Here is a 57,671-nt window from a genome sequence, read left to right on the forward strand (position 1 = left end):
ACGAAAAGTACATTCAAAACTATGATTTATTAAAAGGCTTTGTCTCAAAACCGATTAACTCTTTTTGGCGAACTGTTCTAACCAAACTTGGCAAGCAAAGGTTGCTGGTTGGATCTGTGTTCCTTTTTCTAATAATCTGCATACCATCACTGTTCTTTGGTGAACTGGACTATTTAACCCGATTTAACATTATTCTGATGTTTCTATTTCTATTTGCCGTGATTATTTATGCCATTGTTTATACACAGCGAAAATGGTTTACACATATCGGTTTCTTAATAAAGCGTAAAGAAAAATAACGGATTGTTTTTATGGAAACTCGCTTATCTGATTTAATAGAAGATTTAAATGACGGTTTCTGTTCTATACGAATAGATGGTGATCTTATTTACGCCAACCAGAGTGCTAAGAAGTTGTTAAAAATTTCTGATGATTCTTCCATTAATATTTTTACAGATGTAATTAGAAATAAGGCATTAACCCAATCTATTAAAAGAGAAATTGAAAAAAGTAAAGGGTTAAAAGATATTGAATGTGATCTTTACGACTATGAAAACAAAAAATTCCCCGTTATCCTTACTGTAAATTCTATAAAAGATATTGATGATTCAATTGTTGGGATGGCTTTATTGTTTAAAGACATGTCGGCATTAAAGGAAATGCATAATCAGTTATTGCAAGCGCAAAAAATGGAAAGTATTGGTATGCTGGCTAGTGGGATTGCCCATGAGTTTAACAATCTACTTTCCGGCATATTGCCAAATGCTGAACTAATTAAAATGACAATTGAAGATGGTTCTGCAAACTTCTCGCGCGCTGATGCAATTCACAAATCAGCTCAAAGAGCCGGCAACATAGTTAAGCAACTATTAAGTTTTGCCAGGCACGACCACATTGATGATGATGTTTCACTGAACTTAAACAGAGCTGTTTCTGAAACCCTTGAAATAATGAGTAAGTTATTTGGAAAAGAAATAATTGTTAAAAATAAATTACCCATCAACCTGCCTCTAATAAAAATTGATCCTACGCGAATACAACAAATTATTATGAATTTAGCAATTAATGCGCGCGATGCTTTAGAAGGATCCGGAACAATTACCTTTTCAGCAAAACCTGTTACTATCGATATCCGTAATGGAAATGGGCTGTCGGCTGGCCAATATGTTATGCTGTCGGTTGAAGATAATGGCAAAGGTATTTCCAGAGAAAATATCGAAAAAATATTTGACCCATTTTTCACAACAAAAGAACCGGGGAAAGGAACCGGGCTCGGACTTTCAACAATTTATGGAATAATAAAAAATTTACAGGGTGATATAAAAGTGTTTTCTGATGAAAACAAAGGAACCCGGTTTGATCTGTATTTTCCGGAAAGCCATTCGAAAGAAACAAAAAATGAAAAAGTTGACGATATATCTACAAACAAAAAGAACAAAACTATCCTAATAGTTGATGATGAAAGGGTAATACGCGAAATGGCCAAAGACATGCTTTCATATATCGGCTATAAAACTATTTGTGAAAGTAGTGCTCTAAATGCTATTACTCGTTTCAAAAAAGAAAAGAATAAAATCGATTTAGTAATTATCGATCTAATCATGCCTAAAATGAACGGCGTTAATTGTTATCACGAAATAAGAAAAATCAGCAAAAATGTACCTGTAATAATTACTTCTGGAGTTGGTGAGGCGAATAAAAGATCTGATATGTTACAAATGGGCGCTGCAGAATATTTACAAAAACCTTACGATGTAAAAACATTTTCTGAAATATTTGATAAGATTTTTTCAGAAAACTAAGCAATATCTTCTAAAAAAAGGGCGCCATGAAATTAATCAGCACCCTTTTTTAGTTTTAATAATTTACTTATAAAATTCTTCTATTCCGTCTAAGATGTAATTCTTTTGTTCATCCGTCAGTTCAGGATAAACCGGAATTGCAATTGTAGAATCTGCTGCATTCTCAGCCACAGGAAAAGTTCCTTTTTCATATCCGAGATATGTGAAACATTCCTGGTTATTAAAAGTTACCGGATAGTAGATTTCACATCCCACATTCAATTCCCGTAAATGCTTTATTAAGCCATCACGGTTTTCACATTTTAGAATAAACTGATTGTAGATATGTCTATAACCATCGACAGAAAAAGGTGTGGTTATATACTTAGTAAGTCCTCTGTTTTCTATTTCCTGAATGTAATATTCTGCATTTTCTTGTCTCCCGGCTGTCCAGCTATCAAGATATTTTAATTTTATATCTAAAACGACCGCTTGCAATGAATCCAGTCTAAAATTACCACCGATAAGTTTATGATAATATTTTGGATACGCCCCATGGTTTTTCAGGTAATCCATTTTCTTAAACAATTCTTCATCCTTAGTTGTTACAAGTCCACCATCTCCAAATCCGCCCAAATTTTTACTTGGGAAAAAAGAAAAACAGCCAATATCTCCAAAAGTACCAGCGCGCTCACCTTTATCATTTTCAGATCCAATTGCCTGGGCAGCATCTTCAATAACATAAAGATTGTTTTTACGGGCAATATCCATAATAGCGTTCATATTTGCCAGCTGGCCATACAAATGGACCGGAATAATTACTTTGGTTTTTGGTGTTATTGCACTCTCAAGTTTTTGCGGATCGATGTTATATGTTTCCGGATCAATATCCACAAATACTGGTTTTGCCCCAATCCTTGAGACACATCCGGCTGTTGCAAAAAATGAATAAACCGGGACAATAACTTCATCACCGGGTTCAATATCCAACGCCATCAAAGCTAAAAGCAATGCATCTGTTCCTGAAGAAACACCCAGCGCAAATTTTGACTGACAATATTCTGCAATATTATTTTCGAACTCTTTTAAACGGGGTCCGCCAATAAAATATTGTGACTCCATAACCTCTTTAACTGCAGGTTCAATTTCCTTCCTCAAAGTATCGTATTGCGCTTTCAGGTCTAACAATGGAACATTATTAATAGTTGTTTTCATAAAACACAAACTCCATTCATTTTCTATTTAAAAGTAGCCTAATTTAAAACCCAGTCAAACAATATTCCATGATTTATTTATATTTTGGAATTAGCTATTGCATTTACAATTATGTTATTTATATTTGGATAGGTGTCTACCACTGAAAGGTTTATTATGATACGTTTAAGAATAGTTCTTTCTTTCATGCTTATTATCGCTTGGTCCTGTGAAAACAACAGTCCACTAAACAATGATTCACAAAAACCTGGTGATGTCTCCCTATCTATTGATATGACGCTTGCTCCGACAAAAGTTTCTGGACTAAAGGGTCTGCTTGAGCGTGATGGGTTTGAATCTATTTCGTTTGAATTTATAATTACAGATAACCAAGCCGTTGCAGAAGTTGAAAATATTGTTCATGGTGAATGGGAGCTGTCTGTCCATGCTGTTGATGAAGATGGAAATATTATTTACCAGGGATCAACCAAAGTAAATATTAATCCGGGTGAAGTGACTACAGTCCATTTGCACCTAGATACAACAACAGGAAATCTGAAAATTATTGTTACCTGGGGAGATTGGCCAACCAGGCCGGTAGCATATTATCCTTTTAACAGCAGCGCATCTGACAAAAGTGGAAACGAAAATCATGGTGAAGTGATTGGTGCAATATTGACGGAAGACCGTTTAGGAAAACCAAATAGTGCATACGCGTTTGATGGCTTTGACGACTATATCGATATAGGCAACAATCCTATTTTAAAACCTCAATTCCCAATAGCTGTTTCCACCTGGATAAATATTAAATCGTTTGAAGATCATAATCCAATTTTTACCAATAATTTTGACGACGGGGAATATTTTGGAATTTGGTTTTATGCTTTATCCACCAAACGAGTTTCACTAATGTTTGGGAATGGTGGCCCAGCAGGACCTTACAGCAGAAGAGGGTATTATACAAAAGATGAAGTATTAAAAACCAATGAGTGGATCCATGTAGTTGGTATTATGCGAAGCCCTGACGATATGGATATTTATATCGACGGCAATAAAGCAGAACTTATAGAATCTACCGGATTAAGTGATTCAACATCGCTGGTTTATAATAACAACCCTGCTTCAATAGGCAGAGGTGATGGCACCATCACTGTAGGTAATACTAACTATTTCCATGGTAAAATTGACGAATTGTATATTTTTAATACAACACTATCTCAAAACATGATTGATAAATTATTAAATTCAAATAATTAACAGGGGAAAAAATGTATAGACTTCTAATAAGTTTTATAACTGTTTTTTTTCTGGTTTCATGTGAGAATCAGAATCCAGTAGATAATGATTCATCAAACTCAAAAGGTGAGCTTTCTTTTTCAATTGATATGACCCAAGCCCCGAATGAAGTGGTTAAACTGCGAGGGGCATTATCCCGCTCAGATCACGATACAATATTTTTTGATTTTGAAATGAATGACAGTGCAGCTGTTGCAAAAGTTGACGATTTAATTGCCGGTATATGGCTCCTTTCAGTGGAGGCACTTAATGAAGAGAATCAGATAATTTACAATGGCAGCACTGAAGTATCTGTTCTATCTAGTCAAACAACTACAGTTTATCTACACCTTGAACCAACTACTGGAACCCTAAAGGTTATAGTAACATGGGGAGACAAAGATTTAAAACAACAAATTTTATTTGTCGGTCAGCATCATACTGCGCAAACAATATACGATGAATGGCGGGTTTTAAGTATGTACATTGATGGGACTGGATTTAAAGAAATTACTGCTGGCACATATCCTATATGGACGACAGATAGAAGTTTTTTTATTTTCAGGTACGATATAAATAGTATTGCCCGTTTCGATTTTGTAGCTAATAAAGCAGAAATAATCGGATCTACTCCAAATCATGTAAACTTCTTTCGATATATGGAGTCTACGAATCGGATAGTTTGTGACTACAAAAAAGATAATGGATACTGGGATATTGGTCATATGAATATTGATGGCTCCGATTTTCAAAAAATTGTTGAAGATGAGTCAACAAAAAAAAGACCTGTACCAAAACCGTTTTCCGATTGGATTTATTATTCTGGGAACATAACAGGAAATTTTCAAATATATAAGGTAAAAATCGATGGTACGATGAATGAACAAGTTACGTTTGGATTAACAAATGCATCTTTTCCTTCTTTTAATAAAGATGGTTCTAAACTTCTTTTCTCCGAGAAACTGGAAAATGAATATGCTTTAAAAATCATCGATTTAGATTCAAACTCAATTACAACGTTTGATTTTAGCAGCATCGGTGAAGCCATTTACCCAATATTTTCTGAAGATGACAATTATATCATCTATGTTCAAGTTGTGGGACCTACATATTTTGATCGCGAGGTTTTTCGAATGAAAAGTGATGGAACAGAAAAAACCCAAATCACCTTTACAGATCAGTTCAAAGATTACGTAAGACCAGTTAGCTGGTAATCTTTGTTATTTGTTAAAAAGCCTTTTAAGCTTCAAAAGAAATGAATTATATTTTGTTATTTTAAAATAGGGTGTTTGGATGGCTCCGAATGCCCTAAAGTTTTTCTCTATTGACTCATGCATGCTTCCTTCAAAATTAAATATTTTATCATGCTCAATTGCATATTTAATTCCCTTCCAAATTAACATTGATGCCGCACCACTTTTTCTAAAATCCGGATTACTTCCGCCTATTAGATAGTAAATCATATTATTATCCCAAATTAAATATACACCTGCATGAATAAAACCTTTAGTATCCTTTGCCAACAAAACCATTTTACTTTTGTGTTGATCAAGTATATCGTCGAGTTTTTTTAGAAATGAATAACTATATGGGGTGGGCATATTTTGGCGTTTGAAAGTTTGTATGATTAGATTGTAGAAATCATCAATGTCATCTGGAACATAAATTTTTAAAAGCTTTGAGGCTTTATTAATTTCCCATCTTGTTTTATCTTGAAATTCTTTAAACACATCTTCCTTTTTAGCTGTGTCAATAGTATATGTATACCGTGTAGTTTGCTGAAATTTTTTCCAATAAAAAGGCAACCAATTTTTAAATGACGGATAAAAACTTTGATTATATTTGTCAAATTTTGGGAGTTGCTTAATCAGTTCAATATATGTTTTCTTTTCATAGCTCAAACGCTTTGTATAGTTCTGATTTGGTTGAAAAACAACCCAAGGACCGAGGTAAGGAGTTAATTTGGGCATCCCGATGAAAGTAAACAAGCCCTTCTTTTTTAGCATATATGGCATTGCTGCAATTACTTTTCCACCTTTTTCCACAAGAACACAATCCCATTTATTATTTTCACAAACCGCATCCAACCACCATGGATTCATAAAAATTGGGACCTCATTTTCCAGACAAAATTTTTGATAACGTTCCTTTTTAGTTGCCATAATTTACCCAGTCCAATTTGCCAATTTCCTCATTTAGCCTGGAGGAAAGTTCAGTAACTTCTGTACTTTTCCTCGGTTCAATTTCCATTTGTTTGTAATCAGTTTTAAAATTTACAGCCCCCAAAGTTTCCTTTATATTTATGACTGTTTTCTTAAACCCGTCTGATAAACACTCATCATATTGTAAAAATGAAATGTTCTTTTCAGGAAACAAAGATAAATCTTCCATAATTTGCTTTTCAATATAATAAATCTGTTTTACTACAAGCTCCGGTTCATCTAGGGCAAGTAGATCTTTGTAGTTTTTTGGCTTTACAGACCACCACTCCCCTTTTTTAACTGCCAAAGATTGGCGTGCCTTATAAATTGATTTCGCATTATCCAAAGGATTCCGTTTTAAAAAAACAATTTTTGCCTGTGGATATAATTTTGCTACTATTTTTAACCTTTGGCTTAAAACAAGATTTTTAATTATCAATGGCTTTCGATATTTAGCCATCAAAGGATCCAAATTATTTTTAATTTTTTCTGATTTTAGCGTTTCAATCTCTTCATTTGTAAGAAAATGATCTTTCCCTGGCAACATCCTCCTCCAAAATGGACCAGCTTCACTTGGCGCATGTAAGCCCCAATCCATTGTACTTCCATGAATAGAACGATAGCAGTTATGAGGTCCGCTTTTAAATTTTTTATTGCTAAGCCACATACCAAAAAGAAGGTTTCTATTAAAAAGGTGTGCCAGATTATCAAAGTACAGAACATCCAAATAGTTTGTTAAAACCTGATACAAAATTGTAGAACCACTTCTTGGAACTCCAACTATAAACAGTATCTTTTTTTCATCATTAATAATAGGTTTGGATAAAAAATAGTCCGCACCTTTTAATGCAAAAGCTGAATATTTTGCAATTTTTGATAATAAATCAATCTTAAAGTTTTTCATTTTTCCAAAAATTTTATAAAACGGACTAAATTTAACTTGTGGATTGTCCGTCGATCTGGTTTAGTAAAATCACTAAAATATAGACTTAATTTTAACATTCTAATCAACTCAAGCAGACAATACCTTTTAAACTTAATATCCCTCATCCAGTAAAGCTTAGGGACTTTTTTTATATTAATTTTAATATCAGGGAAAAGTGTTTCAATATACTTTCTATATAAGGATTGATTCTGTCTGTACTTTTTGGGCAATGCCAAAAAAAACTCAGCTAACTCTTTATCCCATAAAGGCAGGTGCCACTTTAAATCAAAAAATTCATAGGCGCGAATTGAGTTAACTAGAAATTTCGCCATTCGCTCTTTCCATATCCAATTTTCATAAACAGTACCATAATCTATTCTTTTCGATTTTGGTATTAAAGATAGAATCTTATTTTTAAATACATTTTTCTCTTCCTTTGTAAGTTTAAAAATTGAATATTGAAGTCTGATTATTTCATCAGCCATATCTTCTGGAGCTGGATTTTGCTTATTTGTAATGATGTTTTCCAAATGGCGGCCGGATATAAAGTCCCCACAATGCCCAGATATAACTACACTGTTTTGCGGAATTTTATTTTCCTCCAATAGGTAGTTTAGTGCCTGAAAATCCTGGATATGTGGAATCGAAACATAGTTGAATGCATAGCTATCATAGTCTTTTGATAGCTGTGATTGATATAACTGACGACTACCCTTTGAATAATTAACAAAATGAATTGGAAAGCCAAGTTTTCCTGCAATATAATGGGCTTTTATAACATCATCATCGTTTTTTGCGCCATAAGTAAAACAAATAACATCTTTGATTCCCATAATCTTACACATAAAAGCAAGGATGCGAGAATCATATCCACCACTTAAGGAGATAACGATTGTTTTGTCAGCATAAAGTGTTTGCAGACGAGTAAATGTATTAACAAAAACAGAATTAAGTTTTTTTAAGTATTCCCCTTCGCTAAACTCCTCTTCGGTCATGTGAATATGATCATAATAAACTTTGCGCTGAATCCTCTCCGAATTGATTATGGTAATTTCTCCAGCCTGTGCCTGATACAATCCATTAATTAACGTATCTTTATCTGTTACATAACCTGTCGAGAAAAACTCTCGAGAAGCTGATTTATTTATTTGATATTCTTTAAAGTTAGATACTAAATTTTCCGCCATATCGGAAACTACATTCAACTCCGGCGAATAAAAAAGAGGAAATGAACGAATGTGATCCACAGCTACTAATGTTTCCTTTTCCAGTTTTAAGACAATCGCAAAAAAGCCGTTACACTCGCAAACCTTTCGATGAAAATCTTCGCTCGATTCTGTATCCTCAAAATAGGAAACCCACGCATCATTTATAATAAGCTCATTCCCAACAAAGGCATATCCCTTAGCATGCAGATTTTCTGAATGAAACCAATCAAAACCCTTGTTATTTTTAAGTTCAATTTTCATTTAATTTTTTTCTTGTTAGGAAGTAAACAATTATTATAAATATGATATTAAATATTACACCAATACCACTAAAAAGAAGGAGTGATATATAGGCATCATTAAAAATGGCATATCCAATGTACAAACCCACAAACCGAAAAATTACCAGGAAAAAATTATAAATAAGCAGGAAATGTTGTTTGTTTAATATTGCAGGTATTGTGTTCATTGGTGTATTAATAAATAACATGAACAACCATGGCAATATTATTTGGATATATTCTCCGGAGGTTGTCCAATTTTCACCAAAAACAATTGTAAATAATGGCGGGATTAGAAAAAAGAGTGCGAGAAATGGTGCAATAACAATTTTAATAAGGCTCAGATAGCTTTTTCTAATAATTGGCCATAGGCGTTTATTTTCATTGTGAAATTCTGTTATCTTTTGAAAATAGACATCTTTGATTGACTGGCTGACGAGATTTAATGGCATTATAATCAACCGATACCCAAAAGCATAGAAACCGGCAATAACCGTATCATAGAATGACAATAACAAAAATACGGGCAACTGAACTGAGAGAGTATTTAAAAACCCGTTTGCTACGCTAAAGTAAGGAAAGAACTTATATCTTCTTAGTAAAACTCTTATACGTTTGAAGTTATAATTTTCACGTTTAAGAAGCTCCCTAAATTGCTTGATGGTAAAGTAAGAAAAATTTTGCAACAGCCCACTAATCTTACCTCCTATTAAACCAAGGCTGCCCGGATTCCAAAGCAAACCAGCAGTAAGTGTAACGGTAGATGCCATTAATGTTTGGTACACTTTGCTTTTAGCAACTATTTTGAAATTCTTCTTCCGGTTTTGAAAATAGATACTACTCTGAATAAAGTTCTTTAAAAAAATAGAGATCGAAACGAGGTATAGCCAATAAGCAGATCCTGATAAATTAAAAATTTCAAGAATCTGATTGTAAAACAGTGAGATGATTATTAAGACAATCATCGAAAATATAAATGATAATGAAACCGTTGAAACAACTAATTGCCTGGCCTGTTGCTCCCTTTTTGGTAACATAATAGCTACATCATAACGTAAACAGGCTATAATAGTTAAAACCGTATAGGTACTTACAAACAGGGACTGCTCGCCAAAATCTGCCGGGAGATAAATGCGCGATAAAATGGGGCTGATTAAAAGCGGAATGGCCTGTGCAAGGGTGGAGCCGGAAAAAAGAACGGCCACATTCCTAAAAAATTCTGTTTTTGTAAATTTTTTTATTTGTGAAATATTCATTGATTTTTCAATTAAGAAATATGTTTGCTGGTAAAACTGAAAAGGGATCTGATCCTTTTATATCCTGCAAAATTTCTTCATAAAGTTTTGTGAGTCCCGGATAAATTGTCTCATCAAAAAAACTATTATGCCATAGAAGTACAAATAATCCATTATATTTTTTGCAGGTCGCAATCATTTCTTTAAATGCGTTTTGGACCTGCTGATTTGATAATCCTAAGTATTGAAAAAAAGAGACGTCCATTGCATTCAAGGGTAGTTCCCAAATATTCATCATGCGATCATTTTCCAAATCATATGGATGGAAGGGAAGACAATATGAGTTACGCCAACCATAACTTTCTGCAAAACCCCAACTGCTGTCATACTTAACATCCAGTTTCTCAAGAATTTGCAATGTTTCAGGATATTTAAAACTTAACCAATGTTGGCGTGAGGCCAAAATTTCTGCACCACTCAATTCTTTAACCTGGTCTAAATTTTCCTGCATAATACCTTTATTGTCTCTGGAGTTAAATGTGCCGTGCAGAGCAATTTCGTCGCCGTTTTTTTGAAATAATCTTGCTAATTTCTGAATTCTTGGTTCATCAAAAGAATAATATGCATCGATCTGTTTATGACCTTGTGGTAAAAAAAACCAGATCGAATTAAATCCCAGTCTTTTTTCCAGTGACTTCATCCAATCAAAATTCCAATAGGGATTCTCTCCTGATTTAAATTTTGATAAAGCCTCAAGAAGATAACTCCAGTATTTAGTAAATCCGCTACGAATTAGCATTTTTAAGCGACGTTTTATTTCCATAAATGTCCACTTATCAACACGGTCAACGTCGTGGGTTAGCAAAAGTCCAAACTTATTCTCTGGCCAGAATGATTTCTTTTTAAAACTAATTTTATGACGCTCACAAAATTCATGAACCGCATTTATAATTATTTCAAAATAAACATTTACCAACGGATTGGCGGCAATGTTTAACTCTTTTTGGATGCTTTCACTATAAGTAAACCGGCCAAGATGATCTCCTTTATATGGTAAAAACTCTTGATAGCCCGATAACAAATAAAATGCTGATTTCAACAGATCATGCTTAAAAATCAGATTTCCATTAGTGTCAAAAGTATAAAATACTTTTTCATCAGAAATTGGAAATAAAACGGCTGTTTCCTCGATAAAAAAAGTTTTTGCTATCGGCTGATCTGAGAGCGGGAAAACAATCAATGGACCATTATTCTTTTTAGGCACATCCTCAAAACAAAGAAAGTTAGTAAAACTCTCAACCTCAAAATGATGCTGCAAATGAAAAAGAACATAATCTATTTTATTTTGATTTAATCGTTCCTTCATGACGCCACCAATCGTGCATAGGCTTCGATCATATCTTTTACAGTCTGATCCCAAAAAATATTTTGAGTTTCGATAAGTTGCTTGCTTTTTTGCTCAATGGATTTTGAATTCTGCCCATAATTTTCCGCCAAGCCAATAAGGCAATCCGCAAATGCATTTTTATCTTCGCTGTCAATGGCAAAACCAATTTGGTTATCAACAACAAAATCATGCATCATTTTTGCCTGGCTTGTAATGATTGGTTTGTGCATTGCCAGGTACTGATAAATTTTGGTGGCGATTGTTTTGTTGATTTCATCGCGAGTGGCATGTGGTGTAAAAACGCACACTTTCGCAGCAGCGATATAGGATGGCAATTGTTCAACATCCAACCAACCGATATATTCCAGCAGGTGCTCAACCCCTTTTTCTTTGGCTATATCGATCGCGTTAAACCTATTGCTAAACCTTCCGGCTACTAAAAATTTTATATTCGGGATATGTTTTTCCAATTTTGATAATGCATCAATTACAACATCAAGGCCCCGCAAAATATCCATTGCCCCGGCATAAAAAATCACAAAATCATTTTTATACTTTTCAACAATTGCGGGATCAACGTTTTCCTTCCTAAAAATTGTTCGGGTCGGCGTGTTTGGGACAGTGATTAATTTTTGAGGATCGATTCCTACTTCTGTTATATAGTTTTCTTTAAGCGGATCGGTAACGGTTATTACAAGGTCAGCTTTTTTCAAGTTTTGTTTTTCGTACTTTTTCCAATTGCCAAGTGCCTTAATTATTTTCCCGGGAATGGAATTATAATGCGCTGTCTTTACAATCCAATCGCTCCAATATTCATGTTGATCACAAACAACCTTGCAACCGTATTTTAGCGCCATCTGATGAACTATATCGGTCATGGGTAAGTCATGAATATGAATTATGTCAAGATTGTTATCCTTAACAAAATTTTCAATATGCTGTTTCCAGACATATTTATAAATTGGAAACGCAAGATAAGTTGGGCTTAATTTTTTGTATAATGTCCGGTTTATTGGAAAACGAGTAATTTTAATACCTTTGTAGTTTTCTTTTGTAGGTCGGTCCTGCCAGGTGAAACACAACATGTGGACTTCATAACCCTCTGCTATCAAGCTAAGCGCTTCTTTTTCCGGGCGGTCGTCAGGGGGAAAATCCCGCTCGAGGATCATACCAACTTTTACTTTATCTTTATTCATTTTTATCAAAAAGAGTTAATACCGGTTCATTTTCAAAGTTTTGTTTAAGCTTGTCATATTCTTCCGGGTTCAATACTAAAACATTAATTTTTCTGCTGATCAGCTTTTCCGTTTTTTTCTGCACCCGCTCTAACTCTTTCGTATTCAGACTTCGTCCAATCAAGATCAAATCTATTAAACCACTGTCTTTGCCAACAGCATAATCCCCACGGATAAAAGCCAGATCAATCTTCCCAAGCTTGTTAATAATATTGCTGATAACTTTATCAATTCCGGTAGATTTAAGTACAATACTGCGGATTTCTTCAAATAGCGGATGAGTTATATTGGCGTTATAAATTTTATTTCGGCCTTCGCTTTTAGAGCTGAGGATTTGTGCTTCTGTCAATTTATTAAGCTCTACGCGAATGCTGTTGGTCGACTCGCCAAACTCGTTTGCAAGCTGACGCAGATAACCCTTAGTTTTGGGATTAAGAAAAAACTTAAGTAAAATCCGGATGCGTGTACGAGAAGTTATGAGTGTATTTAACATTTTGGGTTTTGAGTAATTATTTTACTCAAAATAAGAACAGATTTGATGAAGGTCAATAATACTTTGGCTTAGCCTAACCTAAGGATTCAACAAATGTGAGATAAGATTTATAACGCATTTCAGCTATTTCTCCACTTTCAACAGCATTCTTTACAGCACACTTGTGTTCTGTTAAATGCAGGCAATCATTAAATTTGCATTCTTCTGCAAAGTCATTAAATTCCGAAAAATAGAAACGCGCCTCATCTTTGTGGATGTCAATAAAGTCCACTTTTTTCATTCCAGGCAAATCTACAAGTTCTGTATTGTCATCTAGTTTAAACTTAGTAACTTGGGTAGTGGTGTGAGTTCCTTTGTTACTGTAATCCGAGATATCGCCCACATCAATTTCCAGATTAGGTTCAATGGCATTTAGCAAGCTGCTTTTTCCCACTCCGGAATGACCGGCCAATGCAGATTTTTTATTACGCACTAGTTTTTCCAACGCGCTAATACCCAATCCCGTCTTTGCAGAAGTAACAAGAACCGTGTAGCCTATTTTCTCATATACGCCAACCATTTCTTCTATTTCAGTTGCATCTTCAACAAGGTCAGCTTTATTAAGGCAGATGACAGCATCAATTTCTTCGATCTCTGCCATAACAAGCAGACGGTCAATTAAACCAGGTTTTAAAGGTGGGGAAACAAAAGAACCAACAATTAGTAATTGGTCTATATTACGGCACAGGCGCCGAACGAGCGGCAGGTGCTTTTCTACAAATTTGGGGAGTTCTCTATTGTGGATTAATTCATTTTTTTCTTTACGGCTGTGCTTTTCACGCACAAAATAGTCAATTCGTTGCTGCTGCCTTTTAGTGAGCTTTTTCATAAATCAGGAAAGGCTGCTTTTATCCATAAAAGTATATATCAGTTTCTTTTCTTCAGGTTTAACTTTAGAAATTTTTAAAGCAGATAAAAGTCTCTCTTCAACAGAATCAACAACTTCTGCTTTGTCTGTAAAAATTGTCATCACCGTTTCACCTTTGGTAACATCATCCCCAATTTTCTTGGATAAAACTATCCCGGCCTTAGGATCAATTTCATCATCCCATTGAAAACGTCCGGCGCCAAGTGAAACGGATGCTAATCCAACCTCGAGAGAATTAACTTCACTCACAAAACCTGATGATTGTGCATTAATTGATCGTGTATATTTTGCCTTAGGATAATTTTCCGGTTGGTTTACTGTTTCGATACATCCTTCCTGTCGACCAACTATCTCAAGAAATTTATCCCACGCTTTTCCTGATTGGATCATTTGTTGAGAAACAGCAATTCCTTCTTCTAGTGAATTCGCATTACCACCAAGCCAAATCATTGCCCCGCACAGGTTATGTGTTAATTCCATCAAATCATCCGGGCCATTTCCTTTTAAACAATCAATGCATTCTTTTATTTCCAGCCAATTCCCAACGGTAAAACCAAGGGGCTGATCCATATTGGTAATAAAAGCTACCGTTTGCTTTCCACCCTTTTCACCAATACCAATCAAATTTTTTGCCAGTTCTACAGATTTATCATAATCTTGCATAAAAGCACCGTGGCCTGTTTTTACATCAAGAACCAAAGCATCTATTCCTTCGGCCAGCTTCTTGCTCATAATAGAACCACATATTAAGGGAATCGATTGAACTGTAGCCGTAACATCGCGTAAGGCATAAAGTTTTTTATCAGCAGGGGCAATCGTTTCGGTTTGCCCTATAAGGCAAACACCAACTTCATTAATTATTTCTTCGTATTCGCTCGTATTATAATCAATCCTAAAACCTGGTATACTTTGTAATTTATCCAGCGTACCACCTGTGTGCCCTAATCCGCGTCCGGAAATCATTGGAACCGGAACTCCGGCTGCCGCAACAATTGGTGCAAGAATAATAGAAACTTTATCTCCTACACCACCCGTGCTGTGTTTGTCAACTTTAATACCGGCAACTTTGGAAAGATTTACAACCTCACCGGAGTGCAACATTGCCTGGGTTAAAAAATGCATTTCATCTGTGGTCATTCCATTCAGGAAAATAGCCATTAACAAAGAGCTAACCTGATATGCGGGTATGGTTTCATCTGTAAAACCATTAACCATGAAATTAATTTGGTCTTTGGAAAGCTCTTTTCCATCACGCTTATCAGTAATTATTTCGTATGCAGTCATAATCTAGGTTTAATAATCCCCTTTTGCGGCTTTTCCGTTTGATACAATCGCCACGCTGGCACTTGCTCCAATTCGTGTAGCGCCGGCTTCCACCATTTTGCATGCTTCATCATAACTTCGCACACCACCACTAGCTTTTACACCCATCGCATGTCCAACGACTTTACGCATCAGGGCTACATCTGTAACAGTTGCCCCACCTGTACTAAACCCGGTAGAAGTTTTTACAAAATCTGCACCGGCTCTTTTGGAAATTGTACAAGCAGTTACTTTTTCCTCATCTGTCAAAAGGCATGTTTCCAAAATTACCTTAACAATTTTACGTCCCGCAGCGCGTACAACAGATCGGATATCATGCTCAACCAAAGATAAATCTCCAGATTTTAAAGCACCCACGTTTATCACCATATCCACTTCTTGCGCACCCTGGCTAATAACCTGGCGCGTTTCAGTTGATTTAACTTCTGGTAATGTTGCGCCTAATGGAAAACCAATTACGGTGCATACTTTTACATCTGTGTTGCGCAATAATTTATGAGAAAGGTTAACCCAAGTCGGATTAACACAAACTGATGCAAATGTGTGTTCCTTTGCTTCACCACATATAAATTCAATCTCCTCGCGTGTAACATCAGGTTTCAACAAGGTGTGATCTATCCAACGTGCCATTTCATACTTTGGCGGGCAAGATGGAGCAACCACTCCAACACGACTTGCGCCAAACGAAACCAAATCGTTTGCAGCATCATAACTGAAAGGTCTTAAATGGTTTTTAGAGCAGGTTGGACACTCGGTTATGCTGGAGTCTGCTATAACCTGGCTTATAATATTGTCAATAATATCGGTTGTAATTGTAGACATGGCTTTCCCTAAATTTTATATTTAAATCAAATCTTAAAAATGTCTCTTTTAAAAATAACTTATCGTATTATCTTAAACTCACTTGCTATCTGCAATCTCAACATCGTCAATAATTCCAAGAATAAGTGCCTGGACGGGTATTTCCTTATCCTGTAAAACAATCTGAGCAGAACCGCCTTCTTTCATTACAAGAACCCGGTCTCCTTTCCCCGCATCAACGGTATCCAAAGCCAGGTAATCTTTTCCTTCAGCGTTACCATCAAGATCAAGCGGCTGAACAATCATTATTTTTTTTCCAATAAAATGATCGTTTTTTACGGTTGATGTTACATTTCCAATTACTTCACAAATTTGCATAAATTATATTTCTACATTAATGCTTTTACTTCGCCCATAAAACGATCGGCCAGGTCTTGTGCCTGTTTTTCATCCGGCGCTTCAGTCATTACACGAACTATTGGTTCAGTATTCGATTTTCTGAGGTGAACCCACTTATTACCGAAATCAATTTTTACACCATCCAGCAAATTAATCTGCTCATCTTTGTAGGTATCTGCAAAGCTGGCTAAAACTTTATCCGGGTCCATACCTTCAATACTTACTTTCTCTTTTACCATTTTATATTGCGGTAAAGATAAAAACAAATCATGCATTGTCCCATCGAACTCTGCCAGATATTGCAAGCTCATAGCAACCGCCAGAGGAGCGTCGCGTCCTAAATGAAGCTCTGGTAAAATAACTCCGCCATTTCCTTCACCACCGATAACCGCTTCTATTTCCAACATTTTCATTGCAACATTAATTTCTCCAACTTTGCTGCGTACAAACATACAATTATGATAATTGGCTATATCTTCGGATGCTCGTGATGTAGACATATTTACAGCAACGCGGCCCATTTTTTGTGAAAGTACCAGTTTAACCGCCAGTGCCAAGGTGTACTCTTCTCCGATTGGCATTCCTGTATTGTCAACAATTGCGCAACGGTCAACATCCGGATCAACAGCAAAACCAACATCTGCTTTTTCTTTAACAACTGTTTCTCTTAGATCGGTTAAGTTTTCCGGTAAAGGCTCCGGCGTATGGGCAAATTTTCCGTTTGACTCGCCATGTATTACCTTTACTTCGCAACCAAGCTCTTCCAAAAGTTGCGGTACAATCAAACCGCCGGCGCCGTTTACACAATCTAAAACTACTTTAAATTTTTTATTACGAATTTTCTCTGCATCAATATAATCAAGTTTTAAAATTTCTTCATTGTGACGTTTATTCGCATCTGCATCTATCTCTTCCGACCCAAGCCCTGACCATTCCTTCAATTCATATTCATGATTATCACCCATGGCATAAACTTTAGCCGCATCTTCCGGGTTTAAAAACCGGGCATTATGATCCATAAATTTTAAACCGTTCCACTGGATTGGATTATGGCTGGCAGTGATGGCAATGCCACCTGAAGCTTTATGATGTTCAATCGCCATCTGGACAGTAGGAGTTGGGACTATCCCAATGTCAATTACCCGACAGCCGGCAGCAACCAGACAACCCTTTACGATATTTGAAACAAATGGACCGGAAACCCGCGAATCACGACCAACAATAACAGTGCCGCCCTTAATAAATGTACCAAAAGCAAGCGTATATTTTTCAATTACACCAGGAGTAAGAGTAGAACCCACTTCTCCGCGAACACCCGAAACAGAAACCATTAACCTTGACAAATTATTCTCCAAAAATGTGAATTAATACAAAAAATTTCAAGGAGGAAAATATACCCTTGTAGTCTCCTAAATTCAAGCTAATTGGCGATTTATTCAATCTTGGTTTATTAGGAAATAAATTTTGATAAATCCACATTTTAATAATATGTGAACTTTTCGTGAGCAATTATTCTTATAATCGCACACGAATTTTGAGAACTAAAGAAGGATTGAAATGAAAAAAATATGTACTCTGCTTTTGATTTTAACAATAACTCTTTCATGCAGTAATTCAACAGAACCTGATGGTAATGGAGGTCTGATTAGTGATCGGCCTGAGGCAACAAATTTTACATTGACAACAGTGAATAACGAAACTCTTTCTCTCTCCGATTTCCAGGGAAAAGTTGTTTATTTATTTTTTCTGGGTTATTCCTGCCCGCTCTGTAAAGCAAATGCACCAGGCACAATTGCGATTGACAATAAATATGATGACTCGGAAGTTCAAATAATTGGACTGGATGTTTGGGATGGTTCGGGATCGCAAGTTTTGGATTTTATTGGGTCCACCGGAGTTAACTACCCTATTTTAAAAAATGCCAGTGCTCTGCAAAGTGAATACAATGTTAGTTATGATTATTCTGTTTTGGTTGATAAGCAAGGCCGGGTGGCTTATAAAAAAGAGGGTGTAAAATCAAGCGAGATAAGTTCAAATATCGATGCGTTATTAGAAGAAGAATAAAAGTGCTGTTCGTTCAAAACTGGGAGTTAAAATTGAAAAAAATACTGTTCATTCTATTGATTGGTCATACGGTTCTATTTGCCGGTTCACAAATCAACAACTTTAAATTGAAAGATTTAAATAACCGTTCTAAATCTTTTTCTGATTTGCGTGGTGAAAACTTAACAATTATTGACTTTTGGGCAACATGGTGCAAACCTTGCATTCAAGCCATCCCAAAGCTTAATAAAATTTATGATGAGTATAAGGAGCAAGGGGTAGAAATTGTCGGGATCAATGCCGATAGTCCACGAAATAGTGCAAAAGTTAAACCATTTGCAAAAACTCTTAAAATACAATACCCCATATTGAGAGATCCTAACAATGAAGTTACAACAGAGTTAAATGTAACAGCTTTCCCAACCCTGTACATTGTTAATTCAAAAAATGAAATTGTTTATACACATATCGGGTTTCGCCCGGGAGATGAAAAACTACTAATCGAGGAAATTGAGAAACTTCTTGGAAAATAAAATGAACCGGATTGTATTATTATTACTTCTGCCACTATTATCAATATTTGTATCGAAATCATTTGCACAATTTAGTGGATCAAACTTGCTTAACTTTCAGCTGGGAAACCAAGCCAGATTAATTCCAACAAATAAAACTAATGTTTATAATCAATTAAATTTGCGCTACAGGCAAGACCAGATGGTTTTTGGCTTGAGGGCCGAAACGTACAAAACCAGCCATGAAGATGAATATAATTCAATCTCTCAGAAATATTTAAGATATACCAAAGGCGACTTGCGTGTCCAGATTGGTAGTTTTTATGAAACCCTTGGCCGGGGATTGCTATTAAGGACATATGAAATACCAGGAAGCATTCATGAAAGCTCCGGCCAGCGCTATGGTTTATATAAAGATATTGAAGGCATATCAATCCGTTTCGATAATGATTATATTTCAACAAAAATGCTTTATGGGAAACCACTGGATAATTCCATTTCACCTTCATCGAAGACAAAAAGAAGGGAAGTCTTAGCACAAGGAGGGGAATTAAATCTGCATATTAATGATTTTATTACTCCTGGAGTTTTATACCTGCGAAGTGATTACGAAGATAATTCCAATATTGTATTAAATGAATATGCAGGAACAAACATGGACTTTCAATTTGACAATTGGCAATTATACTCGGAGTATACACAAGAATTTGGTTCAGGAAATGATATCATTGGATTAGGTAAAAATTCAGCCCATGCCTTCTACATTTCTGGAAATGCAAGTTTTGAAAATTTAAGTTTTAGCCTTGAGTATAAAGATTACAATGATTTTATACTTAATTTTAATGATCCACCATCACTGGCCAAAGAACACTCATTTAGTTTGGCCAACCGGGCCACGCATACTACAAACTTATCAAATGAAAATGGCTGGCAAGCAGAGGTGTTAATCGATTTAGATGATTTTAACACTATCACCCTAAACCATGCCCGTGCTGTTATTGATTTGTTTGGAAAAGAAAGTGTTTTTGAAGAATACTATATAGATTTGAATTATTATTTTAATGATCGAACCTTGATAAAAGCTTTTACCGATTACTCGATGGATGAATCGGAAAACCAATTTAACAGATATACAGCAGGTGTTTTATTTGAAAATCAAATATCCGGGATGTGGAGTGTTTCAAATGAATTACAGTATCAGCAGTTCGATGTGGATTTACCCTATAATAATTTATTTGGAGACTTAGATCATAGTGTCAAGACTTTTGTTGTTAATTCGTTTATCAGTCAGTCGAGACATTTTTCAATAGGAGCATCCCTCGAAATATCGAATGATCCACAAGAAACGGATCGTTTAATTGGTGGCAAAAAGGTTTTTGTTAGTTGGCCATCCCTAAATGCATCATATCAATATGATCAGGATAATGATATAACCCTGTTCTACGGCAAAAGACGCGGCGGCAATACCTGTACTGGAGGTATTTGCTTCGAGGTTGTGTCTTTTGAAGGTTTAGAACTTAGTCTTAGAAGTCGTTTTTAAAAGGAGACTCAATATGAAATATTTTTCTATTATAATTGTATTAACATGCATGGCATTTTCATTTTTAAGTGCTCAGGTCGTTGGTTCGGAAGCGCAGGAATTTACTCTGGAAAAATTAGGCGGGGGCAATATATCATTAAGCGATTATTCCGGAAAAGTGGTTTACATATTTTGGTTTGGTAATAGCTGTCCAAATTGTATAAATCCAAACGGGCCTGAGTCCCAAACAAAAGTCGCTGATAATTATACAACAGATAATTTCCAGGCTTTGGGCATTGATACATGGACAAACCCACCGAGCACACAATCAACAGTCGCCGCTTTCCAATCAACAACAAGTATTACTTATCCCTTGTTATTGAAGGGTAACAATGTAGCAAGCCAATATGGTGTTACCTATGACCGTAGTATGGTAATAGATCAGGGGGGAATAATAAGGTACTATAGAGGATCAGTTGGAAGCAGCCATGATTGGGTTGAAATTAACAAAGTAATTACTGACTTGTTAAGTGCAACTGCAATTGAAGACAAAACTTCTCCGGCAATCGATTTTGCATTAAAGCCAAATTATCCAAACCCTTTTAATCCTGAAACACGAATTCCTTTTTCAATAAATAAAACTCAAAATATTAAACTTCAAATTTATAATATTTCCGGTAAGCTTGTAAAAACTTTAGTTGAAGCACCATTTGGCAAAGGTAATTTTGAAGCAACCTGGAATGGTACTGATACTAATAATAATCCGGTTTCTTCAGGTGTATACTTTTCTGTTTTACAAGGGGAAGGCATTAGTAAAGCACAGCAGCTTTTACTTATCAAATAAATGCGGTTGTAAAATATTTTGGCAAGGGTTTAAGTGAAAAAATTGTTTTCTGATTGAATTCTGGAAGGTTTAAGTCCAATTCTTTATATTCCCAATAAATAAACCCGATCTCAAAATCAATGAAATACTTTTTAGTCATCTCAATTGTAATTACATCTTTATTTCTTGCTATACTTGGCTATAGTTTTTCTCTTAATGAAGAAATAAATATAAAGCACTCTTTGGTTTTGGAAGCGCCTGATATTGTTGTCTGGAATGCACTCACAAATTTTGAAGATCACCATAAGTGGCAAAAATCAATCAAAGCATTATACAATTATAATTACTCCGCACGGCAAGTTCGGTATTTAATTGGTGACAAAACGATAATGGCCAATCAGCAAGTCCGTGTTCTGGAAAGTGCAAACACTATTGATTTTATTCAAATTGGAAAAGAAGAATATACCGCGCTTAAAAATATTGGTGGGCAAATATCAGTAAAAAGCTTAGCCGATGGTAATACCGAAATCAGCTGGAAACTGAGCTACCGGGTCAATTCAATAACTCAAAAGCTGATTAACAAGTTCGAAATCCAATCTCACCTCGATATACTTTTATCAAATAATCTTAACTCTTTAAAATCTTATATTGAGCATTGATTCATAATATCATCGGAATAAGGTCTTATAAGAATAATATATTGTAGGCCGGAAACCCGTTTTGAGATTCCCAACAAGTCATTTGGGAATGACAAATTACGTTTGCTCGTTTAAACTACTTCTTTTTTAGTTTCTTTATCGCTTCGTTTGCTGTAACCAATACTGGGTCCCATACAGGAGAAAACGGCGGGGAATAACTCAAGTCCAATTCGGAAATATCATAAACAGTCATTTTTTGATGAAGGGCCATGGCAAACAAATCAAGGCGTTTTGCAACACCTTCGCCACCAACAATTTGCGCACCTAGTAATTGTCCGGTTTGTTTTTTAAATAAAATTTTTATTGTTATTGGCTTTTTGCAAGAGCTGTAAGCAGCGCGAGAGAAAGCATCAATCAAAACTGTTTCAAACTTAATTCCAAGTTGCTCGGCCTGCACACTGGAAATCCCGGTTCGGGCAATATGCAGATTAAACATTTTTAGCACCGCTGTGCCAACTACACCTTTCATCTGTGCAAAATGCCCGCTTGCATTATCACCAGCAACACGGCCTTGTTTATTTGCAGTCGTGCCAAGTGGCAAATAATTAAAACGGTTTGTGACTAAATTTTTCACCTCTGCACAATCTCCTGCTGCATAGACGCCATGCAAATTAGTCTCCATTTTTGAATTAACCGCAATGGCTCCGCTTTTCCCAAGTTGAACACCGCAACTTTTTGCAAATTCCACATTTGGTTCAATACCGGATGCCAAAAGAACCATGTCTGTTGAAATGATTCCGGCATTTTCCAATACAACCTGTTCAACTTTATCATTCCCCTGTATGCCAACCAAAGAGCTATTTAAATAAACATCACAATCATTTTTTTGCAGCTCCAGTGCAATTTTATCCGCAATGTCAGGATCTACACTTTTTAAAAGCTGACCATTTTTTTCTACAAGGATAACTTTTAATCCTTGTTGTGAAAAAGCTTCGGCCATTTCGAGACCCACATAGCCACTTCCAACAATCACCACTTTTTTAGGTATGTTAGTATTTAGTATCGATTTGATTTTTAGGCCATCACTAAGTGTGCGTAATGAAAACACATTTTTTAAATGTGAGCCAGGGATTGCCAGGCCTTTTGCCCGCGCACCGGTGGCAATAATCAAGCGATCATATTTGAAATTTATATTTTGGCCGTCTTTGAGCCGGCGTATATAAAGTGTTTTTTTATGGTGTTGAAAATTAAGGGCTTCATGACCTGTTAATATTTTTATATTTTGTTTTTCGAACTCCTCAATTGTCCTGGCGATCAACATTTGGGAATCAGGGACTTTTCCTGCTATATAATAAGGCAATCCGCAAGCACCATAAGAAATGTCTTCCTCTTTTTGAATAACCGTAATTTCTGCCCGCTGGTCATTTTTTCGCGCCCTAGCCGCGGCCGACATTCCGGCAGCTACGCCACCAATAATAAATATTTTGAGAGGTTTAAATGTATTCATTTTCTAATATCTTAGGAGACACGCCCTTTATAATAATTGTAATCTTTTATAATTGTATTTAAAAATAATCTGCTTTCCATATCATTTTCAATACTTAGTTTCTTTTTAATAATAGTTGCCGTCTTTTTAATAAACTCCATTTTGATTATTCCATGACGGTCTTCTTCCGGTTTGGCCCTAAGTACTTCTTTTAGTGTTTCAATATCTTTATCAGAAAGATCTGCAGCTTCTCCAAAAACAGGTTTATAATCTTCGTCAACTTGTGAAAGAATTGTATCCTCTAGCCGAATTCGTTTTTTTATACGCACAACTGTTGTGCCGGCAGCCATATCGCCTAGTCTTTGTCCTTTTCCGCTAATTATCAGTGTAATCAGGGCAACGCTTCCGCCGGTTGCAGAAATTTCAATCAAACGGAATATCCAGCGAATTATAAAACTACCCATTGATGCTTCACTGCCATCAAGTTTAATAACCCGGATGTTTCTTGCTCGTTTACCAAAAGTTTGTCCGTTGTAAAAACTCTCCAATACAACTTCATAAAAAAATATGGGAGAATAAAGTATAAACATAACCGCGGCTGATGCCTCAATCCCAAAATCATCCAAAAAACCTATTAAAATCAAAGCGCTCAACAAATAACCACCCTGAATTGCGATATCAATTAGTATTGCAATCATCCGGTCACCTACGCCCGCCAGATCATAGTTTAGATCAATATTTTGAGTTGTTTGTATATTAATTGTTTCCATGGATCAAATATTAAGTTTGTTTTTTTTGTTATTTATAATCTTCAAGTTTTTTAAAAATATATGGTCCTGTTTCAGCTCCCCATACCTGTTTATCATCTGAGTCAAATCCGCGATCCCAGCTTGTAAGAACATTTTTTTCAATACGAACCTCGGACGTTGCGTAGGTTGAACCACGGAGCGTACTTTCACAATTTTTCTGATTTGTACTGCCGGAAAACGTACCATTATGCTTTTCCAGGAAAATTACACAACCCTTTCTTTCTGTTAAAGAATCCGGGGTTAATGTCTCAAGAGGAAATTGTTCTTTCCAGGCACCGGCAAAGCGCAGAGGGTTATCAAAAGTAAAAACAGCACTCTCAAAAGTACCATCTGTTCTGCGCTCAAGGCGATAAACCCGTTGGCGGTATGGTTTTTCCAATGCCCAGGATGCTGCTTGTTCAACATATAACCAAATTGCATCTTCCCGTTCATTCCAGATTTGGACCATTTCCAGGCGAATATCAAAAAAGTTCGTATCTGCTTCGGATTGCTCTATACTGCTGAACGAGCCTGTCATCATAGACTTAAGTTCTTGTAATTCATTGTTTTTCGTAATTGCAGATTGTTTACAAGCAAAGAATATTGAAAGAAAAGCAATTAGTAGTAAGGTTTTGCTAAGTATTGTATTATTCATGATCCATCCAATTATTAAGTTAGTAAAATTTGTTTCAAAAAGTTTAAAACTAGATAATAGCCCTGGCCTTCAATTCTAAATATTTATTGATCACCGAGATTGTCAATTCTTGCGGTTGGACAAGAATGCTTTGGATTCCCGCCATACGAAGCTCTTTGACAATTTGTCTTTTTTCATAGATTAGTTTTTCGGCAATCACCTTTTTATAAATTTCCTCGGTGGTTTTTGCAGGTAGCTCCCGAAATGTGGTCAGCTCACTGTTTTCAAAAAGGATGACTACAAGAGCGTGACTTTTATTAATCTGACTTAAAAGCAGCATTTGTCTTTCAAGAGATTGGAGGGATTCAAAATTTGTAAACAACAAAATAAGACTGCGTTGCTTAATTCTCATTCGAATCGTTGCGTACATCTTTTCAAAATCTGATTCCAGGAATCCGGTGGACTGGCTATACAACGCTTCAAGGATTCGATTCATGTGCGAGTAATGGCCACTGGCCGGTAATACAGAACTGATATTATTCGAAAATGTTAACAATCCGGCCTTATCATGTTTACGGATGGCAATATTTGAGATAACCAGACTGGAATTAATCGCATAATCCAACAGGCTCATTCCTTTAAATGGCATTTTCATATTACGGCCCATATCTATCACGCTAAAAACCTGCTGCGCTTTTTCATCCTGATATTGGTTTACCATTATGTCACGCCGGCGTGCCGTTGCCTTCCAGTTAATTGTCCGGTAATCATCTCCTTTTACATAATTGCGGATTTGATCAAACTCTAAAGTATGGCCAACACTGCGGATTTTTTTTATGCCAGCTTCCGTAAGCCTGTTTGATATTGCATACAGTTCATACATTTGCATTTGAATAATCGAAGGATAGACAAGTGCCCTGGCTTGTTCATCAAAACTGTATTTGCGGCCAACCAAACCTACAGTAGAAGAGACAAATATATTCAAAAAGCCAAAAACATAATCGCCCCTTTTAACGGGAAATAAGGAATATTTTATGCGTTTACTTTTACCGGCCTGTAGTTTATAAAACAGATTAAAATTTCTTACCTGAAAAACAGCGGGAATTTCATCAATAACATTGATGTAAATTTCAAAGTTATAATAGTTTTCAATCTCAACCGATATTTGGTTTTCATCGCCATTGGATAATTTTGAAGGTACTTTTCTGCTGGCAAAAATCCCATCCTGCTTATGAAATAATAAAACAGTATCAAAAATCGTGATTAGGATAAAACCGCCTAATCCAAACTTTGCCACAGCATATAATGAGGCATAATTAAACCCAGCAATAAAAAGAATTACCAAAGCGGACAGTATATAAAAAAATCTTTTTTGTAGATAAAAACTCTTGATAAATTTAATAATCATCTTCAATGTTCTTATAATTATTATTTATGTCATTCTAAGGTACGAAACACCCCATTATCATCCTTTTTGAAATTCTTTAAATTATAGGATTCTTCGCTTCGTTTCACTACTTTCAGAATGACATTTCTATAATTTTTCTTTAACGCGGAACCTCAATTTTCTCTAAAATCTTTTCCAGAATTTGCTCGGTTTTAACACCTTCCATTTCCTTCTCTGCGGTTAAAAGCAGCCTGTGGGAAAGCGCAGGATATGTAATAATTTTTATATCATCCGGTGTAATAAAATCGCGTCCCTGTATTGAAGCCCAACCTTTGGCTCCGCTTAAAATAGCAAGCCCGGCGCGCGGAGAACCACCCAAATAAAAGGCATTATGCTGCCGGGTTTCCTCAATTATTTGTGCAATATACTTTAGCAGCCTTTGTTCAGCATGAACCTGAGAAACTATGCCCTGCATCTCAATTAGGTCTTTATTGTTTATCACCTGCTTAACTTTTTGCATCGTATTTTCTAAACTGTTTTGATTGAACCTTTCCAAAATGGAAACCTCTTCTTCTGCCGTTGGATAATCCATTACAATTTTAAACATGAACCTGTCTAACTGTGCTTCCGGAAGCTTATAAGTTCCTTCATGTTCAATAGGGTTTTGGGTAGCCATAACAATAAATGGTAAATCCATCGGATAGGTTTGGCCATCAATCGTAACTTGTTTTTCCTCCATTACTTCAAATAGGGCCGATTGTGTTTTGGCCGGGGCACGGTTTATTTCATCTATAAGAATAAGGTTGGCAAAAATAGGTCCCTTGTTAAATACAAACTCAGAACTTTTAAGATTAAAGACAGACGTTCCTAAAACATCCGACGGCATCAAATCGGGTGTGAACTGAATGCGCGAAAATTGGGTGGATGTGCAAGTTGCCAATAATTTTGCCGCCAGCGTTTTTGCAATCCCCGGTACACCTTCAATCATAATATGGCCTTTTGATAAAAGTGCCGTAATCATTAAATCAACTACTTTTTCCTGGCCAATGAGTACCGTGCCCATTTCTTTTTTAATTTCGCCAATTTTTTGTTGCAATTTTGCTATCTCGATTCGGGGTTCAAAACTTTGTTCTTCACTCATTAATTTTCCCTTTTAATGCTCAATTGTTTTATTCTCAATCAATTACAATTTTTATAAAATTTTTCGATCTCTTTATTTAAACTTGCCAGGCTTTCTGCTGTCATTTCTGAAGTTGGATTGACTTTATTTATCATTCCAAAGAGGTTCTGTAATTCAGAAAATTCAATCGCGGTTTTTACTGATAATTTTGTCACAAAGCTCTCATCCAATTTTGATGTATCCATATTATATTGGTGCCTGATAAACTCCAGAAGATATGTTCTGCTTTTTATGGCAACATCTGTATGGTTTTGTTGGCTATAATAAAGCCGGCCAATCACATCAACAAAACTTAATGTATCATTAGAAAGTGGTTTTATGGTTGGAATTGCCCGCTGTTTGCGTTTGCCCTCCACAAAAATGAATAACAGAATTCCAACCAGTGTCAGGTAATAAGCCCATCTTAATGTTTCAGTATTTAAGACAAAACTTATCGGCGAAGAAGTCCTTTGTTTCCTGGCAGGGATATAATATTGATCCCAAATAGTCGGAGCTTTGGGCAGATTGGAGAACATAGCCGAAATATATTTTTCATTACCCGGTGTGAGAATGTTATAATTTGTAAATGCCAAAGGTACTGTGTGCAAAAACAATTGGCCAGTGCCTAAACCCATCTTTATAAAATTTGTAGCATTCTCTTCATCAATGCCCAAAACTTTCATTTTTGAAGAATCTATTTTATCAAAATGCCAGGATAACCCTGCATGTTTTATAGGAAATGATTTATCAATTTTATTAAGCAAACTACGGTTTACGGAAAGAGAATCTTTCACATATTTTAGATTAGTAGAAATCCCAAGTGAATCACTAAAATTTGTTCCAAAAGAGTGAGCGGAAATAAAAACATTTCCCCCTTCTTCAACAAATGATAGCAATGTTTCAGTATCGAGTTGGTCCGGTTCAAAATCATTACAAACAAAAATATAATTTTTGTAAATCGTATTTAGAGAATCGGGTAAAGTATTATAAATGGGCCATTCTGCCATTAACAAATTTTCTCCTGGGAATAAGTCATCCAGTAAACTATACACAATATAGTTGCCAAAAGGTATTTTGTCGGTAGATGAAAAAGTAGGCGTCCAGTTAAGCGGTTTTGGTTTTACTGTTTCAATAACAACCAGTAAACCTATGGCGATAATAAGTGGCAGGAACAATTTAATATTTTTCATCATTCCGTTTGTCCACATAAATTATTAAAATTTTCAAAATAGCCGGAGATAGCAGAAAAGCTGTCTTCTGTTATTTCAAACTCGCCATACCAGGCATATTCGTAAAGTCTTGTTAAACCGGAAAATGGTGTTTTCAATGAATCATTTTTTATTTCAGAATAATAATCATAGTTGGTTTTGCCGATTTTCCAGTTTATAAAATTTTTATCTGAAAGCAATTTTAAAGAGATAAGATATAATAATCTTACCGCATTTCGAAAACGGTTGTTTTGAATTTCTTGTTCAAGAAGTTTGTTTAAATCTGCATCATGAATATTGTCTTCACTTATTGCAGAAATAGAGGCTGATTCTTTTTCCGGCTTGTAAAAAAGTGAGCCCAGTTTGTTTTTCATAAACTGACGCACCAGGTAAAACAATGTGCCGAAAGCAAAAAGATAAATAAGAACTTCCCAAAACGATGAGGTCCCGGGATTTAGAAGATATTTAAAAAAATTATTCCATAGCCAGGATAAAAAAACATCGATTAAACTTATCGAACTGAAGGATTGATGTTCATAATTAAATTCCGGATCAGACCTAAATTTTTCAAGACGCTCATTGCTGAAAGAACGCTGTTCTACGATTGTTGAATCTTTTACAACAAAGTGTGGCTCTTGCTGAATTGCCAGAAGATTTGCTGAGAATAAAAGAGAAAGTAGTAAAAATTTCATAGTGCTTGAAAACCTTATTCCGTAACCGGGTCTATTTCCAAATCATCTATTTTCTGTGCAAGACCAGTTGCTTCTTTTTTCTCTCGCTGGCTAAAATAATGGATTGCTATTGTTACAAAATAGATGCTGTGCAGAAAATACGAAAGAGTTGAAAAAGCCATCATAAAACCCATAAACGGATTAACCTCTCCAGCAAGCTGTCCATCCATTTGATTAAAAAACAGCGTGTAACTTACGATCCAATTTGGTATTAAAAATATTATTTGCAGCACCATAATAATAATAGCGGTTAGGAAATATAGCCCAAATGTAAACCACCAATATTCTCGAATTAGCTTTATGCTTCGTTTCATTGCCGCCATAAACGAAAGATTTTCATGCAGCGTAACTATATAGATAAATGAAAGTGCTATAAAATAATATGCAAAAGGTATCATGAATAACATTATGATTACAAAAGGAAGAAAAACAGCCGTTGAAGATGTTACCGAAGCGAGAATACCAATTAGAACTCCGGCGATTATCAAAATGATATATGCAAGCATTGCTAACACAAATAACAATAAGTTTACCTTTGCCACCTTCCAAAAATTTTTAATACTTTTATTAAAAACACCAGCCGATGAAAAACGCGATTCATCTTCTTCGATATACATCAAAACATAACTATTAATAAGCGAAACAACGATTGTAAATAAAACAAAGCCAACTATCAGTATTAAAAAATAAAGGATTATAAACCCTGGACTAAACTCCTGGGTTTGCGCAAATGATAAAAAGCCATCAAAAAAGTAATAGTTTACCAGTGCCAAAACCAAAATAAATGGCCCAAGAATTAAAAGAACACTTTTTCCCAAGGGGACAAATTCCTGGCGGATAAAAGCAAATGTAGCATTGAGTATTTCGCTAATATTACGCGCTTTGGAAAAGCTAAATATTTCTGTGGATTCCATATTATTCTCGCTATTAGTTTATTATTCCATAACTGGATTATCGTCAAGAGCTTCAATTTTTTGCGCCAGCCCGGCAGCTTCTTTCTTTTCTCTCTGGCTGTAATAATGAACTGTGGTTGCAACTACAAATATACCATAAAACAAATATGAAAGCTGGCTGATAACAGAACTTACACTTATCCACCAACCATAGTTAACAGCAATGTTTTGGCCCGCATCATGAAACTCATAAATAAAGCTCATAATCAAAATCGGAGCCTGAAAAACCATCTGTAAAACGTAAACTATAATCCAGATTAGAATTAGCAATCCAAAAGTAAACCACCAATAGTCACGAATAAGATAGGCGCTTCTAATAAACGCATTTCCCATTGTTATTTTTTCGTGGATTATCACAGTATAAAGCAAACTTAGCGAAACAGAAAAATAAACCCCCGGGATAAAAAACACCATAAATGCAATAACTATGAAAATTGTAAAAACAATTGTAATTCCAAGTAATTTCCCAAAGCCCTGAGCACTCATTCTAAATATGGTAAGTACATTATAACGAGAGTCATCGTTTTTAATATAAAGCAAAATGTAGTTATTAATAACCAGGATCAGCAAAGCATAAATTGCCAATTGAACAAAACTAAGGATGCCAATACTTGCCCAATAGTCTGCAGAAAGTAAGAATTCCGGAGTAGCAGAAAATTGATCACCAATAAATGAATCTGATACTATTGCTGAAACTAACATCAAAGGGCCAACAATAAACAAAATACTTTTACCCATTGCCTCAAATTCCTGGCGTATAAAAGTAAACGTAGCATTTATTGTTTCACTAATTTTTCTTGCCTTAAAAAAATCAAATAACTCCATTACAATTCTCCTGGAAAAGATTGAGTTTTGCAAGCTGACAAAATCAACAGATGAAGGTTTTCTTCACATTAAGATACGTAAAAACACATCACGCTTTACGATTAAGATGTCTCGGATAAAATAAAAAATAAAACAGTACAAAACCAAGCGAGGCAAAAATAATAAACAAGTTAAGTACCAGCGGCATATCCGTATGTCTTGTAACAAACCCTTCTAAAAAACCAGCAGTAATAAAAACCGGAACAAGTCCAATTACAATTTTCATTCCCTCTTTCGCTCCCTGCGAAAAAGACTCTTTTCTGCTAAATGTACCGGGAAATAAAATTGAATTTCCCATCACCAATCCTGCACCACCCGCAATTATTATTGCAGAAATTTCCAAGGTACCATGAACCCAAACAGCCAATATTGATTCTGTTAAAAGTCCGTGTTCAAAAAAGAAATATTGAAACGAGCCGAGCATAATTCCATTCTGCAACAGTAAAAGCCCCGTACCAAAAGAAGCCAGCAATCCGGAAACAAAAGCTAAAAATGAAACACGAATGTTATTTAAGGTAATCCCCAAAAACATTTCAACTTCGTTCATTTTTTTATACACCGCCATCGGGTCATCATTTTTGATATTCTCCAGAGTCATGTTTACATAACTGTCTCCCAGGATTGTCCTGACAAATCCATCATCATTTGCGGCAGAAACAACACCTATCAATACTGATACAGAAAAAATGATTAGCGATGACAAAAACTTAAAACGCTGTTTATAAAAAAGATGGGGCAACTCTTTTAACCAGAAAACTTTAAAGCGGCCAACTTTTTCTTTTTTGTTTTTATATATTTTTTGATGGATACGAGTAGCGAGCGTATTTAAATACTTTGTGGTTTTACTTTGCGGATAAAATGTCTTCGAATAAGCCAGGTCATCCGTTAAGCGGATATAAAGATTGGTTAATTCGTCGGGGCTAAATTTGGATTGAGTTTCTATTAATGATTCAACCCTTTTCCAATAAGTGGCATTTTTTTTAAGAAAAGCAACTTCCTGCATATATAAACTTCAATTATCCCGTTCCCATTTTTCATGGGAACGGATCGTGAGATTGTTATACCTCAGATTCTACAAAAACCATAGTCTGCAATCTGAGTTTATGAAACTATTTTGTCGGTCCTGTCATCTTCTCCGGGCGTACCCAAGCTTCAAATTCTTCTTCGGTCAAAAAGCCTAGTTCCAATCCGGCTTCCTTCAAGGTTTTATCTTCGCGCCAGGCTTTCAATGCCATTTGCGCGGCTTTATCGTAACCGATATGGCTGTTAAGTGATGTAACCAACATCAGAGAATTTGTAAGATGGGCATTAATATTTTTCATATTTGCCTCAGTTCCGGCAATCGCTTTGTCTTGAAATGATCGACAAGCGTCGTTCAAAATATTTATAGATTGAATTATATTAAAAACCATTAATGGCTTAAAAACATTAAGTTCAAAATTACCCATGGAACCAGCCATAGCAATTGTGGTATCGTTGCCGTATACCTGGCAAACAACCTGTGTCACCATTTCACTTTGTGTTGGATTTATTTTTCCCGGCATAATGGAGCTTCCAGGCTCATTAGCGGGCAGGTTCAATTCACCCAAACCACTGCGAGGACCACTTCCCAGCCAGCGGATATCATTGGCAATTTTCATTAAAGCTGCACCCAGTGTTTTTAATGCACCCGATGCCTCAACAATTGCATCATGGGCAGCTAGTCCTGCAAATTTGTTTCGGCCTACTTTAAATTTATGCCCGGCAATTCTGCTAATTTCTTCTACCATTTTTTGGTCATAACCAACTTTTGTATTTAACCCGGATCCAACTGCCGTGCCCCCAACAGCTAATTCATACAAATGGCTTAATGTATTTGTGATTGTTTCCTCGGCCTGCTCCAGTTGAGCGGCATATCCCGAGAATTCCTGCCCAAGGGTCAGAGGTGTTGCATCCTGAAGATGAGTACGGCCAATTTTTACAATCTTTTCAAACTCTGCCGATTTCTTTTCAAGCCCTTTACGCAAATATTCTACCGCCGGTAACAGTTTCTCTTTTAATGCAATAACTGTTGCAATGTGCATTGATGTGGGGATTGTATCATTTGTTGATTGTGACATGTTTACATGGTCGTTTGGATGAACCGGTGCTTTTGTGCCCATTTGCCCCCCAAGCATTTCAATTGCCCGATTAGCGATTACTTCATTCACATTCATGTTAAACTGTGTCGCGCTTCCACTTTGCCAAATTACCAAAGGGAAATGTGCATCAAGCTTTCCTGCAATAACTTCATCTGCCGCTTTTTCAATTGTTGCAGCCAACTCTTTATCAAGGCCGCTAATACTGGAGTTAACCCGTGCAGCAGCTTTTTTGACCATTGCATGGGCACGAATCATTTCTTTCGGAAAAAACTCCATCCCAATTTTAAAATTTTCTGAAGCCCTTTGGGTTTGAGCACCAAAATATTTATCCTGTGGCACCATTACTTCACCAAGTGCGTCTTTTTCTTTGCGCATTTTTATGCTCCTAATTGTTGATATTTAATATTGTTTTAAAAGATTTTTAGGTGGGCTAATTTAGCAATAAAACCCGTTAGAAAAAATTACTTTTTATCAAGGATGGTACGTACTTTTTCAACAAGGCTGGAAACGGAAAAGGGTTTTTGCAAAAAGTTAATTCCCTCTTCCAAAACCCCGTCCTGAGAAATATAATCATTACTATATCCGGAAATGATCAGGTATTTTAAATTCTGATCCCTTTTAAGCAATTCGCGGGATAACTCCTTTCCATTCATACCGGGCATAATCATATCACTTACAAGAATATCAAAAATAAGTTTGTCTTTTTCAATCATCTCCAATGCCTCATTTCCATTCCGCGCAGAATAGACTTTATAACCATAACTTTTAAGTGAAGATGAGGCAAAGCTTCTAACTCCATCATCATCTTCAACAAGTAAAACAGTTTCCTCACCTTTTAAATGATTAATATCCGATTCACTCGGGTCGCTGTCTACAAAAACTTCTTCGGTAGAAGGCCAATATATTTTAACCGAGGTCCCTTCACCTAATTCACTTTCAACGGAAATATTAGCATCATTTTGTTTAACAATTCCATAAACCGTTGCCAAACCAAGCCCTGTGCCTTTTCCTTCTGCTTTGGTTGTAAAAAATGGTTCAAAAACTTTCTGGCGCACGTCTTCAGTCATACCGGCACCATTGTCCACTATTTCGAGGCACACATGCATTCCCTCAGAACTTTCAATATGGCTTGCCGTGTAGGTCCTGTCAAAATGTATAACTGAGGTTGATATGGAAATTTGTTTTTCAGAACTATTATCTGCTTTTGCTTCGATTGCATCTCTGGAGTTTACAAGCAGGTTTAGCAAGATCTGTTCTATTTGCCCGGGATCAGCAAAAATTAATGGTAAATCTTCGTGCAGATTTTTGTTAATGGTAATATCCGCAGATATTAAACGTGAAATCATTTTTTCCAGATTAACAATTATTTTGTTGATATCCAGAACTTCAGGCTTGTGGGTTTGTTTTCGGCTAAGAGCTAATAATTGCCTTGTAAGTTGAGATGCCTTATCGGAGGCAGAAATTATCTGATCAAAATCCCTTTTTACAGAATGGCTTGGATCGATCTTCCGGACACCAAGTTCGGCAAAACCATTTATTATTGTAATCAGGTTGTTAAAATCATGAGCTACACCACCCGCAAGATTTCCTATCGCTTCCATTTTTTGCGCCTGAAGTAATTGCTTTTCAAGATCTTTCTTGTGGTTTTCTGCATGCAGTTTTTCAGTTATATCTGTAATGGCGGTAACAACCAAAACTTTATTGTCATATATAATTTGCTTACCGCGAATTTCAACTGAAATTACAGTTCCGTCTTTTTTTACACTTTTCGCTTTATATGGATTTGAATCGTGATTTATTATTTTTTCTTCAATCAGTTCACGGTATTCAGATGTGGAAAGATCCGTAGATTTCAGTTTAAGAAATTCATCACGGCTATAACCAAACATATCAATTGCCGATTGATTAACCTCAACAATCTTGCCAAAATCTGAAATTAATATGGCCTCAAATGTTGCCTTGGATAGTTGTTTAAAACGCTTCTCACTGTAAACAACTTGTTTTTGAAAATTTATCCTTTCTTCAACCTCCAGCTTTAATTGTTTATTTTTTTCGCTGATCCCATGCAACCTGTAAAGGTGGGCAGCAAAAAGTAGAATAACACTAATAACAACAATCAGGGCAATAAACCACCATGTTTGCCAATATGCGGGCTCAACTATAACTTTGATAGAGGTTTCTTTTTCATTCCAAACTCCATCGTTATTAGAGCCTTTTACTTTGAACATGTATTCACCGGGAGGCAGATTGCTATAAGTAGTAAAACGGCGATTGCTTTGAGGACTCCAATTCTGATCAAAACCAACCATTTTATATGTGTACTGGTTTTTGTGGCTATGGAAGTAGTTTAGTGCTGCAAACTCAAAGCTAATGACATTGTCCGAGTGCTCAATATGCAATTCATCCAGATAAGGGATTGCCTTTTTAATTACAATACGGTCATCAATTTTTTCATTTACACCTATTGTTTTATTATGGATCAAAAATTTTGTAATTAGTACTGGTGGAATATATTTATTGTCTTTTATGTCTTTAGGGAAAAAAGAGTTTAACCCATTTATTCCTCCAAAAAATAATTCGCCATCCGCTGATTTGTAGAACGCAGAGTTAAACTCATTACTTTGCAAACCATCATGAACATCATAATTACGGAAACTGTTTTTTTTTGGATTGAACCTGGAAAGCCCTCTGTTTGTACTTATCCATAAAATATTCTCCTCGTCTTCCAGAATACCATAAACTACATCGTTTGGCAAACCTTCACTTTCTTTTAAATAAACAAAACTCTCCGAGTCATAATCAAATCTGTTTAAGCCTCCACCATAAGTTCCAAACCACAACCTGCTTTCCGAATCCTGATAAATTGAAATAACATCATCATTGCTCAAACTGGTTTTGTCATTTTCATCATGTTTATAATTTTTAAAGCTGTCCTTTTCAGGATCGTACCGCGAGAGTCCGTTACGCTCTACTGCAAACCAAATATATTTTCTCCCATCCTCAAAGATAGTATAGATTTTATGTCCTGAAATTGTGTTTGGATTTGCCGGGTCATTAATAAAATGTTTAAACGTATTCGTTTCTAAGTTCAATCTACTTACACCGCTATCATAGTAACCAATCCATATAAAACCTGATTGATCTTCAAATACCGACATAACTATATCACTTAACAGGCTGTTCTCGTTTTGCGCATCATGAACAATATATTTTACCTTTTTGGTTTTAGGATCGTAGATATTCAATCCGCCACCATCTGTCGCAACAAGAATCCGGCCATTCTTAGTTTTATATAACATAAAAATATAAGTAGAATTTAATCCTTTGTGGTCATCACTTTGCAGCAAATGCCGAACGGTTTTTCCATCACGGTTAATTATTGAAATCCCACTTTCCCAGCTACTAATCCACAAATTTCTTTCATCATCTTCAAGAATGCTGGATATCATATTGCTATTTAAAATATTGTGTTTGCCCAAATTTTGGCGGTATAAATTAAACTGTTTATTTATAGGACCCAGCTTATGCAAACCACCACCGTTTGTCCCAACCCAAAAAAGGTCGGAATTACTTCTATATAAACTGTAGATATCATTAACCGCTAAGGATGATTTATCCGAAAAATCATGTTTGAATTGACGAACAATTTTAATTTCCGGGCTCAATAATATTAGACCAATTGAGCTTGTCCCAACCCAAAGATAACCTGTAGTATCAGAAATAATAGTAGAAATTTCGTTTTCCTGAAAACCTTCAACTTCACGTAAAACATGGCCAAAACGATCTACATTACCGTTGTTAATATCTAGCCGGTCAAGTCCTCCATCTATAGTACCAATCCAAATTTTAGTATTATCTTTTAGATCGTTGGCCAATGAAAAAATAGAATTACCAGATAAACTATTTTTGTTCATTGGGTTGTGGCTGAAAACCTCAAAACTATTATCTTCTGCATTGTACCTGCTTAAACCGTCAAAGTAGCCACCAACCCAAATATTTCCACGGCTGTCTTCCAAAAGTCTGTAAACTGCATTGTCTGCCAAGCTGGTTTTATCTTTTGGATCATTGTAGAACCGTTTAAATGTTTCCTTGGCTGGACCCAATTTGTTTAACCCATTTTCAGTTCCAACCCAAATATTGCCATTCTTATCAGATATAACTGAATAGACAATGTTGCTGCTTATCGAACTGCTGTCAGTTGGATCATGCATATAACGCGTAAATTTTTCTATCCTTGAATCATATTTATTTAAGCCTCCATCCCAGGTACCAATCCATAATACACCAGGTTTACCTTCACATATGCTGTAAATACTGTTATGGCTTAAACTGTTTGTATCCGTAGGATTATTTTTTAAAACTGAAAAAGAATAGCCATCATATTTATTTAACCCATCCTCTGTACCAAACCACATAAATCCCTGGCTATCTTGAATAATGGAGTAGATTGAACTTTGAGAAAGGCCGTCTTCCAACGATAAATGCTCGATTGTCATTATATTTTCTGACGGAAGAAGAAAATTAAAAATTATTAAAACTAAAAATATGGTTTTATTCATGATGAAAAGTGTTGTTTATTTACAAATATTATCGGCGCAAAAAATTAATCCTGTTAAAATAACAACAATTTTGGAATGGATAAAACAAATAATCAACAGAAGGGGCATGTGAGAACGTTAATTAAGGCAGAATAAAAATAGTTAGGATAAATAATGAGATTGGGAGTGCGAAAGGGGGGACTCGAACCCCCACGGGCTTGCGCCCACCAGACCCTGAACCTGACGCGTCTACCAATTCCGCCACTTTCGCTTAATGAGTTATTAAAATTAGGAATTCTTGATGACCAAATCAATAAAGGAAAACGTACTGTTGTCCGGTATTAATTTTTATCTGCTTGAAGTTCTTTTAGATTGCTTAGTAGCGATGTTAGCGTAAATGGTTTGTGAATAAGACGCGTATTTGGTTCCAGCATCCCTCGGTCAATTACTACCTGATCTGCATAGCCAGTCATATAAAGCAGTTTAATTTCTTTATTAATCTTTTTTACTTTCGAAGCAAACTCGCGCCCATTCATCTTGGGCATAACCACATCTGTTAAAATTAATTTGATGGTGTTCTTATTGGCATTATAAACCTTTATGGCATCTTTTCCATTGGATGATTCAAATACCTTATATCCGTTACCACAAAGTGTTTCTGAAACCAAAGCCCGAACTTTTGGATCATCTTCTACAACTAAAATAGGAATTAAATCCGGTTCTTCTTCTTTTGGGCTTTCAGGAGATGTTAATTGTGATTTACTTTTAATTCGAGGTAGGAAAATTCGGAATTCTGTTCCCGAATTAAGAATACTGTTTACAGAAATATTGCCTCCGGATTGCCTGATAATTCCATATACCGTTGCTAATCCTAACCCTGTTCCTTTACCTGTATCTTTTGTTGTAAAAAATGGTTCGAAAATTTTATCCAGAATTTGTGTTGGTATGCCTTCGCCCGTATCCTGGATGATGAGAAGAATATAATCTCCCGGACTCAATTCCGTCCCTTCAACCGGTATCTTATTCTTAATAGTAATGTTTTCAGTTTGGATGACTATTTTTCCACCTTTGGGCATAGCATCTCGTGCATTGACCACCATGTTCATCAAAACTTGCTCAATTTGATTTGGATCTGCTTTTGTATTCCAAAGTCCCGGATCAAGGTGTGTAATAAGTGAAATGTTTTCATCAATTAGCCTGGAAAGCATTTCGTTTATTCGTAAAACAACGCTGTTCAAGTCCAGTACAATCGGCTCCATTACTTGTTTCCGGCTAAAAGCAAGCATCTGGCTTGTTAAGTTTGCAGCTTTCTTTGCGGCATTATCGATGTGACGTAATTTTGCACAAACAGGTGTTGACTCGTCCTCCGACATTAGCATCAACTCAGTATAACCGCGGATTACAGTTAGCAGATTATTAAAATCGTGAGCGATGCCCCCTGCAAGTTTTCCAACAGCTTCCATTTTTTGTGAATGCCGAAGCTGCTCTTCCAATTTTTTGCTTTTTGTAACATCAACTCCAATCGAAACAACAGAAACCCTTTTTCGGATCGGGTCTTTGACTAGAGCATTATGCCATGAAATGGTTCTTGTTTTGCCATCCCTGGTAATAATTGGTGCCGGAATTCCATCATATTTGTTGCGCCCGCTAAAAATATCATTAATAATGTTTGTGGTTTTTTCCCGGTTTACTTCTGGTATAAATAGTTCAGTCCAGCTTTTTCCGATAACTTCCGATCTTGAATAACCCGTTAATTTTTCAGCAAAATTATTAAATTCTACAATTATATCTGGTTCATCAATTGTAATAATCATTGTTGGTGCAGTCTGAATTACATCGCGGTTATAATCCTTTTCTCGCTTTAACTCAATTTCCGCTTTTTTACGACTGGTTATATCAAACCCAACAAATGCTGCCGATTTTCCATCACTGTATTTTTTTGCAACCAGTAAATAAGACCTGTATTCTCCATTAACATAATTATTCACTTCCTTTTTAACAGCATTTTGATCAGACTTCATAAACTCTTCAACAAACTTTTTGAAGTGATCATTTTGTCCAACAAAGCCAACTTTTTTTCCAATAAAATCTTGCGGGTTTAGATTTTGTTTATCACACAAATACTGATTTACGCCTTTGTATTCCAAGTCAGAACTAATCCAGGAAATTTCACCAGGGATAGAGTCCAAGACGGCTTGAATTCTGGTTTTTTCCTTTTCCAGCTGTTCTTCTGCAAGGATGCGTGAGGTTACATTTTTTACGATTGTTAATAATCCTGGTTGGCCATCAGGATATTCAATTCGTTGTTCTTGTAACTCTAAATATATCAAATCACCTTTTTTATTAACAGCCTCTATTGTATGGTTTAATACTTCACCACCTAAGACAAAATTTATGTTATTATCTACATCAGGTTTTAAATGTTCTGGAGCCGTTTTTGAAATGTGATTCCCAACAAGCTCCTCTCTACTGTAGCCCAGCAACTCGCAATAAGCACTATTTATTTCACGAATGATTCCATCAGCATTCAAAAACAACACACCATTTGAAGTGACTTCAAAAAGGGTTTTATAAATATCAATATTTGGGGCCGAATTTTGGGAATTTGAAATTCTGGACAGTTTTTTTGATTTTCTAATCGAAGATTTTTTCTCGACTATACGGGTACTTTTTTGTGTAAGCAGGGCTGATATCCGGTTATTTTGTAGTTTCATTAATTGTGAAGGATGTATCCTTATAATAAGGCTTTCGACAAAACCAATGGCATTCTTAAGGGAGGAATTAGCAGAAAGAGTATTTTGCTACAGGAGCAAAAGTTGATTTTGACCAGCTGGTCTATGGAAACTATTTTAGCCTATTCCAAAATGATCGTATCTCTTTTTTATAGTTTTTTGAAATTACAATATCACCTCGTTTATCAAACCAATAACCCGGTAAAATAGAATTATATTTTTCTTCAGCAAAACGCTCGCCAATCAAAAGGATGATACCTTTATCAGTAAAGCTGCGAATTAGCCTGCCTACAGCCTGAATAACTTTGTTCATTCCCGGATATAAATAGGCATAATGCTGGCCCTGGCCATTTTTATTCTCATAGTAGCGGTTTAGCAGTTCGCGTTCATATCCAAATTGAGGTAATGCCGGACTTACAACTATTACACCAACGGCCATATCGCCTGAGTAATCCACACCTTCAGAAAACATACCACCCATAACCCCCATTAATAAATGCACTTTTTTAGAATTTTTTAAGCCCTCCAGTACTGCATCCCTTGCTTCTTCGTTCATTCCCGGTTTTTGTAGAATTTTCTCTGATGAAATATTTCCAAGAAACAGGTTTACATTTTGCATGAAATCATAACTTGGGAAAAAAACAAGATAATTCCCTTTTTTAAGATTAATTGTCTCCTTAATTACCTCTGCAATTTTGGGATAGTTTTTTTGGCGATCCTTGAATCGTGTGGAAATATGTGGCACAATTATTATTTTGCGATTCTCTTTTGAAAAGGGTGAATCAAGTTGTAAAGTATTTGTTCTATATTCCGGAAATCCCAAAACATCACAGTAGTAGTTTATTGGGTCAAGCGTTGCAGACATGGCCAGAACAGAATGAAAACTATCTATTTTTTGACCAAGATACATTGCCGGGTCATTGCATTGGATATTTAAAATCCCGCCATCCGATGCATCATAATAAGTCACGAATGCAGCTTCCTTAAACCGGGCAACTTGCAAAAATCTTCGTAATAAGAAATAAATAGCCTCCAGCGGATCTTCAATTATCAACATGCCCTTGCGTATTTTGTAAATCAAATATGAAATATATGCCGATTCGAAAAAAGTAAACGCCTCGTCCCAGGCAACTACATTTATGTCAGTTTCAAAATACTGTTGATTGGCAAAATGTGTTTCTCCTTCCTGTTGAAACACCTCAAACAGTTTGTCTACCTCGGACAATGCTTTCTTCAGGTTTTTATAAATCTTTTCCTTCTTATTTTTTAATGAATCTCTCATTAATTGAACTTTGTTGCGTCTGATTTGTGGCGATAAATACTGACGGCCACGTTCGTACAAATTATGAGCTTCATCAATTATTAAAATCCAATCAGAATAATCTTTATAAAAGAATAAACGCCTTAGTTGTACTGCCGGGTCAAAAACATAATTATAATCACCAATTATCAAATCACAATTAAGGCTGGCATCCAGGCTTACTTCAAATGGGCATAATTCTTCCTGTTCGGCTTCACTATAAATAAGTTCCGGAGTAAGCAAGGAGTTTTCCATTAGCCTTAAAATAATTCCCGACTCATCGCGGCGCGCTTTATATTCCCTGGCAAAAGGACAATGCGCTTCATGACAGAAATATATATCGTTGGCACACATTTTTTGAGATGCTTTGAGAAAGATAACTTTTAAGTCCAGCCCTTGTTGCAGGATTGGTTTTATAGTCTCTTTAACGATCTCCTGCTGTGATGTTTTGGATGTTACAAACATTATTCGTTTATCACGGGCAAAGGCGTATTGAATGGCCGGGAAGAGACTCGCTGCCGTTTTACCTGTTCCCGTTGGAGCCGAAACCAGTAAGTGTTGTTTTTCCTGCAAAGCCTGATTAACCGCATCCATCATTTCATTTTGTTGCGGACGGGATTCAGACAAAGAAAATTTAACCAGACTTAATTCCGCTTCACGCCGTTTTATCTCTGCCTGATTTTCCTCAATTTCATTTACAATCTCACCAAAACGCTGCTGCAAGATTGTTTCTACCTCGGCCCTGTTATAGTTAACTGGAAAAGTGCGGTCTTTGTAATCCACCAAATTGATAAGTACCAGATATGGCACAATTTCCTGGCCATCCAACTCATCCTGCAAAAGATAGGCATAAAGCAAAAGCTGATGAATGAAGTGTGGATACAACTCAGAATTTACTTTTGAGAACTCACCTTTTTTTAAAATAACTGATTTGATTTCTTCAATCTCAGCACGGTTTGGCAATTTAAAAACACCATCAATGCGCCCGCTAATCTGGAAAGTATAATCCAGAAAATCATAAGAACGGTTTAAAGAATACTCTGAGTGAAACATGCCTTTTTTATTGGTTCTGCCTTTTTGCAAAAAAGTTTGGGCCTGACGGCCTAGCGCACCACGCTGAGGCATGGGAAAGGATGACAATATTTGTGAGTTTTGTGTGGCGGGAACAAGATCACGGACACTTAAAGAAATAAGTTTGTTTTCAATTTTAATGGCCATAAATTAAGAATAACGAAAGACAGTTAAAGATGAAAGAAAGAAATGCGGTGAATTTATAAAGTTGGCCATCCTTCAATGTTTTTATCATCAATGGCAACAAGAAAATCAATATCTTTTGTAGCTCTTGGATTTCTATAAATGCCAACAGCCCATCCACCAAGCAAGAGATAGCGAACATTATTTTCGTTTAAACACTTTATAAACTCTTTGAAGTCTTCCGGTAGTTGCTTCATCGCCATAGAAACATTCCCGTAAATAGGTTATGGTTTTTAGTTTTTCTTCAACGCTTGTATTGGTCCAATATTTTTTATCATTTATTTCAAGGTCTTGTGCTGTTCCCGAAATTATCTGATTTCTATTCATTTTCTTCTTCATTTAAAGTATCTCATTTTCATCAATCCAAAATTTCATCTGTGTCTTCTTCATCCGTAAAAACAGATGCAAGTTCGCTTAAAGCCTTTGCGATTTCTTTATAAAAATTCAGCGTACTTTCAGCATATAACTTTTTACCGAACGGCTCAATAATCAAACTCAAATTTTCAAGGGCATCCAGCACTTCTTCTGTCTCAGCCAAAAAGGAGTAATATTCAAGCAGGTTGGAAATAGATGCCGGCGATTCATCAAAGCTGATATCCACCAGGCTTTCATACATGTCGTCCAAAATAATTTCTGCTTTTTCAACATTTCCATAATCTGTAAACAAAAGGGAAACAAGCGGTGCATCACCTTCTTCATGTGTAAACATGCGTGTAAACTCTGCCTGTAAGGCGCTAACATCCTCGCCCTGAAAAAAATTCAACACATCCAGAGTGTGGGCAGCCAGCTGTTCATCCAGTTCATTTTGATTATTTATTTCCAATTGCCGGAAAATATGCTGTAATTCCAGACGCAATTCATCATAAGGAAATGTGAGGCATTTGCTGTAAAAGCGAAAAAGCTGAATATAAAAAGTATTGTCTACCATAACTCTCTCTTAATTTAATAAAATTAATTTACTGTCTGCCTTAATAGAAGACAAAGAATTTCAAATCAAAAAAACCAATCCATAAAAAAAGTAAAGAATTTGTTTTACTTTCTCATTCGTTTTCAATTTGTTTGTGAACATTTTGTTAAAAACATCTTCTATAATGCCCCATCAATTAAATGAAACAAGAATCCCAAAATATAACAGGAGGTATTAATGCGCTTTTTTTTAGTTTTATTATTAGGATTATCTTTTTTACTCAGTTCTTGTAGTGATAACAGTTCGGGCACTGATAGCAATGGTTCGGAAACCCTTTCATTATCTTTCACCGGTTTAGAACACCTTGATAACGGGTATCATTACGAAGGTTGGGTTATGCTAGATGGAGCACCTGTTACTACAGGTAAATTTAATATTGACGCAAGTGGCAATTTTGTAGACGTAAATGGCAACAGTATAACAAATGAATTCCAAACGCCAAACAAGGATGACCTAACTGATGCAACTGCAGTAATTATTACCATTGAACCTTCGGGAGATACAGATGAAATCCCGGCAACAACAAAAATAATTGCAGGTGATATAAACGGCTCCAATGCAACGTTAAATACAACACATGGCGCAACGCTTGGAAATGATTTTTCCAGCGCATCAGGAAAATATATTTTAGCAACACCAACTTCTGCTGATACAACTGACGAGAATAGCGGAATCTGGTTTCTAAGTTTAGCAAGCGGTTCCCCGGCTGTAGGTCTTGATTTGCCTACACTGCCAGCAGGTTGGGTATATGAAGGATGGGCTGTAATAGACGGTACACCTGTAACGAGTGGCCGTTTTACAGATGTTGCCATGGCGGATTTAGCTGCTCCATTTAGCAGCACAGGTGATGGCCCTCCGTTTCCCGGTGAAGACTATATTGTTAACGCGCCTTCAGGATTAAGCTTTCCAACTGATTTAGCCGGTGGCACAGCAGTTATTTCAATTGAACCGGAGCCTGATGATAGTGCAGCACCTTTTACATTAAAACCATTGGTTGGCTCTATTGATGCATCTGCAACTGATCACTTTACCTATGACATGACAAATAACAACGGCAGTTTCCCAACTGGAACCGCTTCAATAAAGTAACCTTTTGCCAATTAGGCTCAAAAGCCCGCACGGCTGATTATATAAATGGTCGTGTGGGTTTTTTAGGTTATTCTCCCTTTTTCTGATTATTTCAACCCGCCAAATTATAACTTCACAATATTTGCGCCTTAGATCGATTAGTTTTATACTTGATCGTTGAATTTAATCACCATTGTATCAACGATAATTTTTTTCTTTGTTTATTAAAAGCCGAAAACAATGAAACCTCTATTCATTTGCCTTTTTTCATTTTTATTAATCTCTTGCGATCATGGTATAAAACCGCCGGATTTACCTTCGCAGAAAACGGGCATAAGCGGTACAATTTATTACAACAACTGGCCTCCGGCTGACAGTATTGAAAACCTAAAGCTCGTTGTTTTTAACAACTTCCCTCCAGACGATATAGTTGCTGAAGTAATTGCCGGTGATGCAATTGCTTATCCGGAAGACCTGACTGAGAAACTGCCAATTGGAGACGACTCAACCGCTTACATAATGGAATTAAAGGCCGGGTTATATGAATATGTTATGATAGCCCAGCAATATGGCCCGGGTATTTTTACTGACTGGCGTTCTGTCGGGCAATATGATCTTTCACTTTCAGATTCACTACCAACGGCTGTAACTGTTATCCAGGATTCTGTTTTGGAAAACATTAATATTTTTGTGGATTTTAATAACCTGCCCATTCAACCATTTTAGCCTATGAAAAAAGACACAAGCCGTCATTCTGAACTTGTTTCAGAATCCATTAGTTCTTCTAATAATAAAAAGTCTGGTGCTATTTTTAATCGCTTTTTTCTTTTACAGACAATCCTTCTGTTCGTGGCAGTCACATCCTCCGTTGCACAAATAAATCCATTAAACGGAAAAATTGTTGATGACCATGACAATCCAATCGCCGGCGCGAATATTTATATAGAAGGAACACTGCTCGGCGCCGCAAGTGACAAAGATGGCTATTTTGAGATTAAGAGCATTCCAGTCCAAAAATTTATTTTAATCATTTCCGTTATTGGTTTTAGCGAATTTAAAATTGAGATTGACCTGCAAAACAATCCTGAACCAAATCTTGGGACAATAAAACTGGAAACCTCACCCCTGCCAACTCAACCGATAATAACCACTGCCAGTAAGTATGAGCAAAATGTGCGTGACATTCCGGTAAGTATTGCCAATGTTTCCGCTGCGGAAATAAATGACCGCAACGCCATTACAATTGCAGATGCATTAAAATATACATCGGGCATTAACCTGACCGACGACCAGGTAAATATTCGTGGTTCCAGTGGCTACAGCCGCGGAGTTGGCAGCCGTGTTATGATGCTTGTTGATGGAGTTCCTTTTATTGCAGGTGATACACAAGGCCTGGTTTTTGAAGCACTTGCCATCAACGAAATTGCTGATATCGAAATTATTAAAGGTTCTGGGTCGGCATTGTATGGTTCCAGCGCAATGGGTGGCGTGGTAAATGTACTGACCAAACCAATTACTCAAGAAGCTCAATACAGTTTTAAAATATATGGCGGGATGTACTCCGACCCTTATTATAAAAAATGGAAATGGACAGATAAAACCCAAACTTTGAATGGGATAAAAGCAAGTTTTTCAAAAAAGTTTGATAAGCTTGGTTTTAGGATTGGAGCATCACGAGATCAGGATGACAGCTATAAACAAAATAACTGGAAAGAACGGATAAACGTGGGTGGTAAAATCCAATACGATCTCTCTGCTTATGAGCGGATAACAGTAGCCGGAAATTATATGGACCAGAAGCGGGGCAGCTTTTTGTATTGGAAAGATTTGCAACATGCGCTCTCTGTTCCTGACAGCCAGAGAAATGATAATGTCCATTCTATCAGAACATATTTGCGGGCTGAATACCAAAATATCATTTCCAAGAATAATTTTTATAAAGGCAACATTCTTTGGTACCACAACTACTTTGATGATCTGGTTGGAGGTGAAAAACATAACTCTACATCAGAATTTGTTTATGGCGAGTTTCAGTACAATCAAAAAATAGGAAAGCACTTTATTACGATTGGTCTAAACCCAACTTTGAGCAGTGTCTCATCAAACCTGTTTGGCAATCACCAGGGAATTGGCGCAGCACTTTTTATTCAGGATGAAACCAAGTGGTCACAAGATTGGATTACAACCACGGGCTTGCGATATGATTATTCTGATATTGATGAAATTGGAAGCGACCAGCGAATCAATCCAAAATTTGGCCTTGTCTGGAAAGGATTACCTGGTGGAGTAATTCGTTTTTCAACAGGAACCGGTTTCCGTGCGCCTTCCATGGCCGAGGCTTTTACATCCACATCAACCGGTGGAATTATTGTGATCCCTAATGAAAATTTAAAACCAGAGCGCAGCACATCAGCAGAAATTGGCTGGAACCAGATTTTTAGCGAGTACCTGGCCACAGACGTTGCAATCTTTTATAACTATTATTGGGATTTGATTGAAGGTGGTTTTATACCAAGCGGGCAAATTCAATTTCAAAATGTTACGGAAGCACGCATAAGTGGCTTTGAGCTAAATTTTTTCGGCAGGCTCATTCCGCAATTATTGAGTTACCGTATCGGTTACACTTACAGCGATACGCGTGATATTGAACTTGATGACTTTTTAACTTATCGCCCTCGCCATCTTTTGTACGGCACGTTAAACAGTAAATGGCATTTCTTGAATTTTGGTGCCGACTATCGTTTTATTAGCCGGTATGACAGGATTGATGACACGTTTGCTTTGATTATTGCCGATGCAACCGAGCGGGTTGATGCACATGTTGTTGATGTGCGGATTTCCGCTGGCTTTGATTTTGGTGCATTACCTTTGAAAATGTCTTTACAGGCCAACAATGTTTTACAATATAATTATATTGACCTTGTTGGGTCGATTGCACCAATCCGCCAATTTGTTTTAGCATTGGAAACAACTTTTTAATTTTGTCATTCAAAACGCAGCCTGTGAAGTGAAAAATCCCAATTAAATATGAAAAAACGCATCTAAAAACTATGTATGACTTCCTCATAATCGGGCAAGGAATTGCCGGTTCTCTACTTGCTTATAATCTCATCCAAAAAGGAAAAACTGTCCTCATAATCGATGATGCAAACCCAAATTCTTCTTCGCGTGTTGCCGGCGGACTAATAAACCCTATAACCGGAAAAAGACTGCAAAAAACCTGGTTGGCAGATCAACTGTTTCCTTATGCCCACAAATTTTATACATCTCTGGAAAAATCTTTAGATGTTTCATTTTTTCATCCAAAACCGGTTGTTCGTATTTTTGCAGATGCCAGGCAAGCAAATGACTGGACTGCAAAATGTTCCGCTTCCGAATTACACGCATATTTAAATCCTGACTATAACTTTGTGAATCAAAAATCTTTTAATATACCGGATGGATATACCGTTTTCGATCAAGGTGCTGTTTTGGATTGTGCGGCTATGCTGGAAGCTTTGGCTGAATATTTTTTACAAAAAAACTGTCTTATAAAACAGGAAGTCAATTATAAAGAATTCAGTCACAATGGAATTATTTCTTTAGATAACATTAAGGCCGAAAATATTGTTTTTTGTGAAGGTTGGAAAGGTGCATTAAATCCATGGTTTAACTGGCTGCCATTTGTGCCAAGCAAAGGCGATGTACTCACAGTAAAAATTGACAATCTGAAAATGGACGAGATTGTCAGCCGTGGCATTTTTATCAGGCCGTTAAAAGACAACATTTACCGCGTTGGCTCAACTTATATTTGGGATGATCAATCTGAATTGCCAACACAAAAAGGTATTGATGAACTATGTGGAAAGTTAAAATCCCTTTTAAAAACCCCGTTTGAAGTTATAGATCATAAAGCCGGAATCCGGCCAACCGTTCGTGACAGACGGCCTTTTCTTGGACAGCATCCTCAATATAAGAATATGTATATTTTTAACGGGCTTGGTACAAAAGGTGTTTTGTTAGCGCCCCGGTTTGCCACTCATTTTGTTGAGGTTTTAGCAAATGAAAGGAAGCTTAATTCTGAGGTTGATATTAAAAGATTTGTGGAAACACAAAATAATTAATCTATATTAATAATATCTTTTTTACTTAAAACGCTATTTAACTGATTTAATAAACTGGTATACTTTAGTCCGGCTTGACTTTGCATTGAATGTAATAATGTTGCTATAGAAACCCCCTTATACCAATCATCTGAAATTGTAGTAGACATATGAGATTGTGGAATTGTTAACTTCTTTTTAAGTATACCTTCAATCTGAGTTATTGGGATTCCTGAAACATATTTTTTTATTTCATCCATTTCAATTGCATAAATTTTTTCTTTATTTTTACAATATTTTTCAAAATTGTTTCTGTCTGTCCCAATTCTATGTTTATACTTATCCCAAATTTTCTCAGGAGTATCTTTTTCAATATTATTTATTGTCACATAGCCTTTAATTTCTCTAGATGGGGATGTTGAATATAATACCGCTTTACTTCCAATCCATTTAGTAGAAAAAGATCGTCTAAGTTCAACAGTTTTATCACCAGATAAAATTTTATCAATATAATGAGGATGTATAGATAAAATTAAATTAATATCATTTGAAAAACCACCAAGTGAATAATGATAGAATAGTTTGGGAAGTTTTTGAGATAATATTCTACTATAAATTTCATTTATTGGTGAGGAGCACATTAGCTCATCTTCACCATGTCGATATTGTGTTTCTGCTTTTGAGATATTATTAAATCCGAAACTTTTAAAAAATTGATTCTTCTCTCCCCAAAGACCCTCAGGAATAGTAAAATGTACATTCTTTGCTTCTTTAATAACATCAAAGATCATTAGTGATAAAAAAATGTCTCCTATGCCATAGTCTTGTAAATCATCACCAATCTTTAAATGACAAATTTTAGCATTTTGGTCTTTCTTAACAACAGCTGAAATAATCGGATTATTATTAATATAACCTACATATGCTGCTCTTTGAGAGTCTCTTATTCCAGGGATAACTTTATTATTTAACCAAATATCAATATTTGGATATTTTATTTCATTTCTTAAAATTAAATCACTAAAATTATTTAGATGATTAGATTGATATTCAATATCTGTGAAATCGATTTTCTTTATAATAATATTTTCTTTTTGTGTAAATAGATCACTCATTCTGGCTGATCCCATTCCTTGAAATATTTAGATAATTTTAAAACTTGATTATAATATACCCCGTCTGATACGTCTTTACAAACTTTTGACATTCTATAAAAATGTAGTTTTGCTAGTGGTTCATTATCACATAAATTGACATCAACATCATGCCCTCTTACTTCAAAAATTAAAGGTGTCCCTCCTGTATTATAACCAAAATACGGATGCACAAATCCTGCATAATGGATTCTCATTTCGCCAAACGTTTCATCCATTGCCCTGCAATAAATAGCCACGCTTTCTGGCAGTTTTATTTTTTCTTTAGAGCGTAATATATAAAACTTGTCTTTTTCAACTTTTATTCTTTTGGGACCGTCATCGCCTACTTTGCAAAACTTCCAATACTTCCTTGGATTATAGACTCCTTTTTCAATAAGGGAAATCGGAATATCATTTTCTAAAAAATCAGGTGATGTGTAAAACCCAGATATTTCATCTTTAATTCCAGGTACTTTTGTTAGCCCTAAATCGACAGAAAGAGAATCATCATTTTTTTGAGAACCTAATATTGCTTTATAAACCAATGGGGACCTTATTTCTGAGTCTTCAGGCTCACCTTTAAACAATCTTAATTGAATTAAAGATATATCCTCTTTAATAACAATACTAAATGTGATTGGAGTTATTTCTATATATAGTTTACCAGAAGATTTCTTTTGTTTATCTGGTGTAAAACTGTCGTAACGATCCATCCCATCTACTATTAGACGTGCTAAAACATCCATTCTCCCAATCGAGCTTTTCGCTGTTGCTTGGCCATAAAAATAATCATAATCTCGGAAATAAATTTCTTCTTTCAGTTTAAATATGTAAGTTTTTTCTCGTTTTAATATAAAAGTGTTATTCTTTTCTGCTACAACTTTCTTAGAAAGCTTATCATTTTTTAAGAAATTTTCATAATTATTTATTGATGGTTTTAAAGAGCCTTCGATCATTTCCCAGCCTTGTCCTGAAAGGTGTAAATCGAAAGAAGAATTATCAACTTGAATTCCTGCTTCAGGGCAATTTGTAATGATACCATCTTCTGCAAGTTTTTTCATTTGATCAGCTGAAAGAACACCAGGTAACCAGAGATCATATTCCATATCAACCCTCCCGTTTTAAATATATTATAAAGATAACGTTAAGAGGTATAGATTACAAGGAAACACTTTTAGAGGTACTTTAAGTCTCGATATCTAAAAAATGCAAAATAATCCCTTTCTAACATCCTTCTTGTTATTTAACCATGATTACTTTTATATTAGGGCATTATGGCTGAAAAGACTAAAGCTCCACCACCAAATAAACTTGAAGTCAAAAACGTTTCCAAATCGTTTTCCGACCAGGTTATTATCCATGGTTTATCCTTTTGTGTAAATGGTGGTGAAACCTTTGGCCTGCTTGGACCAAACGGCGCCGGCAAAACAACCATGATGCGCATCATCATGAACATTATTAAGCCCGATCTGGGTGAAGTACTTTTTAATGGCGAACCTCGTGATAGTTTAAAGGCGCTGCATTTTGGCTATCTACCCGAAGAACGCGGCCTATATCCTCGAGCTTCTGTTTTAGATGTGCTAGTCTATTTTGGAACACTAAATAATTTAAGCAAACGCAAAGCCGAAGTTGAAGCAATCCGCTATTTAGACCGTCTTGGGTTAATTGATTTTGCAGACAGGCCTGTTAACCAACTTTCCAAAGGGATGCAGCAAAAGGTTCAGTTTATTGCCGCCTTTTTGCATGATCCGGATGTTCTTATTTTAGATGAACCTTTTTCCGGTCTCGATCCAATCAATCAAATTGTTTTACGCGATATTCTTATCGAATATAAACAGAAGAAAAAAATCCTAATTATTTCCACGCACCAAATGGAACTTGCGGAAAAATTGTGCGACCATATCTGCCTGATAAATAATGGCAATGTGGTAATTGACGGGGACTTGAAAAAAATAAAACGCACCCGGCGCGAAGATGCCTATTTAATTGAAGCCGATGAATTGAATTTTTTACATGATCTGGATGAAGTTGAAGTTTTAGAAGAAAACAACTCTGCTTTTAAAATTAAAATGGTTAATAAAAAGTCTTCTGTCCAAGACCTTTTAAATAAAATCAACAAACGTTCAAGCATTCGCCGTTTTGAAATTGTTGAGCCTTCCCTGCATGATATTTTTATAAAAATTATTCAAGATTCGGAGCATAGCTGATATGAAAAATATATTTCGTATAGCACGCTGGGAGTTTTTATCCCGTGTAAAATCGCGCTCCTTCTTTTTTAATACATTTATATCTCCGCTGCTTTTTACAGCGATTTTTATCCTGCCAATCTATTTTTATAACTACCAACCGGAAGTCTCGGTAAAACTAATCGGTGTAATAGATTTGAGCGAAGGCCGGACCATGGGAGCCGAATTATCCAAGGAATTGAACCGTCAATCGCGCATGGAAAACAAGCTTTCAGAATATCAGGTTTATAATATTTCTGTAAAAAACTCAAAACCATACCAAATAATGGTTGAGGACTTTAGTGATATTAAAAACCAACTTGATTCGCTTTCTTCGCTGCATAATCAAATAAAAGTAGAACGAACCGGCTACTATAAAAATCGCGGTACACCAAACCGCCAATTTGCGCTGGATAAATCCTATGAAAGGTTGCGCGAGGTTCGCGAAGAGAAAGAATTGATTGAGATTGAAATGTACCGTTTTCAGACAGCGCTGGACAGTATGTATGAAAAAGTTGCTCGTATTTCTGCCGACTCGATGATCATTTCAAACCTTTTAAATTCATACATGGTTTTTCCGGGAAATTTTGCAAAAACAGGTTTTACAGAATATCACTCCAAAAACCCGGGCGATCTTCTCGATACGGACCGGCTTGAAAAAGTGATGCAAAATATTACCATCCGCAAAAGGATGATTGAAGCAAAAATTGAGCGCAATGAAATGCGGGATTTGTTGCGGCCAATCCATATGGAAAAATATAAAGTCAGCACCGAGGATCAGGAAGAGTGGAATATTTATGCTCAGTTTTATGGTCCTTTGATTGGTGTCTTTCTACTTTTTATGGCCATTTTTACATCCGGCGGATATTTGTTTAGCGGTGTTTTGTTGGAAAAATCCAATCGTGTAATTGAGGTTTTACTATCCTATGCAACAAGCAACCAGATTATGGGCGGAAAAATTTTGGGTCTCGGTTCGCTGGGCTTGGTGCAAATACTAATTTGGTTTTTAATTACCGGCCTTTTTGTTTCTACCGGATTTGTTTCATCGTCGGGTTTGAGCTATTTAAACATGGAAAATGGGTTTTATTTTCTGCTTTATTTTTCATTGGGGTTTTTGTTTTACGGTGCTATTTTTATAACAATTGGAAGTGTTTTCCCAAATGAATATGATGCTCAGCAAATCAATCAGTTTTTACGTACCCTGGCCATTTTTCCCGTACTTTTATCATTACTTGTTTTATCAGAACCAAATTCCGGATGGATTAGAATATTGAGTTACATTCCTTTCTTAAGCCCATCTTTTATGATCTTGCGCATACCGCTTAGCTCTGTAGCTATTTCTGCTGATATTTATATAACAACTTTTATTATGATTTTTTCCATCGCAGCAACCATTTATATTGCCGGAAAACTGTTCCGGGTTACAACATTGATGCAAGGCAAAAAACCTTCCTGGAATGAAATTGTATATTGGATTAAAAATGCATGACCGCTACGTTATATTCTCCACAAAAGAGATGTTGGTTTTGTTTAATTAAAAAGCACAAATAAATTGCCTTTGCGTGCTTGCAACTCTAAATTTCTCGCTTACTTTATAAACTGAAAATAATGCAAAAAAAAATCAGACAACTTGCCGCTATAATGTTTACTGATATGGTTGGTTATACTGCCATGATGCAAAGTGATGAAGAGCTGGCAAAAGCTAACCGTGACCGCCACCGGGAAGTATTGGAAAGAATTATAGCCGCACATTATGGCTTAATTCTTCAATATTATGGTGATGGGACGCTAAGTGTTTTTGGTAGTGCTGTCGAAGCCGCAGAAGCCGCCGTAGAAATTCAGCAGGAGCTGCAACAAGAACCCATAATTCCTTTACGGATTGGGATTCATGTTGGTGATGTAGCTTATGATGATGATGGCATATATGGTGATGGAGTAAACATTGCCTCGAGAATTGAAACATTGTCGGTACCGGGAAGTGTATTAGTCTCCGGTAAACTTTATGATGAAATAAAAAATCATTCCTCATTACCTGCAAAAGCACTTGGTAGCTTTAAATTTAAAAATGTGCAACGTCCCTTAAATTTGTATGCTCTTGGATCAGACAAGCTGCAGGTTCCCACAAAAGTAGAATTAAAAGGCATAAATAACGAATCCTTACAAAGTATTGCAGTTTTACCATTTGTAAATATGAGCACGGATCCTGAAAATGAATTTTTTAGTGATGGCATTTCTGAAGAAATAATTAATGCTCTCACACGGATTGATGGGCTTCAGGTTACATCACGAACTTCTTCATTTGCGTTTAAGGGTAAAAATGAAGATGTAAGAGAAATTGGGAAAACCCTTAATGTTGACAATGTTTTGGAAGGCAGTGTGCGCAAAGCCGGCAATCGAGTGCGCGTAACTGCACAGCTAATAAAGAGTATCGATGGCTACCATATCTGGAGTGAGGTTTATGATCGTGACCTGGAAGATATATTTGCCGTTCAGGATGAAATCTCGCGCAAAATTACCAATACCCTGCGCCAAAAACTTTCTTCATCAGACGCCGACAAACCGCTGATTGAAACTAAAACAGAGAATATTGACGCCTATAATTTGTATCTAAAAGGGTTGTACTATTTTGATAAATGGTCACCGGAAAACATTCGCAAAGCCATTGCTTGTTTTGAAGATTCTATCAAAAAAGATAATAGTTTTTCTTCTGCCTATGCCGGGCTGGCCTGGGCTTTTTCTTATATGGGCGCAACAGGCCAAATGAAGCCTAAAACAGCATTCCCAAAAGCAGAAAAATTTGCATACCTGGCTCTTGAAAAAGATTATCAAAATGCTGACTCTCATTCTGCTTTAGCATTGGTTAAATTCTTTTACACATTCGATTTTGACGGTGCTGAGAAATCATTTACCCAAGCCCTGAGACTAAATCCGGGGGCAGCAAAAATTAGGAATTTATATTCATGGTTTTTAGCAAGCACAGGAAAAAATGAAAAAGCTCTTGAGCAAATCCAAATAGCGGCAAAGCAAGATCCACTATCTTTATCAATAATTACAACTCTGGCCATTGCATATGGCCACACAAAAAATTTTAAAAAAGCATTCGAACAGCTTGATCGCGCAATAGCCATAAACCCTGAATTTAGAAATGCAGTTGAAGCAAAAGGCTGGGTAAATTTATTTAAAGGAGAATATGATAAAGCGCTTTCATATTTTACCAAGTATCAAAAACTAACAGGCCACCCTTTAAAAGGTTTAACAGGGATAGGCTATGTTTATGCCCTAACCGGCAAAAAAGAAAAAGCACTGGAAATAATTGAAAAAATAAAACAGCGTGAAATTGAAGAACCTGAAGTTGTTCTTGACATGGATTTAGCATTAATTTTTCTCGGTTTACAAGATTTTGATAAAATGTTTGAGTATCTTAAGAAAGCTTTTGACCAACGGATTGGAATAATTTTTACTTTATCCAACGAAATTTGGAAAACGATTCATTCAGAGAAACGTTACCAGGAATTAATAAAACCTTTTGGATTATCAACACTTTTGAAATAAGGATATTTAATGAACGAAACTGAACGCGACTACGGGAGCGATGTTGAAATTGTTAATGTAGACGGACGCGAATATATCATTGTTGGAACAGCACATATTTCGCAGCAATCTGCCGATCTTGTACGCAAAGTTATAGAAAACGAAAAACCCGATACTGTTTGTGTTGAACTAGACCAGCAGCGTTACAAAGCATTACGGGAACAGAAAAAATGGGAAAACCTGGATCTTAAAACCGTTACCCGCCAAAAGCAACTGGCCACACTTTTAATAAACCTGCTATTGAGTTCATATCAAAAAAGACTCGGCAAAAAGCTTGGGGTTATGCCGGGAGTGGAGCTATTGGAGGCAACCAAGGTAGCCGATGAACATAAAATCCCGGTTGAATTATGCGATCGCGATGTAAGAATCACCATGCGTCGTGCATGGAACTCCCTTTCTTTTTTCAAAAAAATGCAATTAATGACATCCGGTGCCGCCGGCGCGTTTACAGACCAAGAGATTAGTGAAGAACAGTTGGCCGAAATCCGTAAAAAAGATGTACTAAATGAAATGATGAATGAGCTGGGCGAGGCTATGCCGGTTTTAAAAACAGTGTTAATTGATGAACGCGATAGTTACATAACCCAAAAAATGACTGAATCAAAAGGTGATAAGATTGTCAGCGTTGTTGGCGCCGGACATATGGGCGGAATAAAAGAAGGCCTGTTAAACAACAAGAAAACCAATCTTGAAGAAATAGAGCAAATACCGCCGGCATCATCCGTGGCAAAAATAATAGGATGGGCAATTCCAATAATAATTATCGCCTCCATTTTTTATATTGGTTACGACAAAGGTTTGGCGCAGGCTGGAGATAACGCCTTGTTTTGGTTTTTAGCCAACGGCATACCAAGTGCATTAGGCGTGTTAATTGCTTTGGGGCATCCTTTTGCAGTTCTGTCTGCTTTTGTGGGCGCTCCTTTTACAAGCTTAACACCACTGATAGGAGCGGGCTATGTGGCCGCTTTTGTTCAGGCATATTTTAAGCCCCCTTTGGTTCACGAATTCAGGAGTGTAATGGATGATGCCGGTGAAGTAAAAAAATGGTGGGCTAATAAGGTACTGCGTGTTTTCCTTGTTTTTATTTTATCCTCTTTAGGAAGTGTGCTTGGCACCTATGTAGGAGCATATGAAATAATTTCTAACTTATTTTAATAATGTTGTGGGGACATGATGATCCGTCAGAAAGAAATCTGCACTCTATCAATAATTTTTTTCTGCTTGTTTTTTATTACACATATAAATGCCCAGAATAATGATATTTCCAA

49 protein-coding genes and 1 tRNA gene (2 of these 50 cut by a window edge) are annotated in these 57,671 nt (G+C 36.1%); 18 read left to right on the forward strand and 32 right to left on the reverse strand.

Translation table 11 applies throughout. From position 1 onward, the window contains the following. Positions 1 to 299: the 3' end of a hypothetical protein gene (locus HND50_08085; protein NOG45175.1), read on the forward strand. The gene continues 835 nt to the left of window position 1, outside the view; only the last 299 of its 1,134 coding nucleotides appear in the window; the start codon falls outside the window, past its left edge; it ends in the stop codon at positions 297 to 299. Positions 300 to 311: 12 nt separating this feature from the next. Further along, positions 312 to 1,802: a response regulator gene (locus tag HND50_08090; protein ID NOG45176.1), complete on the forward strand. Its 1,491-nt coding sequence runs from the start codon at positions 312 to 314 to the stop codon at positions 1,800 to 1,802. Between the two features lie 63 nt (positions 1,803 to 1,865). Here the strand turns inward: HND50_08090 and HND50_08095 are convergent, their stop codons facing one another. Beyond that, entirely contained in the window at positions 1,866 to 2,996 is a 1,131-nt protein-coding gene (locus HND50_08095) for a DegT/DnrJ/EryC1/StrS family aminotransferase (protein ID NOG45177.1), read from the reverse strand. Between the two features lie 156 nt (positions 2,997 to 3,152). Between HND50_08095 and HND50_08100 the strand changes: the two genes are divergently transcribed. Further along, positions 3,153 to 4,232: a LamG domain-containing protein gene (locus HND50_08100; GenBank protein NOG45178.1), complete on the forward strand. Its 1,080-nt coding sequence runs from the start codon at positions 3,153 to 3,155 to the stop codon at positions 4,230 to 4,232. A gap of 11 nt (positions 4,233 to 4,243) precedes the next feature. Then, positions 4,244 to 5,464: a DUF5050 domain-containing protein gene (locus HND50_08105; GenBank protein NOG45179.1), complete on the forward strand. Its 1,221-nt coding sequence runs from the start codon at positions 4,244 to 4,246 to the stop codon at positions 5,462 to 5,464. 6 nt (positions 5,465 to 5,470) lie between these two features. Here the strand turns inward: HND50_08105 and HND50_08110 are convergent, their stop codons facing one another. From HND50_08110 to glmM, 12 genes are all read right to left on the reverse strand, one after another. Next, on the reverse strand, positions 5,471 to 6,412 hold the full coding sequence (locus tag HND50_08110) for a GNAT family N-acetyltransferase (protein NOG45180.1): 942 nt from the start codon (positions 6,410 to 6,412) through the stop codon (positions 5,471 to 5,473). Beyond that, positions 6,402 to 7,355, reverse strand: a complete 954-nt coding sequence (locus HND50_08115; GenBank protein ID NOG45181.1) for a sulfotransferase — start codon at positions 7,353 to 7,355, stop codon at positions 6,402 to 6,404. The genes HND50_08110 and HND50_08115 overlap by 11 nt, the downstream gene beginning before the upstream one ends. Then, on the reverse strand, positions 7,352 to 8,845 hold the full coding sequence (locus tag HND50_08120; GenBank protein ID NOG45182.1) for an asparagine synthase: 1,494 nt from the start codon (positions 8,843 to 8,845) through the stop codon (positions 7,352 to 7,354). Before HND50_08120 ends, HND50_08115 begins: the two co-directional genes overlap by 4 nt. Next, a complete protein-coding gene (locus tag HND50_08125) occupies positions 8,835 to 10,121 on the reverse strand; it encodes an oligosaccharide flippase family protein (GenBank protein ID NOG45183.1) in 1,287 nt (428 codons plus the stop codon). The genes HND50_08120 and HND50_08125 overlap by 11 nt, the downstream gene beginning before the upstream one ends. 7 nt (positions 10,122 to 10,128) lie before the next feature. Then, positions 10,129 to 11,466 carry a hypothetical protein gene (locus HND50_08130; GenBank protein NOG45184.1) on the reverse strand — a complete coding sequence of 446 codons (1,338 nt, stop codon included), beginning with the start codon at positions 11,464 to 11,466 and terminating at the stop codon, positions 10,129 to 10,131. After that, positions 11,463 to 12,683, reverse strand: a complete 1,221-nt coding sequence (locus tag HND50_08135) for a glycosyltransferase family 4 protein (protein ID NOG45185.1) — start codon at positions 12,681 to 12,683, stop codon at positions 11,463 to 11,465. The genes HND50_08130 and HND50_08135 overlap by 4 nt, the downstream gene beginning before the upstream one ends. Beyond that, the gene (locus HND50_08140) at positions 12,676 to 13,215 is read right to left on the reverse strand and encodes a winged helix-turn-helix transcriptional regulator (protein NOG45186.1); all 540 of its coding nucleotides are present in this window, start codon (positions 13,213 to 13,215) and stop codon (positions 12,676 to 12,678) included. The genes HND50_08135 and HND50_08140 overlap by 8 nt, the downstream gene beginning before the upstream one ends. A gap of 73 nt (positions 13,216 to 13,288) precedes the next feature. Beyond that, on the reverse strand, positions 13,289 to 14,083 hold the full coding sequence (gene rsgA / locus HND50_08145; protein ID NOG45187.1) for a ribosome small subunit-dependent GTPase A: 795 nt from the start codon (positions 14,081 to 14,083) through the stop codon (positions 13,289 to 13,291). 3 nt (positions 14,084 to 14,086) lie between these two features. Beyond that, a complete protein-coding gene (locus HND50_08150) occupies positions 14,087 to 15,406 on the reverse strand; it encodes a thymidine phosphorylase (GenBank protein NOG45188.1) in 1,320 nt (439 codons plus the stop codon). A gap of 9 nt (positions 15,407 to 15,415) precedes the next feature. Next, positions 15,416 to 16,267 (reverse strand): deoxyribose-phosphate aldolase, encoded by an 852-nt coding sequence (gene deoC / locus HND50_08155; GenBank protein NOG45189.1) that lies wholly within the window; start codon positions 16,265 to 16,267, stop codon positions 15,416 to 15,418. 78 nt (positions 16,268 to 16,345) lie between these two features. Next, the gene (locus HND50_08160; GenBank protein ID NOG45190.1) at positions 16,346 to 16,624 is read right to left on the reverse strand and encodes a EutN/CcmL family microcompartment protein; all 279 of its coding nucleotides are present in this window, start codon (positions 16,622 to 16,624) and stop codon (positions 16,346 to 16,348) included. Between the two features lie 11 nt (positions 16,625 to 16,635). After that, on the reverse strand, positions 16,636 to 17,988 hold the full coding sequence (gene glmM, locus HND50_08165; protein ID NOG45191.1) for a phosphoglucosamine mutase: 1,353 nt from the start codon (positions 17,986 to 17,988) through the stop codon (positions 16,636 to 16,638). Between the two features lie 214 nt (positions 17,989 to 18,202). Here glmM and HND50_08170 point away from each other — a divergent pair, with 214 nt between their 5' ends. The 5 genes from HND50_08170 to HND50_08190 all read left to right on the forward strand — a co-directional run bounded on the left by HND50_08170 (position 18,203) and on the right by HND50_08190 (position 22,201). Continuing rightward, a complete protein-coding gene (locus HND50_08170) occupies positions 18,203 to 18,709 on the forward strand; it encodes a TlpA family protein disulfide reductase (GenBank protein NOG45192.1) in 507 nt (168 codons plus the stop codon). Positions 18,710 to 18,741: 32 nt separating this feature from the next. Then, positions 18,742 to 19,221, forward strand: coding sequence for a TlpA family protein disulfide reductase (locus HND50_08175; protein ID NOG45193.1), 480 nt, complete (start codon positions 18,742 to 18,744; stop codon positions 19,219 to 19,221). 1 nt (position 19,222) lies between these two features. Beyond that, positions 19,223 to 20,740, forward strand: coding sequence for a hypothetical protein (locus HND50_08180; protein ID NOG45194.1), 1,518 nt, complete (start codon positions 19,223 to 19,225; stop codon positions 20,738 to 20,740). 13 nt (positions 20,741 to 20,753) lie between these two features. Then, entirely contained in the window at positions 20,754 to 21,563 is an 810-nt protein-coding gene (locus HND50_08185; GenBank protein NOG45195.1) for a redoxin domain-containing protein, read from the forward strand. A gap of 119 nt (positions 21,564 to 21,682) precedes the next feature. After that, a complete protein-coding gene (locus HND50_08190) occupies positions 21,683 to 22,201 on the forward strand; it encodes a hypothetical protein (GenBank protein ID NOG45196.1) in 519 nt (172 codons plus the stop codon). 115 nt (positions 22,202 to 22,316) lie between these two features. On the opposite strand, the gene HND50_08195 is transcribed toward HND50_08190, so the two are convergent. The 17 genes from HND50_08195 to HND50_08275 form a co-directional block, all read right to left on the reverse strand. After that, positions 22,317 to 23,687 (reverse strand): FAD-dependent oxidoreductase, encoded by a 1,371-nt coding sequence (locus HND50_08195; protein ID NOG45197.1) that lies wholly within the window; start codon positions 23,685 to 23,687, stop codon positions 22,317 to 22,319. 11 nt (positions 23,688 to 23,698) lie between these two features. After that, positions 23,699 to 24,436 (reverse strand): RDD family protein, encoded by a 738-nt coding sequence (locus tag HND50_08200; protein ID NOG45198.1) that lies wholly within the window; start codon positions 24,434 to 24,436, stop codon positions 23,699 to 23,701. A 28-nt stretch (positions 24,437 to 24,464) separates the two neighbouring features. Continuing rightward, complete coding sequence (locus tag HND50_08205) at positions 24,465 to 25,109, reverse strand: hypothetical protein (protein NOG45199.1); 645 nt, start codon at positions 25,107 to 25,109, stop codon at positions 24,465 to 24,467. Positions 25,110 to 25,158: 49 nt separating this feature from the next. Continuing rightward, positions 25,159 to 26,496 carry a DUF58 domain-containing protein gene (locus HND50_08210; GenBank protein ID NOG45200.1) on the reverse strand — a complete coding sequence of 446 codons (1,338 nt, stop codon included), beginning with the start codon at positions 26,494 to 26,496 and terminating at the stop codon, positions 25,159 to 25,161. Between the two features lie 139 nt (positions 26,497 to 26,635). Then, complete coding sequence (locus tag HND50_08215) at positions 26,636 to 27,616, reverse strand: MoxR family ATPase (protein NOG45201.1); 981 nt, start codon at positions 27,614 to 27,616, stop codon at positions 26,636 to 26,638. 38 nt (positions 27,617 to 27,654) lie between these two features. Further along, on the reverse strand, positions 27,655 to 28,827 hold the full coding sequence (locus HND50_08220) for a hypothetical protein (protein NOG45202.1): 1,173 nt from the start codon (positions 28,825 to 28,827) through the stop codon (positions 27,655 to 27,657). Further along, on the reverse strand, positions 28,824 to 29,534 hold the full coding sequence (locus HND50_08225; protein NOG45203.1) for a DUF4129 domain-containing protein: 711 nt from the start codon (positions 29,532 to 29,534) through the stop codon (positions 28,824 to 28,826). The genes HND50_08220 and HND50_08225 overlap by 4 nt, the downstream gene beginning before the upstream one ends. A gap of 14 nt (positions 29,535 to 29,548) precedes the next feature. Continuing rightward, entirely contained in the window at positions 29,549 to 30,487 is a 939-nt protein-coding gene (locus tag HND50_08230) for a hypothetical protein (protein NOG45204.1), read from the reverse strand. A gap of 21 nt (positions 30,488 to 30,508) precedes the next feature. Further along, positions 30,509 to 31,351, reverse strand: a complete 843-nt coding sequence (locus tag HND50_08235) for a hypothetical protein (GenBank protein NOG45205.1) — start codon at positions 31,349 to 31,351, stop codon at positions 30,509 to 30,511. Positions 31,352 to 31,439: 88 nt separating this feature from the next. After that, a complete protein-coding gene (locus HND50_08240) occupies positions 31,440 to 32,393 on the reverse strand; it encodes a stage II sporulation protein M (GenBank protein ID NOG45206.1) in 954 nt (317 codons plus the stop codon). 106 nt (positions 32,394 to 32,499) lie between these two features. Further along, entirely contained in the window at positions 32,500 to 33,891 is a 1,392-nt protein-coding gene (fumC, locus tag HND50_08245; GenBank protein NOG45207.1) for a class II fumarate hydratase, read from the reverse strand. An 80-nt stretch (positions 33,892 to 33,971) separates the two neighbouring features. Further along, positions 33,972 to 38,006 carry a response regulator gene (locus HND50_08250; protein NOG45208.1) on the reverse strand — a complete coding sequence of 1,345 codons (4,035 nt, stop codon included), beginning with the start codon at positions 38,004 to 38,006 and terminating at the stop codon, positions 33,972 to 33,974. A 229-nt stretch (positions 38,007 to 38,235) separates the two neighbouring features. Continuing rightward, positions 38,236 to 38,319: transfer RNA gene (locus HND50_08255), tRNA-Leu, on the reverse strand. Between the two features lie 70 nt (positions 38,320 to 38,389). Beyond that, entirely contained in the window at positions 38,390 to 40,762 is a 2,373-nt protein-coding gene (locus HND50_08260; protein NOG45209.1) for a PAS domain S-box protein, read from the reverse strand. 130 nt (positions 40,763 to 40,892) lie between these two features. Further along, positions 40,893 to 43,298 (reverse strand): ATP-dependent DNA helicase, encoded by a 2,406-nt coding sequence (locus HND50_08265; protein ID NOG45210.1) that lies wholly within the window; start codon positions 43,296 to 43,298, stop codon positions 40,893 to 40,895. Positions 43,299 to 43,351: 53 nt separating this feature from the next. After that, complete coding sequence (locus HND50_08270) at positions 43,352 to 43,537, reverse strand: hypothetical protein (GenBank protein NOG45211.1); 186 nt, start codon at positions 43,535 to 43,537, stop codon at positions 43,352 to 43,354. 155 nt (positions 43,538 to 43,692) lie between these two features. Beyond that, on the reverse strand, positions 43,693 to 44,262 hold the full coding sequence (locus HND50_08275; protein NOG45212.1) for a hypothetical protein: 570 nt from the start codon (positions 44,260 to 44,262) through the stop codon (positions 43,693 to 43,695). 216 nt (positions 44,263 to 44,478) lie between these two features. On the opposite strand from HND50_08275, the gene HND50_08280 reads away from it, so the two are divergent. The 4 genes from HND50_08280 (at position 44,479) to HND50_08295 (ending at position 49,472) form a co-directional block, all read left to right on the forward strand. Beyond that, on the forward strand, positions 44,479 to 45,390 hold the full coding sequence (locus tag HND50_08280) for an anti-sigma factor (protein ID NOG45213.1): 912 nt from the start codon (positions 44,479 to 44,481) through the stop codon (positions 45,388 to 45,390). Between the two features lie 219 nt (positions 45,391 to 45,609). Further along, positions 45,610 to 46,095, forward strand: a complete 486-nt coding sequence (locus HND50_08285; GenBank protein NOG45214.1) for a hypothetical protein — start codon at positions 45,610 to 45,612, stop codon at positions 46,093 to 46,095. Positions 46,096 to 46,098: 3 nt separating this feature from the next. Further along, positions 46,099 to 48,348, forward strand: coding sequence for a TonB-dependent receptor (locus tag HND50_08290; protein NOG45215.1), 2,250 nt, complete (start codon positions 46,099 to 46,101; stop codon positions 48,346 to 48,348). Positions 48,349 to 48,419: 71 nt separating this feature from the next. Beyond that, complete coding sequence (locus HND50_08295) at positions 48,420 to 49,472, forward strand: FAD-dependent oxidoreductase (GenBank protein ID NOG45216.1); 1,053 nt, start codon at positions 48,420 to 48,422, stop codon at positions 49,470 to 49,472. On the opposite strand, the gene HND50_08300 is transcribed toward HND50_08295, so the two are convergent. Continuing rightward, entirely contained in the window at positions 49,469 to 50,566 is a 1,098-nt protein-coding gene (locus tag HND50_08300) for an ASCH domain-containing protein (GenBank protein ID NOG45217.1), read from the reverse strand. The two genes, HND50_08295 and HND50_08300, sit on opposite strands and share 4 nt — an antisense overlap. Beyond that, positions 50,563 to 51,693: a hypothetical protein gene (locus tag HND50_08305; GenBank protein NOG45218.1), complete on the reverse strand. Its 1,131-nt coding sequence runs from the start codon at positions 51,691 to 51,693 to the stop codon at positions 50,563 to 50,565. Before HND50_08305 ends, HND50_08300 begins: the two co-directional genes overlap by 4 nt. Positions 51,694 to 51,861: 168 nt before the next feature. Between HND50_08305 and HND50_08310 the strand changes: the two genes are divergently transcribed. The 5 genes from HND50_08310 to HND50_08330 form a co-directional block, all read left to right on the forward strand. Next, positions 51,862 to 52,794 (forward strand): ATP-binding cassette domain-containing protein, encoded by a 933-nt coding sequence (locus HND50_08310; GenBank protein ID NOG45219.1) that lies wholly within the window; start codon positions 51,862 to 51,864, stop codon positions 52,792 to 52,794. Between the two features lies 1 nt (position 52,795). After that, the gene (locus HND50_08315; protein NOG45220.1) at positions 52,796 to 54,301 is read left to right on the forward strand and encodes an ABC transporter permease; all 1,506 of its coding nucleotides are present in this window, start codon (positions 52,796 to 52,798) and stop codon (positions 54,299 to 54,301) included. A gap of 119 nt (positions 54,302 to 54,420) precedes the next feature. Next, positions 54,421 to 56,364, forward strand: coding sequence for a tetratricopeptide repeat protein (locus tag HND50_08320; GenBank protein ID NOG45221.1), 1,944 nt, complete (start codon positions 54,421 to 54,423; stop codon positions 56,362 to 56,364). A 9-nt stretch (positions 56,365 to 56,373) separates the two neighbouring features. After that, positions 56,374 to 57,558, forward strand: coding sequence for a TraB/GumN family protein (locus HND50_08325; GenBank protein ID NOG45222.1), 1,185 nt, complete (start codon positions 56,374 to 56,376; stop codon positions 57,556 to 57,558). 18 nt (positions 57,559 to 57,576) lie between these two features. Further along, positions 57,577 to 57,671 carry the beginning of a TolC family protein gene (locus HND50_08330; protein NOG45223.1) on the forward strand. The gene runs 1,321 nt beyond the window's last position, so 95 of the gene's 1,416 nt are visible here — the first part of the coding sequence; the start codon lies at positions 57,577 to 57,579; the stop codon falls past the right edge of the window.

This window comes from Calditrichota bacterium, from assembly GCA_013112635.1.
Lineage (GTDB): Bacteria > Calditrichota > Calditrichia > Calditrichales > J004 > JABFGF01.

Coding starts and splice junctions, on each gene's coding strand:
- HND50_08190 (NOG45196.1), top strand. CDS start 21,683: ATGAAATACTTTTTAGTCATCTCAATTGTAATTACATCTTTATTTCTT.
- HND50_08305 (NOG45218.1), bottom strand. CDS start 51,693: ATGGAATATGATCTCTGGTTACCTGGTGTTCTTTCAGCTGATCAAATG.
- HND50_08170 (NOG45192.1), top strand. CDS start 18,203: ATGAAAAAAATATGTACTCTGCTTTTGATTTTAACAATAACTCTTTCA.
- HND50_08205 (NOG45199.1), bottom strand. CDS start 25,109: ATGAATAATACAATACTTAGCAAAACCTTACTACTAATTGCTTTTCTT.
- HND50_08135 (NOG45185.1), bottom strand. CDS start 12,683: ATGAATAAAGATAAAGTAAAAGTTGGTATGATCCTCGAGCGGGATTTT.
- HND50_08110 (NOG45180.1), bottom strand. CDS start 6,412: ATGGCAACTAAAAAGGAACGTTATCAAAAATTTTGTCTGGAAAATGAG.
- HND50_08310 (NOG45219.1), top strand. CDS start 51,862: ATGGCTGAAAAGACTAAAGCTCCACCACCAAATAAACTTGAAGTCAAA.
- deoC (NOG45189.1), bottom strand. CDS start 16,267: ATGTCTACAATTACAACCGATATTATTGACAATATTATAAGCCAGGTT.
- HND50_08300 (NOG45217.1), bottom strand. CDS start 50,566: ATGAGTGATCTATTTACACAAAAAGAAAATATTATTATAAAGAAAATC.
- HND50_08295 (NOG45216.1), top strand. CDS start 48,420: ATGTATGACTTCCTCATAATCGGGCAAGGAATTGCCGGTTCTCTACTT.
- HND50_08230 (NOG45204.1), bottom strand. CDS start 30,487: ATGGAATCCACAGAAATATTTAGCTTTTCCAAAGCGCGTAATATTAGC.
- HND50_08120 (NOG45182.1), bottom strand. CDS start 8,845: ATGAAAATTGAACTTAAAAATAACAAGGGTTTTGATTGGTTTCATTCA.
- HND50_08290 (NOG45215.1), top strand. CDS start 46,099: ATGAAAAAAGACACAAGCCGTCATTCTGAACTTGTTTCAGAATCCATT.
- HND50_08215 (NOG45201.1), bottom strand. CDS start 27,616: ATGAGTGAAGAACAAAGTTTTGAACCCCGAATCGAGATAGCAAAATTG.
- HND50_08105 (NOG45179.1), top strand. CDS start 4,244: ATGTATAGACTTCTAATAAGTTTTATAACTGTTTTTTTTCTGGTTTCA.
- HND50_08200 (NOG45198.1), bottom strand. CDS start 24,436: ATGGAAACAATTAATATACAAACAACTCAAAATATTGATCTAAACTAT.
- HND50_08250 (NOG45208.1), bottom strand. CDS start 38,006: ATGACAATCGAGCATTTATCGTTGGAAGACGGCCTTTCTCAAAGTTCA.
- HND50_08260 (NOG45209.1), bottom strand. CDS start 40,762: ATGAAACTACAAAATAACCGGATATCAGCCCTGCTTACACAAAAAAGT.
- HND50_08285 (NOG45214.1), top strand. CDS start 45,610: ATGAAACCTCTATTCATTTGCCTTTTTTCATTTTTATTAATCTCTTGC.
- HND50_08235 (NOG45205.1), bottom strand. CDS start 31,351: ATGGAGTTATTTGATTTTTTTAAGGCAAGAAAAATTAGTGAAACAATA.
- HND50_08160 (NOG45190.1), bottom strand. CDS start 16,624: ATGCAAATTTGTGAAGTAATTGGAAATGTAACATCAACCGTAAAAAAC.
- HND50_08315 (NOG45220.1), top strand. CDS start 52,796: ATGAAAAATATATTTCGTATAGCACGCTGGGAGTTTTTATCCCGTGTA.
- HND50_08100 (NOG45178.1), top strand. CDS start 3,153: ATGATACGTTTAAGAATAGTTCTTTCTTTCATGCTTATTATCGCTTGG.
- HND50_08325 (NOG45222.1), top strand. CDS start 56,374: ATGAACGAAACTGAACGCGACTACGGGAGCGATGTTGAAATTGTTAAT.
- HND50_08280 (NOG45213.1), top strand. CDS start 44,479: ATGCGCTTTTTTTTAGTTTTATTATTAGGATTATCTTTTTTACTCAGT.
- HND50_08125 (NOG45183.1), bottom strand. CDS start 10,121: ATGAATATTTCACAAATAAAAAAATTTACAAAAACAGAATTTTTTAGG.
- HND50_08185 (NOG45195.1), top strand. CDS start 20,754: ATGAAATATTTTTCTATTATAATTGTATTAACATGCATGGCATTTTCA.
- HND50_08195 (NOG45197.1), bottom strand. CDS start 23,687: ATGAATACATTTAAACCTCTCAAAATATTTATTATTGGTGGCGTAGCT.
- HND50_08180 (NOG45194.1), top strand. CDS start 19,223: ATGAACCGGATTGTATTATTATTACTTCTGCCACTATTATCAATATTT.
- HND50_08140 (NOG45186.1), bottom strand. CDS start 13,215: ATGTTAAATACACTCATAACTTCTCGTACACGCATCCGGATTTTACTT.
- HND50_08320 (NOG45221.1), top strand. CDS start 54,421: ATGCAAAAAAAAATCAGACAACTTGCCGCTATAATGTTTACTGATATG.
- HND50_08090 (NOG45176.1), top strand. CDS start 312: ATGGAAACTCGCTTATCTGATTTAATAGAAGATTTAAATGACGGTTTC.
- HND50_08210 (NOG45200.1), bottom strand. CDS start 26,496: ATGATTATTAAATTTATCAAGAGTTTTTATCTACAAAAAAGATTTTTT.
- HND50_08220 (NOG45202.1), bottom strand. CDS start 28,827: ATGATGAAAAATATTAAATTGTTCCTGCCACTTATTATCGCCATAGGT.
- rsgA (NOG45187.1), bottom strand. CDS start 14,083: ATGAAAAAGCTCACTAAAAGGCAGCAGCAACGAATTGACTATTTTGTG.
- HND50_08265 (NOG45210.1), bottom strand. CDS start 43,298: ATGGCCATTAAAATTGAAAACAAACTTATTTCTTTAAGTGTCCGTGAT.
- HND50_08150 (NOG45188.1), bottom strand. CDS start 15,406: ATGACTGCATACGAAATAATTACTGATAAGCGTGATGGAAAAGAGCTT.
- HND50_08240 (NOG45206.1), bottom strand. CDS start 32,393: ATGCAGGAAGTTGCTTTTCTTAAAAAAAATGCCACTTATTGGAAAAGG.
- HND50_08225 (NOG45203.1), bottom strand. CDS start 29,534: ATGAAATTTTTACTACTTTCTCTTTTATTCTCAGCAAATCTTCTGGCA.
- HND50_08095 (NOG45177.1), bottom strand. CDS start 2,996: ATGAAAACAACTATTAATAATGTTCCATTGTTAGACCTGAAAGCGCAA.
- HND50_08130 (NOG45184.1), bottom strand. CDS start 11,466: ATGAAGGAACGATTAAATCAAAATAAAATAGATTATGTTCTTTTTCAT.
- HND50_08275 (NOG45212.1), bottom strand. CDS start 44,262: ATGGTAGACAATACTTTTTATATTCAGCTTTTTCGCTTTTACAGCAAA.
- HND50_08115 (NOG45181.1), bottom strand. CDS start 7,355: ATGAAAAACTTTAAGATTGATTTATTATCAAAAATTGCAAAATATTCA.
- HND50_08270 (NOG45211.1), bottom strand. CDS start 43,537: ATGGCGATGAAGCAACTACCGGAAGACTTCAAAGAGTTTATAAAGTGT.